Origin of the sequence: Azospirillum endophyticum (assembly GCF_016595245.1) — a bacterium.
GTDB classification, from domain to species: Bacteria; Pseudomonadota; Alphaproteobacteria; order Azospirillales; family Azospirillaceae; genus Azospirillum; species Azospirillum endophyticum.
This window is the reverse complement of record NZ_JAENHM010000072.1, coordinates 1-55,861: the sequence shown is the minus strand read 5'-3', so window position 1 is coordinate 55,861 and position 55,861 is coordinate 1. Positions and strand designations below refer to the sequence as shown.

Annotated in this window: 51 protein-coding genes, 3 tRNA genes and 1 riboswitch; of the genes, 34 read left to right on the top strand and 20 right to left on the bottom strand. The window is 68.5% G+C overall.

Annotated features, from left to right (window positions below):
• Positions 1–199: 199 nt before the first annotated feature.
• Complete coding sequence (locus JHL17_RS26555) at positions 200–733, top strand: hypothetical protein (RefSeq protein WP_345773884.1); 534 nt, start codon at positions 200–202, stop codon at positions 731–733.
• 22 nt (positions 734–755) lie between these two features.
• Here JHL17_RS26555 and JHL17_RS26550 read toward each other — a convergent pair whose 3' ends face one another.
• Positions 756–2,108: a pentapeptide repeat-containing protein gene (locus tag JHL17_RS26550; RefSeq protein ID WP_200197688.1), complete on the bottom strand. Its 1,353-nt coding sequence runs from the start codon at positions 2,106–2,108 to the stop codon at positions 756–758.
• 333 nt (positions 2,109–2,441) lie between these two features.
• On the opposite strand from JHL17_RS26550, the gene ffh reads away from it, so the two are divergent.
• The 15 genes from ffh to thiC all read left to right on the top strand — a co-directional run bounded on the left by ffh (position 2,442) and on the right by thiC (position 15,460).
• Positions 2,442–3,827 (top strand): signal recognition particle protein, encoded by a 1,386-nt coding sequence (gene ffh, locus JHL17_RS26545; protein ID WP_200197741.1) that lies wholly within the window; start codon positions 2,442–2,444, stop codon positions 3,825–3,827.
• A 61-nt stretch (positions 3,828–3,888) separates the two neighbouring features.
• Positions 3,889–4,245 carry a 30S ribosomal protein S16 gene (rpsP, locus tag JHL17_RS26540; RefSeq protein WP_042704821.1) on the top strand — a complete coding sequence of 119 codons (357 nt, stop codon included), beginning with the start codon at positions 3,889–3,891 and terminating at the stop codon, positions 4,243–4,245.
• An 88-nt stretch (positions 4,246–4,333) separates the two neighbouring features.
• Positions 4,334–4,915 (top strand): ribosome maturation factor RimM, encoded by a 582-nt coding sequence (rimM, locus tag JHL17_RS26535; RefSeq protein WP_200197687.1) that lies wholly within the window; start codon positions 4,334–4,336, stop codon positions 4,913–4,915.
• A gap of 59 nt (positions 4,916–4,974) precedes the next feature.
• Positions 4,975–5,721, top strand: coding sequence for a tRNA (guanosine(37)-N1)-methyltransferase TrmD (gene trmD, locus JHL17_RS26530; protein WP_247893845.1), 747 nt, complete (start codon positions 4,975–4,977; stop codon positions 5,719–5,721).
• 41 nt (positions 5,722–5,762) lie between these two features.
• The gene (gene rplS / locus JHL17_RS26525) at positions 5,763–6,158 is read left to right on the top strand and encodes a 50S ribosomal protein L19 (protein WP_200197685.1); all 396 of its coding nucleotides are present in this window, start codon (positions 5,763–5,765) and stop codon (positions 6,156–6,158) included.
• Between the two features lie 101 nt (positions 6,159–6,259).
• Positions 6,260–6,394 carry a 50S ribosomal protein L34 gene (gene rpmH, locus JHL17_RS26520; RefSeq protein WP_012973146.1) on the top strand — a complete coding sequence of 45 codons (135 nt, stop codon included), beginning with the start codon at positions 6,260–6,262 and terminating at the stop codon, positions 6,392–6,394.
• 8 nt (positions 6,395–6,402) lie between these two features.
• Positions 6,403–6,789 carry a ribonuclease P protein component gene (rnpA, locus tag JHL17_RS26515; RefSeq protein ID WP_200197684.1) on the top strand — a complete coding sequence of 129 codons (387 nt, stop codon included), beginning with the start codon at positions 6,403–6,405 and terminating at the stop codon, positions 6,787–6,789.
• Positions 6,790–6,804: 15 nt separating this feature from the next.
• Positions 6,805–7,134, top strand: coding sequence for a membrane protein insertion efficiency factor YidD (gene yidD / locus JHL17_RS26510; protein ID WP_200197683.1), 330 nt, complete (start codon positions 6,805–6,807; stop codon positions 7,132–7,134).
• 55 nt (positions 7,135–7,189) lie between these two features.
• Entirely contained in the window at positions 7,190–8,917 is a 1,728-nt protein-coding gene (gene yidC / locus JHL17_RS26505) for a membrane protein insertase YidC (protein ID WP_200197682.1), read from the top strand.
• 128 nt (positions 8,918–9,045) lie between these two features.
• Positions 9,046–9,729: a ribosome biogenesis GTP-binding protein YihA/YsxC gene (gene yihA / locus JHL17_RS26500; protein ID WP_200197681.1), complete on the top strand. Its 684-nt coding sequence runs from the start codon at positions 9,046–9,048 to the stop codon at positions 9,727–9,729.
• 14 nt (positions 9,730–9,743) lie between these two features.
• Complete coding sequence (locus JHL17_RS26495; RefSeq protein WP_200197680.1) at positions 9,744–11,033, top strand: cation:proton antiporter domain-containing protein; 1,290 nt, start codon at positions 9,744–9,746, stop codon at positions 11,031–11,033.
• Between the two features lie 112 nt (positions 11,034–11,145).
• On the top strand, positions 11,146–12,045 hold the full coding sequence (argB, locus tag JHL17_RS26490; RefSeq protein ID WP_200197679.1) for an acetylglutamate kinase: 900 nt from the start codon (positions 11,146–11,148) through the stop codon (positions 12,043–12,045).
• 19 nt (positions 12,046–12,064) lie between these two features.
• Positions 12,065–12,361, top strand: a complete 297-nt coding sequence (locus JHL17_RS26485; protein WP_200197678.1) for a hypothetical protein — start codon at positions 12,065–12,067, stop codon at positions 12,359–12,361.
• Positions 12,362–12,417: 56 nt separating this feature from the next.
• The gene (locus JHL17_RS26480) at positions 12,418–13,401 is read left to right on the top strand and encodes a CorA family divalent cation transporter (protein ID WP_200197677.1); all 984 of its coding nucleotides are present in this window, start codon (positions 12,418–12,420) and stop codon (positions 13,399–13,401) included.
• Positions 13,402–13,477: 76 nt separating this feature from the next.
• Positions 13,478–13,611, top strand: a riboswitch (TPP riboswitch).
• Positions 13,612–13,732: 121 nt separating this feature from the next.
• Entirely contained in the window at positions 13,733–15,460 is a 1,728-nt protein-coding gene (gene thiC / locus JHL17_RS26475; RefSeq protein ID WP_200197676.1) for a phosphomethylpyrimidine synthase ThiC, read from the top strand.
• Between the two features lie 133 nt (positions 15,461–15,593).
• Here thiC and greB read toward each other — a convergent pair whose 3' ends face one another.
• Positions 15,594–16,154: a transcription elongation factor GreB gene (greB, locus tag JHL17_RS26470; protein ID WP_200197675.1), complete on the bottom strand. Its 561-nt coding sequence runs from the start codon at positions 16,152–16,154 to the stop codon at positions 15,594–15,596.
• Between the two features lie 101 nt (positions 16,155–16,255).
• Positions 16,256–19,402 carry an Rne/Rng family ribonuclease gene (locus JHL17_RS26465; RefSeq protein ID WP_200197674.1) on the bottom strand — a complete coding sequence of 1,049 codons (3,147 nt, stop codon included), beginning with the start codon at positions 19,400–19,402 and terminating at the stop codon, positions 16,256–16,258.
• Positions 19,403–20,092: 690 nt separating this feature from the next.
• Between JHL17_RS26465 and JHL17_RS26460 the strand changes: the two genes are divergently transcribed.
• Positions 20,093–21,619, top strand: a complete 1,527-nt coding sequence (locus tag JHL17_RS26460) for an N-acetylmuramoyl-L-alanine amidase (RefSeq protein WP_200197673.1) — start codon at positions 20,093–20,095, stop codon at positions 21,617–21,619.
• A gap of 224 nt (positions 21,620–21,843) precedes the next feature.
• Positions 21,844–24,381: a penicillin-binding protein 1A gene (locus JHL17_RS26455; RefSeq protein WP_200197672.1), complete on the top strand. Its 2,538-nt coding sequence runs from the start codon at positions 21,844–21,846 to the stop codon at positions 24,379–24,381.
• Between the two features lie 87 nt (positions 24,382–24,468).
• Here the strand turns inward: JHL17_RS26455 and JHL17_RS26450 are convergent, their stop codons facing one another.
• On the bottom strand, positions 24,469–25,584 hold the full coding sequence (locus tag JHL17_RS26450; protein ID WP_200197671.1) for an SGNH/GDSL hydrolase family protein: 1,116 nt from the start codon (positions 25,582–25,584) through the stop codon (positions 24,469–24,471).
• A 20-nt stretch (positions 25,585–25,604) separates the two neighbouring features.
• Positions 25,605–27,041, bottom strand: coding sequence for an MBOAT family O-acyltransferase (locus JHL17_RS26445; protein WP_200197670.1), 1,437 nt, complete (start codon positions 27,039–27,041; stop codon positions 25,605–25,607).
• 325 nt (positions 27,042–27,366) lie between these two features.
• Here JHL17_RS26445 and prfB point away from each other — a divergent pair.
• Positions 27,367–28,498, top strand: a protein-coding gene (gene prfB / locus JHL17_RS26440) for a peptide chain release factor 2 (protein WP_200197669.1) whose coding sequence is annotated in 2 segments (ribosomal slippage) — positions 27,367–27,435 and positions 27,437–28,498 — 1,131 coding nt in all. Because the reading frame shifts where the segments join, the coding sequence is not laid out codon by codon here.
• A 164-nt stretch (positions 28,499–28,662) separates the two neighbouring features.
• The gene (locus JHL17_RS26435; RefSeq protein WP_200197668.1) at positions 28,663–28,974 is read left to right on the top strand and encodes a peptidoglycan-binding domain-containing protein; all 312 of its coding nucleotides are present in this window, start codon (positions 28,663–28,665) and stop codon (positions 28,972–28,974) included.
• Between the two features lie 16 nt (positions 28,975–28,990).
• Here JHL17_RS26435 and JHL17_RS26430 read toward each other — a convergent pair whose 3' ends face one another.
• The 4 genes from JHL17_RS26430 to JHL17_RS26415 all read right to left on the bottom strand — a co-directional run bounded on the left by JHL17_RS26430 (position 28,991) and on the right by JHL17_RS26415 (position 32,472).
• A complete protein-coding gene (locus tag JHL17_RS26430; protein WP_200197667.1) occupies positions 28,991–29,227 on the bottom strand; it encodes a hypothetical protein in 237 nt (78 codons plus the stop codon).
• 83 nt (positions 29,228–29,310) lie between these two features.
• Positions 29,311–30,135, bottom strand: a complete 825-nt coding sequence (otsB, locus tag JHL17_RS26425; protein WP_247893838.1) for a trehalose-phosphatase — start codon at positions 30,133–30,135, stop codon at positions 29,311–29,313.
• Positions 30,136–31,022: 887 nt separating this feature from the next.
• Positions 31,023–31,346, bottom strand: coding sequence for a hypothetical protein (locus tag JHL17_RS26420; protein ID WP_200197665.1), 324 nt, complete (start codon positions 31,344–31,346; stop codon positions 31,023–31,025).
• A 208-nt stretch (positions 31,347–31,554) separates the two neighbouring features.
• Positions 31,555–32,472, bottom strand: a complete 918-nt coding sequence (locus JHL17_RS26415) for an ROK family protein (RefSeq protein WP_200197664.1) — start codon at positions 32,470–32,472, stop codon at positions 31,555–31,557.
• A 216-nt stretch (positions 32,473–32,688) separates the two neighbouring features.
• On the opposite strand from JHL17_RS26415, the gene JHL17_RS26410 reads away from it, so the two are divergent.
• Positions 32,689–35,229, top strand: a complete 2,541-nt coding sequence (locus tag JHL17_RS26410) for an ankyrin repeat domain-containing protein (RefSeq protein WP_200197663.1) — start codon at positions 32,689–32,691, stop codon at positions 35,227–35,229.
• A gap of 28 nt (positions 35,230–35,257) precedes the next feature.
• Here JHL17_RS26410 and JHL17_RS26405 read toward each other — a convergent pair whose 3' ends face one another.
• The gene (locus JHL17_RS26405; RefSeq protein ID WP_200197740.1) at positions 35,258–36,961 is read right to left on the bottom strand and encodes a caspase family protein; all 1,704 of its coding nucleotides are present in this window, start codon (positions 36,959–36,961) and stop codon (positions 35,258–35,260) included.
• A gap of 282 nt (positions 36,962–37,243) precedes the next feature.
• Here JHL17_RS26405 and JHL17_RS26400 point away from each other — a divergent pair, with 282 nt between their 5' ends.
• Positions 37,244–37,507 carry a DUF3126 family protein gene (locus JHL17_RS26400; RefSeq protein ID WP_149234807.1) on the top strand — a complete coding sequence of 88 codons (264 nt, stop codon included), beginning with the start codon at positions 37,244–37,246 and terminating at the stop codon, positions 37,505–37,507.
• 39 nt (positions 37,508–37,546) lie between these two features.
• Here the strand turns inward: JHL17_RS26400 and JHL17_RS26395 are convergent, their stop codons facing one another.
• A complete protein-coding gene (locus JHL17_RS26395) occupies positions 37,547–38,107 on the bottom strand; it encodes a hypothetical protein (protein WP_345773883.1) in 561 nt (186 codons plus the stop codon).
• 741 nt (positions 38,108–38,848) lie between these two features.
• Between JHL17_RS26395 and JHL17_RS26390 the strand changes: the two genes are divergently transcribed.
• From JHL17_RS26390 to JHL17_RS26360, 7 genes are all read left to right on the top strand, one after another.
• Positions 38,849–39,625 (top strand): ATP-binding cassette domain-containing protein, encoded by a 777-nt coding sequence (locus tag JHL17_RS26390; protein ID WP_200197662.1) that lies wholly within the window; start codon positions 38,849–38,851, stop codon positions 39,623–39,625.
• Positions 39,618–40,481, top strand: coding sequence for an ABC transporter permease (locus JHL17_RS26385; RefSeq protein ID WP_200197661.1), 864 nt, complete (start codon positions 39,618–39,620; stop codon positions 40,479–40,481). Before JHL17_RS26390 ends, JHL17_RS26385 begins: the two co-directional genes overlap by 8 nt.
• A 5-nt stretch (positions 40,482–40,486) precedes the next feature.
• Positions 40,487–41,626 (top strand): ABC transporter permease, encoded by a 1,140-nt coding sequence (locus tag JHL17_RS26380; RefSeq protein WP_425599655.1) that lies wholly within the window; start codon positions 40,487–40,489, stop codon positions 41,624–41,626.
• 22 nt (positions 41,627–41,648) lie between these two features.
• Entirely contained in the window at positions 41,649–42,029 is a 381-nt protein-coding gene (locus tag JHL17_RS26375) for a hypothetical protein (protein WP_247893837.1), read from the top strand.
• A 176-nt stretch (positions 42,030–42,205) separates the two neighbouring features.
• Entirely contained in the window at positions 42,206–42,979 is a 774-nt protein-coding gene (locus JHL17_RS26370) for an ABC transporter ATP-binding protein (protein WP_200197660.1), read from the top strand.
• The gene (locus JHL17_RS26365) at positions 42,972–43,799 is read left to right on the top strand and encodes an ABC transporter permease subunit (RefSeq protein WP_200197659.1); all 828 of its coding nucleotides are present in this window, start codon (positions 42,972–42,974) and stop codon (positions 43,797–43,799) included. Before JHL17_RS26370 ends, JHL17_RS26365 begins: the two co-directional genes overlap by 8 nt.
• 46 nt (positions 43,800–43,845) lie before the next feature.
• A complete protein-coding gene (locus tag JHL17_RS26360) occupies positions 43,846–44,871 on the top strand; it encodes an ABC transporter substrate-binding protein (RefSeq protein WP_200197658.1) in 1,026 nt (341 codons plus the stop codon).
• Between the two features lie 32 nt (positions 44,872–44,903).
• Here the strand turns inward: JHL17_RS26360 and JHL17_RS26355 are convergent, their stop codons facing one another.
• From JHL17_RS26355 to JHL17_RS26330, 6 genes are all read right to left on the bottom strand, one after another.
• The gene (locus JHL17_RS26355; protein WP_200197657.1) at positions 44,904–45,617 is read right to left on the bottom strand and encodes an ATP-binding cassette domain-containing protein; all 714 of its coding nucleotides are present in this window, start codon (positions 45,615–45,617) and stop codon (positions 44,904–44,906) included.
• Positions 45,614–46,357 carry an ABC transporter ATP-binding protein gene (locus tag JHL17_RS26350; RefSeq protein WP_200197656.1) on the bottom strand — a complete coding sequence of 248 codons (744 nt, stop codon included), beginning with the start codon at positions 46,355–46,357 and terminating at the stop codon, positions 45,614–45,616. Before JHL17_RS26350 ends, JHL17_RS26355 begins: the two co-directional genes overlap by 4 nt.
• Positions 46,354–48,186 (bottom strand): ABC transporter permease, encoded by a 1,833-nt coding sequence (locus tag JHL17_RS26345; RefSeq protein WP_200197655.1) that lies wholly within the window; start codon positions 48,184–48,186, stop codon positions 46,354–46,356. Before JHL17_RS26345 ends, JHL17_RS26350 begins: the two co-directional genes overlap by 4 nt.
• A 151-nt stretch (positions 48,187–48,337) precedes the next feature.
• On the bottom strand, positions 48,338–49,621 hold the full coding sequence (locus JHL17_RS26340; RefSeq protein ID WP_200197654.1) for an ABC transporter substrate-binding protein: 1,284 nt from the start codon (positions 49,619–49,621) through the stop codon (positions 48,338–48,340).
• Positions 49,622–49,772: 151 nt separating this feature from the next.
• Positions 49,773–50,213, bottom strand: coding sequence for a MarR family winged helix-turn-helix transcriptional regulator (locus JHL17_RS26335; RefSeq protein ID WP_200197653.1), 441 nt, complete (start codon positions 50,211–50,213; stop codon positions 49,773–49,775).
• 368 nt (positions 50,214–50,581) lie between these two features.
• Positions 50,582–50,755 (bottom strand): hypothetical protein, encoded by a 174-nt coding sequence (locus JHL17_RS26330; RefSeq protein WP_200197652.1) that lies wholly within the window; start codon positions 50,753–50,755, stop codon positions 50,582–50,584.
• Positions 50,756–51,156: 401 nt separating this feature from the next.
• Between JHL17_RS26330 and JHL17_RS26325 the strand changes: the two genes are divergently transcribed.
• Entirely contained in the window at positions 51,157–52,425 is a 1,269-nt protein-coding gene (locus tag JHL17_RS26325; protein ID WP_200197651.1) for an outer membrane beta-barrel protein, read from the top strand.
• 352 nt (positions 52,426–52,777) lie between these two features.
• A complete protein-coding gene (locus JHL17_RS26320) occupies positions 52,778–53,359 on the top strand; it encodes a polysaccharide biosynthesis/export family protein (RefSeq protein WP_200197650.1) in 582 nt (193 codons plus the stop codon).
• A 123-nt stretch (positions 53,360–53,482) separates the two neighbouring features.
• Here the strand turns inward: JHL17_RS26320 and JHL17_RS26315 are convergent, their stop codons facing one another.
• The 3 genes from JHL17_RS26315 to rlmB all read right to left on the bottom strand — a co-directional run bounded on the left by JHL17_RS26315 (position 53,483) and on the right by rlmB (position 55,006).
• A complete protein-coding gene (locus tag JHL17_RS26315) occupies positions 53,483–53,746 on the bottom strand; it encodes a hypothetical protein (RefSeq protein WP_200197649.1) in 264 nt (87 codons plus the stop codon).
• Between the two features lie 197 nt (positions 53,747–53,943).
• Positions 53,944–54,019 (bottom strand) — tRNA-Thr (locus tag JHL17_RS26310).
• Positions 54,020–54,103: 84 nt separating this feature from the next.
• A complete protein-coding gene (gene rlmB / locus JHL17_RS26305) occupies positions 54,104–55,006 on the bottom strand; it encodes a 23S rRNA (guanosine(2251)-2'-O)-methyltransferase RlmB (protein WP_200197648.1) in 903 nt (300 codons plus the stop codon).
• Positions 55,007–55,147: 141 nt separating this feature from the next.
• On the opposite strand from rlmB, the gene JHL17_RS26300 reads away from it, so the two are divergent.
• From JHL17_RS26300 to JHL17_RS26290, 3 genes are all read left to right on the top strand, one after another.
• Positions 55,148–55,233, top strand: a tRNA-Tyr gene (locus JHL17_RS26300).
• Between the two features lie 65 nt (positions 55,234–55,298).
• Positions 55,299–55,372: transfer RNA gene (locus JHL17_RS26295), tRNA-Gly, on the top strand.
• 80 nt (positions 55,373–55,452) lie between these two features.
• A partial coding sequence (locus tag JHL17_RS26290) for a GTP-binding protein (protein WP_200196888.1) occupies positions 55,453–55,861 on the top strand: 409 nt, incomplete at its 3' end.

The following is a 55,861-nucleotide window of genomic DNA, read 5'->3' as shown; positions in this document are numbered from 1 at the left end:
CGTCCGGCCGCGTCCATCGGCACGATTGCGTCGTGTGGCGCTCGTGCATAGATTCGGCGCTGGCTTTCACCAAATGTCGGCGGCGACGATGACCGCAGCGGAAGAGTCCAGTCCCTCTTCATCCCCCGTGCGGACCGTGCCCTGCGGCGCCCGGTTTTGCGCCGCCGTGCTGGAGCTTGCCGCCGCGTGCGGAGTCGGGGTGCCGGCGCTCGCCGCCGCCGCCTTGCTGCTGGCGCCGGAGGGGGGCGCCGATCCCGGTCCGCGCGACGCCGGCGGCGAGGGGGTGCTGGAGGTGGGGGGAACCCATGCCGGCGACGGCGCGATCCGCCGGGCGCTGGCCGCCGCCCTGGCGCTGGCCGATCCCGGTGCGCGCATCCTGCCTGCCGAGGATGTCCGCCGGCTCGAGGCCGCGGTGGAGACGCTGGGCTACCGCAACAAGACGCTGGCCCATGCGCTGCAACGCCTGTCCTTCCGGCCGCTCGACGGGCGCATCACCGACGTGCGCGATGCGGCGCAGCTGTTCGGCTTCGTCAATGAATGGTGCTTCGACGAGGACCGGGTGCGCCGGCGCTTCCGCGAACTGGCCCCGGTCTATCACCCCGATACCGGCATCGTTGCTTGCCGCGAGCGGATGGGCCAGCTGATCGACGCGCGCAATTTGCTGGTTCGCCATGTCCGCAGCGTCTACGGCTCGGGCGACTGGATGGCGGGGCGGGGTGGGCCTTCCGCCTGAAAGCGGTCCGCCCGACTCGGCGTCAGGAGGCCAGCCCGATCGCCTCCTCGACGATCGCCTGATCCAGCGTGGTGCCGTCCAGCACCGCGCCGGTCAAATCGGCGCCGGTCAGGTCGGCCTCGCTGAGGTTGGCGCCGGTCAGGTCGGCACCGGCCAGATTGGCGCCGGCGAGGTTGGCCTTGCGCAGGTCGGCCTTGCACAGCAGCGCCCTGCCCAGCCGGGCGCGCTGGAGGTTGGCGCGCCAGATATGGCCGCTCATCGTCTGGATATGGACGGGGCCGAGCTGGGCGCCGGTCAAATTGGCGCCGGTCAGGGTGGCGCGCTCGAAATTCACGCCGCGCAGGTCGGCTTTCGACAGGTCGGCCTTGCGCAGATCGGCCAGCGACAGGTCGGCGATCGCCATCGACGCACCCGACAGGTTGGCGCCGCGCAGGGCGATGCATTGCAGGATCGCCGCCGACAGGTTGATGCCGTCCAGCTTCCGCCCCGACAGATCCAGCGCCGACAGGTCGGCGCGCTTGCCGGCCTTGCCGCCGCTCTCGATCCAGGTCAGATGCTCCATCAGCATCTCGCGCAGGTCGTCTTCCGGATTCTCCAGGGTCTTGGCCAGAACCGCGGCCTGGAGGTTGGGGGAGCGCATCTGTGCGGCATCGAGGATGGCACCGATCAGGGTGGCGCCGCTGAAATTGGTGCGGTTGATGGCGCAGCCGGTCATCACCGCCCCCGACAGCCGGGCGCCCGACAGGTTCGCCTCGGTCAGGTCGGCGTCGGTCAGGTCGCAGCCGGTCAGGTTGGATCCGGTCAGGTTGGCCCGCATGAACTTCGTGCCGCGGAGGATGGCGTCGGTCAGGTCGGTCTGCATGACGAAGGCATTGGCGACCTTCGCCCGCGACAGGTCGGCGCCGCGGATGGTCGCTGCCGTCAGCTCCGACGTCAGGACGCTGTCCTGGTAATCGTGGGCGTACATCCCGCCGCTGGCGTCGTAATGCAGCAGCGTGCCGTCGCGAAGGTCGACCTCGACCAGCGTCGCCTCGCTCAGCACCGCGCCGCGCAGGCAGGCGCCGCGCAGGTCCGCCCGCCGCAGGTCGGCCTTCTCGAGGTTGGCGAGCCGCAGGTCGGCGGCATAGAGGTTGGCGTTGGCGAGGTTGGCACCGACCAGCCGCGCGCTGAACAGCTTGGCGCCCGACAGGTCGGCATCGGACAGGTCGATGCCGGAGAGGTCGAGATGCGACAGGTCGCGCATCTTCAGGTTGGCGCGGACGCCACCGGGCTGGCTCTTGCGGAACGCCTGGTGCCGCAACAGGATCGCGTTGAGCTGGCTCTGGGTCAGCTTGGTTCGCGGGCTGTTGGAACCGAAGCCCTGGGCGGACGACATCGCCGGCATACCTTCTCTATTTGGTAATCTATAATCCGAAAGAGTCGCCAAAAATTGGTTAAGGCGCGATGGTTTGTGACAAGGATGGGACCGATAACCGCGGCTCGGCAAGCGCGACCTTCGATCCAATGCGAAAGAGCGCTTAGGATCGTTGACTCGGCCCGCCGGCTTCTCTATGGTCCGCCGACCTGTCTCCCGCAAAGTCGATAGACCGGGTACCCCGGCCCCATGCCGGGTATCTCCGCCAGTCCGCGAATGTCGCGCACTGGCGCTTTCGTGCTTGTGCGGGCGGCGGCACCGACGCTGGACCTGGAACTGGGGAACGAGTATCGCATGTTCGAAGGCCTGACCGGACGCCTGGGCGACATCTTCGACAAGCTGCGCCGCCGTGGCGCGCTGACCGAGGAGGACGTCTCCGCAGCGTTGCGCGAAGTTCGCGTGGCGATGCTGGAGGCCGACGTCGCGCTGCCCGTCGTCAAGCAGTTCGTCACCCAGGTGAAGGAACGCGCCGTCGGCCAGGAGGTGCTGAAATCCGTCACCCCCGGCCAGCAGGTCATCAAGATCGTCCACGACAACCTCGTGGAGATGCTGGGCGAAGGGGCGGAGATCAACCTGAATGCCGCCGCCCCGGTGCCGATCCTGATGGTCGGCCTGCAGGGTTCGGGCAAGACCACCAGCACCGCCAAGATCGCGCTGCGCCTGAAGACGAAGGACCGCAAGAAGGTCCTGATGGCCTCGCTGGACGTCCGCCGTCCGGCTGCCCAGGAGCAGTTGAAGGTTCTCGGCGAGCAGACCGGCGTCGCCACCCTGCCGATCGTGCCGGGCCAGGACCCGGTCGCCATCGCCAAGCGGGCCATCGAGACCGGACGTCTCGAAGGCTACGACGTCGTCATGCTCGACACCGCCGGCCGCCTCGCCATCGACGAGGAGCTGATGGCGGAGGTCGCGGCGGTCCGCGACGCGACCAAGCCGGTGGAGACGCTGCTGGTCGCCGACGCGATGACCGGCCAGGACGCCGTCACCGTCGCCACCAATTTCAACGACAAGGTCGGTATCACCGGCATCGTGCTGACCCGCATCGACGGCGACGCACGCGGCGGTGCCGCCCTGTCGATGCGCCAGATCACCGGCAAGCCGATCAAGCTGCTGGGCGTCGGCGAAAAGATCGACGCGCTGGAGCCCTTCCACCCCGACCGCATCGCCGGCCGAATCCTCGGCATGGGCGACGTGGTGTCGCTGGTGGAGAAGGCCGTCGAGACCATCGACAAGGACGAGGCCGAAAAGCTCGCCCGCAAGATGGAGAAGGGCCAGGGCTTCGACCTCGACGACATGGCGATGCAGCTGAAGCAGCTCCGCAAGATGGGCGGCATGTCCGGCCTGATGGGAATGCTGCCGGGCATCGGCAAGATCAAGGACCAGTTGAAGGACGCCAACGTCGACGACGGGATGATCAAGCGCCAGGAGGCGATCATCTCCTCGATGACCAAGGCGGAGCGCAAGAACCCCGACCTGATCAAGGCTTCGCGCCGCAAGCGCATCGCCGCCGGTTCCGGCACCTCGGTGCAGGAGGTCAACAAGCTGCTGAAGCAGTTCGAGACCATGCGCGGAATGATGAAGCAGGTGCAGAAGCTGGGCAAGAAGGGGATGCTGCGCGGCGGCCTCGGAAACCTGCTGCCGAAGGGACTCGGCGGCTTCGGCGGGAAGGGGCCTTTCGGCTGACCCGACCGCCTCTCGAAATCACCCGATACCTGTTTGACTTGAGAAGAGAAAGTTTCGACCAATGGCTTTGAAGATTCGTCTGGCTCGCGGTGGTGCGAAGAAGCGTCCGTTCTACTCGATCGTCATCGCGGACGCCCGCAGCCCGCGTGACGGCCGCTTCATCGAGAAGATCGGCACCTACAACCCGATGCTGCCGCGCGAGCATGAGCAGCGCATCATCCTGAACGCCGAGCGCGCCAAGCATTGGCTGTCGGTCGGCGCCCAGCCGACGGACCGCGTCGTGCACTTTCTGGCCACTGCCGGCCTGGTCGAGAAGCCCGCCGTCCGCGAGACCCCGAAGAAGTCGGCTCCGAAGGCCAAGGCGCAGGAGCGTCTGAAGGCCGAGGCCGCCGCTGCCGCGGCCGCCGCAGAAGGCTGACCTTGGGGCTGAGGTTGGGTCCAGGGGTAAGGTCGGGCCGCTTGGCCCGCAGGGTTGAGGTCGTGACGACGTGCCGGGTGTTCCTTCGATGACCGCCAAAATCTGTGTCGGCCAGTTCGCGGGATCGCACGGCGTGCGGGGGCTGGTGAAGCTGCGCAGCTTCACCGCCGAACCCGCCGACATCATGACCTACGGCCCGCTGTCGGACGAGAACGGTACCCGTCGGTTCACGGTGACGCTCCAGGGCATGGTCAAGGACAACTTCCTGGCCAAGGTCGACGGGGTGACCAGCCGCGAACAGGCGCAGGCCCTGGCGGGTATGCGGCTCTACGTGGACCGCGTCGCCCTGCCGGCGACGGAGGACGAGGACGAGTTCTACCATGCCGATCTGATCGGCCTGCGTGCGGAACTCGCCGACGGAACCGTCTACGGCACGGTGAAGGCGCTCTACGACTTCGGAGCCGGCGACGTGCTGGAGGTCAGGACCCCCGGCGGGCCGCTGGAGATGCTTCCCTTCTCCAAGGCCTGCGTGCCGGTGGTGGATGTCCGGGGTGGCCGCATCGTCGTCGATCTTCCGGCCGTGATCGAAGCCCGCGAGGGCTCCGATGACGGGGCGGAGGAGGAAGGCGGGGATCGGGACGGGGACCAGGGCGGGGAGACGGGGCCGTGAACCACGGCGCCGACGGTCCGCGGGTCTGGACGGCCAAGGTTCTGACGCTGTTCCCGGAAATGTTTCCGGGGCCGCTCGGCCACTCGCTGGCCGGCAAGGCGTTGGAAAATGGAGTCTGGGCGCTGGAATCGGTGGACATTCGCTCGTTCGCGCGCGATAAACACCGCTCCGTCGACGAGACCCCCTTCGGCGGAGGGGCAGGCATGGTCATGCGGCCCGACGTGCTGGACGCGGCTTTGACCGCGACGGCGGGACCTGTGGGGGCACCGGGACGCGGCCGGGCGATCTATCTGTCGCCTCGCGGACGGGTGCTGAACCAGGAACTGGTCAAGGAGCTGGCCGCCACCCCGGTGGTGACGCTGCTCTGCGGCCGGTACGAAGGGGTGGACCAGCGGGTCCTCGATGCGCACGGCCTCGAAGAGGTCAGCCTCGGGGATTTCGTGCTGTCCGGCGGGGAACTCGCCGCGCTCAGCCTGATGGATGCCGTGGTGCGCTTGCTCCCCGGCGTCATGGGCAATGATGAGACGGCGGGGGAAGAGAGTTTCGAACGGGGGTTGCTCGAATACCCCCACTACACCCGGCCGGCGGTCTGGACCGACGGACAGGGTGTGGAACGCGCGGTGCCGGAGGTTCTGCTGTCCGGTCACCACGGGAAGGTCAAGGCCTGGCGGCTGGCCGAGGCGGAGAGGATCACGGAGGCCCGACGGCCGGACCTGTGGTCGCTCTACCAGGCGGGGCGTCCGGCAGAAACTGTTACGAACAAGGGTCGGCGGCAGGCTCGCCGGCGCGACCCGAAACCGGAGTGACGGTCCGCCGCGAGGCGCGCCGATAGAAAAGGGGTAGTGCTATGAACCTGTTGCAGCAGCTCGAGCAGGAGCAGATCGAGAAGGCCCTCGGTGGCAAGACGATCCCGGTCTTCTCGTCGGGCGATACCGTCCGCGTGAACGTGAAGGTCGTCGAAGGCACGCGCGAGCGCGTGCAGGCCTATGAGGGCGTCGTGATCGCCCGCAAGAACGCCGGAGTGAACAGCTCCTTCACCGTCCGCAAGATCAGCTACGGCGAGGGCGTGGAGCGCGTGTTCCCGCTGTACTCCCCGCGCATCGACTCGATCGAGCTGGTCCGCAAGGGCGCCGTCCGTCGCGCCAAGCTGTACTACCTGCGCGATCTGCGCGGCAAGGCCGCCCGCATCGCCGAGCGCACCACCGGCCGCGGCATGGTCAACGGCCGCCGGGCTGCCGAGTAAGGCGCCTTCCGGTTCGTTCCAGGTTCATAGGTTCGGCGCCCGGCCATCCGGTCGGGCGTCTTCTTCCCGTCACCATCAGATAAGCTTGAGGAGTAGGCGCCATGAAGCGCACGTTCCAGCCGTCCAAAATCGTGCGTAAGCGTCGTCATGGCTTCCGCGCCCGCATGGCCACCGTCGGCGGCCGCAAGGTGATCGCCCGCCGCCGCGCCCGCGGCCGCAAGGTTCTGAGCGCCTGATCCCCGCGATGGCGGCGCCGGACCTCAAGGTCGGGCGCCTGATGCGGCGGCCGGAATTTCTGGCCGTGGCCGGGACACGGCGCAAGCATGTGGCTCCCGGCCTGATCCTCCAGGTGCGCCGGCACGACGACAGGCAGCGGCCCGCCGAAGGCGGTCCGCCCATCCGTCTGGGTTTGACGGCGAGCCGCAAGGTCGGCAACGCGGTGGTGCGCAATCGTGCCCGCCGCCGTTTGCGTGAGGCCGCGCGGCAGATACTGACCGTTCATGCGGCGCCCGGCCACGACTTCGTGCTGGTCGCCCGCGGCGGCACGGCCGAGCGGCCGTGGACCGACCTGCTCGGCGACCTGACCGCCGGGCTGAAGCGCCTCGGCCTCTGGCGCGAGGCGGAAGGGTAGGAGGCTCGCGACGTCATGTTTCGCATCGCCGGCCTCAGCCCGCTCGCGCATCTGCTCCGCGCGCTCGTCTATCTCTATCGCTGGACCTTGTCGCCCTTCGTGGGCTGGCACTGCCGTTTCCAGCCGACCTGCTCCTGCTATGCCATCGAATCGCTGGAAAAGCACGGCGCCATCCGGGGGGGATGGCTGACGCTGCGCCGGCTCGGGCGATGCCATCCCTGGGGCGGGTCGGGCTGGGATCCCGTGCCCGATCCCGTCCCGCTGCAGGCGGGCAGGCTGCCGCATCGCTGCGGTCTGCGGGAAAAGGGGCATGCGGCGGTTGCCCAGCCCGGCGAAAACCCGTAACAAGGCCGCGCACACGCCGCCCTTCTTTCAAAGGCCCCACGGCAACCGGGACGCCATGACCGACCAACGCAACCTCATCATCGCGATTGCCCTGTCGATCGCCATCCTTCTGGGCTTCCAGTATTTCTACGAGAAGCCTCGGGTGGAGCAGCAGAAGCAACTCGCCGCCCAGCAGGCCGCCCAGACGGAGCAGTCGGTGCCGGTGCCGGCCCCCGGCGTGCCCGCCCAGCAGCCGCCCGCCACGGCCGAGGTCGCGAAGGAGCGCCCCGAACTGCTCGCCGAGCAGATGGCGGCCGGCAGCCGCGTGAAGATCGACACGCCGGCCCTGCACGGCTCCGTCAACCTCGTCGGCGGCCGCATCGACGACCTGACGCTGGCCCAGTACCACGAGACCCCGGACCCCAAGAGCCCGGAGATCGTGCTGCTGGCCCCGGCCGGCACGCCCGCGGCTTATTACGCCGAGTTCGGCTGGGTGCCGCAGGGCGCCGGCATCACCACCCCGACGGCGACCACCCGCTGGACCGCCGACGGCACCGCGCTGACCCCGGACAAGCCGCTGACCCTGACCTGGGACAACGGCCAGGGGCTGGTGTTCGAGCGCAAGATCGCCGTCGACCCGGACTTCATGTTCACGGTCACGCAGGCGGTCCGCAACACCGGCGCCAACCCGGTCACCCTGCTGCCCTACAGCCTGGTCTCGCGCACCGGTACGCCGCACACCTCGGGCTATTACATCCTGCATGAAGGTCCGCTCGGCGTCTTCAACGGCTCGCTGACGGAAGAGAAGTACGACGACGTCCGCAAGGCGGGCTCGATCGCCAAGGACACCACCGGCGGCTGGATCGGCATCACCGACAAGTACTGGCTGGTGTCGCTGGTGCCCGACCCGAACGAGAAGGTCACCGCGCGCTTCCTCTACAACCAGGTCGCCAATTCCGACCGCTACCAGACCGACACGATGGGCGCCCCGGTCACGGTCGCGCCGGGTGCGTCGGTCGAGAACACCGGCCGCCTGTTCGCCGGCGCCAAGCAGGTGAAGCTGCTCGACGGCTACTCCGAGAAGCTGAACATCAAGAACTTCGACCTCGCGATCGATTTCGGCTGGTTCTACTTCCTGACCAAGCCCTTCTTCTACGCGTTGGATTTCCTGGGCCGCGTCATCGGCAATTTCGGCATCGCCATCCTGGTGCTGACCGTCTGCGTCAAGGCCGTCTTCTTCCCGCTCGCCAACAAGTCCTATCAGGCGATGAGCAAGATGAAGGCGCTGCAACCCAAGATGCAGGAGCTGCGCGAGAAGTTCAGCGACGACCAGCCGCGGATGAACCAGGAGCTGATGGCGCTGTACAAGCGCGAGAAGGTCTCCCCGGTGTCCGGCTGCCTGCCGATCCTGATCCAGATCCCGGTGTTCTTCTCGCTCTACAAGGTGCTGTTCGTGACCATCGAAATGCGGCATGCGCCGTTCTTCGGCTGGATCCACGACCTGTCGTCGCCCGATCCGACGAACCTGTTCACGGCGTTCGGCCTGATCCCGTGGAACCCGCCGACCATGCTGCATCTCGGCCTGTGGCCGCTGATCATGGGCGTGACCATGTGGTTCCAGCAGAAGATGAACCCGGCACCGCCGGACCCGGTCCAGCAGAAGGTGTTCCAGTTCCTGCCCATCGTCTTCACCTTCATGCTCGCCGGCTTCCCGGCCGGTCTGGTGATCTACTGGGCCTGGAACAACACCCTGTCGGTCCTGCAGCAGTGGACCATCATGAAGCGCATGGGCGTGAAGGTCTGATCCGTCAGGCTGCGATCCCCAGCTGTTGATCCCTCTGCCCGATGTCTGAGACCTGCCGCCGGCAAAGACCCTTGACGGGCCTCTGCCGGCGGTATGTTTTTTAGCCGATCAAAACGAGAGCGCCCGCCATGACCACTCCCGACACGCCGACCTCCAACACTCCCAGCATCGTTTCCGGCTTCGACGAGGCTGCGCTGGAGGCCGGGCGGCTGCTGTTCGCCAAGGAGTGCGACTTCGTCTGGGGCGCCAACGCGCTGAACCAGCTGCCGGAGGCCGACCTGCCGGAGGTCGCCTTCGCCGGGCGGTCGAATGTCGGCAAGTCGAGCCTGGTCAACGCGCTGACCGGGCGCAAGACGCTGGCCCGCACCTCCAACACGCCGGGGCGCACCCAGCAGCTCAACTTCTTCAACCTGGGCAACCGGTTGAAGCTGGTGGACATGCCCGGCTACGGCTACGCCAAGGAATCGAAGGACAAGGTCGAGGCGTGGAACGACATGGTCCGGCGCTTCCTGCGCGGCCGCGTCACGATGCGCCGGGCGCTGGTGCTGATCGATTCGCGCCATGGGCTGAAGCCCAACGACCATGAGATCATGGAGATGCTCGACCGCACGGCCGTGCCCTACGTCGTCGTGCTGACCAAGGCGGACAAGGTGAAGCCGGCGGAGCTGGACAAGATCCGCCGCGACACCGCGCTGGGCCTGAAGAAGCATCCCGCCGCCTTCCCGGACATCCACGTCACCAGTTCCGAAAAGGGCACCGGCATCGCGGAGCTGCGCGCCAGCCTCGCCGCCCTCGCCCTCGGGGCGGAATAAGGCGGGGGGCGGCGATGGGTGGCTTTTCTCCCGCGCTGCTGTTCCTGATGCAGGCCCTGCTGCTGATCGCCGGGCCGTTCCTGTTGTGGCGGCTCGGCGGCGGGCGGCACGTCGCGCCGATGGTGGTGATCCAGATCCTGTTCGGGGTGGCGCTCGGACCGTCACTGCTCGGCCGGTTGGTGCCGGAGCTGTGGGGCGTGTTGTTCGCCCCGGCCGCGCTCGCGCCGCTCTCCGGGCTGGCGCTGATGGCCGTCATCTTCTTCGCCTTCCTCACCGGCCTTCACCTCGACCCGGACGAGTTCCGCGGGCGAGGCGGGGCCTTCGCCGCCGTGGCGCTGTCCAGCATGCTGGTGCCGACTCTGCTCGGCGGCGCTTTGGGGTGGTGGCTGGCCGGCGCCTTTCCCGAAATGACCGGGCCGCACGCCACTCCCGGCCTGTTCGCCGCCGGATTCGGCATCTGCGTCGGCGTCACCGCGCTGCCGGTGCTGGGCGCCATCCTGCGCGAGATGGATCTGCTGGGCGAGCGGGTGGGGCGACTGGCGCTGGGGTATGCCGCGGTGAACGATGCGCTGCTGTGGCTGCTGATCACCGCCGTCCTTGCCTGGACGACCGCGGATGGCGGCGATGCCGGCGGCAACCCTTGGGCGGTCGCCCGGGTGGGGCTGCTGGGCTTCGCCTATGTCGGGGTGACGGCCCTGGTCGTGCGCCCATTGCTCGACCGCCTGCTGGAGCGGGTGGCGCCGGACGGACGGATGGGCGACACCGCGGTGGTGGTGACCTGCGCTGCGCTGCTGGCCTCGGCCGCGGTGACCGAGCTGATCGGGCTGCACTACATCCTGGGCGCCTTCGTCGCCGGCACCGCCATGCCGCGCCGCTACGCCGCGGCGATCCTGGACCGGCTGGAGCATTTCTCGACCCTGATCCTGTTGCCGTTCTTCTTCACGCTCACCGGGCTGAAGGTGAACCTGACGCTGGACGATCCGGCGCAGTGGACGGTCTTCGCGCTCGCCAGCCTCGCCACCTTGGGCGGCAAGATGGCCGGCACGACCCTGCCGGCCCGGCTGACCGGGGAGAGCTGGCCCGATGCGCTCAGGCTCGGCACGCTGATGCCCTGCAAGGGGCTGATGGAGGTCATCGTGCTGACCGTCCTGCTGGAGGCGGGCGTGCTGTCCGGCCCCTGTTTCTCGGCGATGGTGCTGATGGCGGTGGCGGTCACCGCGCTGACCCAGCCGATGACGTGGCTGGCCGGCTGGCGGCGTCCAGTTCCGGCGGTGGCCGCCGGCGGTCACCACGACAGCATGTGACCGCCGGGCGGTCACCGTGGAGGCACGTGACCGTTAAATTGCCCCCTAGGCAACCGGCCGGCCTTTCCGTTAAAGAAGCCCGACACTCCACCCCGACAAAGGGCATCCTCCCGTGCAGACTCCCACCCGTGACGAGTGGCTCGCCAAGGCCCGTACCCTGTCCGAAGCGCTGCCCTACATGCGCCGTTACGCCGGGAGCACCTTCGTCATCAAGTACGGCGGCCACGCCATGGGCGATGCCGGTCTGGCGGAGTTGTTCGCGCGCGACATCGTCCTGCTGAAGCAGGTCGGCATCAACCCGGTGGTCGTCCATGGCGGCGGGCCGCAGATCGGTCAGATGCTGGAGCGGCTGAAGATCAAGTCCAGCTTCATCGACGGCCTGCGCGTCACCGACAAGGAGACGGTCGAGGTGGTCGAGATGGTGCTGGCCGGCTCCATCAACAAGCAGATCGTCGCCGCCATCAACGGCGCAGGCGGCCGGGCCGTCGGCCTGTCGGGCAAGGACAGCAACCTGATCACCGCCCGCCGGCTGGAGCGGGTTCAGCGCGATCCCGACAGCAACATCGAGAGGGTGCTGGACCTCGGCTTCGTCGGCGAGCCCTACAAGGTGAACCCTGAGATCCTGCAGGCGCTCGCCAAGTCGGATGTCATCCCGGTGATCGCACCGGTCGGCTTCGACGTGAACGGCGACACCTACAACATCAACGCCGACACCGCGGCCGGCGCGGTGGCGGCGGCGGTGAAGGCGGCGCGCTTCTTCCTGTTAACCGATGTCGCCGGGGTTCTCGACAAGGAAAAGAAGCTGATCGAGAAGATGTCGCTGGCCGATGCCCACAAGGCCATCGCCGACGGCACCGCGTCGGGCGGCATGATCCCGAAGATCGAGACCTGCATCGGCGCGGTGGAGCAGGGCGTCGATGCCGCTGTTATCCTGGATGGCCGCGTGCCGCATGCGCTTCTGCTGGAGATCTTCACCGAAGGCGGCGCCGGCACCCTGATCGGCAAGGCCTGACGCCACTTACGGGGACCTGATGAGCGACCTGCGCAAGGAGCTGCTCCGCCAGATGAAGGCCATCCGGGACAGGATGGACCCGAAGCTGGTGGAGCGCGCCAAATTGGCGGCATTGGGCAGAGTTCCCTATGACAGCGAGGCGGCGAAGGAGGCCGTCGGCCATTTCCTCGACGCCAAGCGGGACGGCGGTGCCTTCCGCCGCAAGCTGGAACAGGCGCTGAAGGCCGAGGGCGCGACGCTGGACCTCGACGAGGGGGAGAAGGCGCCGGCCGAGAAGCCTCCCGGGAAGCCGAGGCGCGGCGGCCGGGTGACGTAAATTGCCCTCTCCCGGGGCGGGAGAGGGGGTAATCGCACATCGCAAGGAGCACGGCCTTGCTGCATGTCTTCGTCAATGACGGCGGTCCGCTTCGTTGGGTACGGGAGGCCGCGGACGAGACGGCGCCGCTGCCCGACACCGCCGTCTGGCTGGATCTGATCAACCCGACCGGCGGGGAACTGGCGCGGGTGGAGGCGCTGATCGGCACCCGCCTGCCCACCCGCGAGCAGATGGCGGAGATCGAGGAGTCGAGCCGTCTGCGGGTGGCCGGCGGGGTGTTGACCATGACGGTCACCGCGCTGGTCTGGGCCGACACCGACGAGCCGCGCATCGCCACCGTCAGCTTCGTGCTGGCCGGGCGGCGGCTGGTCACGATCCACGACATCGATCCGCAGGCCCTGCTGGCTTTCCGCCGCCGCGCCACCCACGGCGAAGTATCGGCCGCCCGCGGCGAACTGGTTCTGGCGGCGCTGGTCGACGGCATGATCGACCGTACCTCGGTCGTGCTGCGGCGGACGGGAGTGGAGCTGGATGCGCTGAACCGCCGCTATTTCCGCGGACGCAAGCTGCGGTCTCGTGGCGAAACGCTGGATGACGTCCAGACGCTGAAACGCATCGGCCATGCCGGTCACTTGATCGGCAAGGCGCGGGTCAGCCTTGCCAGCCTCACCCGCATGACCGACTTCCTGGCGCGCGGCGACGGCTGGAACGCCGGCAAGGCGACGCGACGCTGGGCCAAGACCACGCTGCAGGATCTGCGCGGACTGGACCAGTATGCCCGTTTCCTGGCCGGCAAGGTCGCGCTGGCTCTCGACACCGCGTTGGGGCAGATCAACGTCGAGCAGAACGAGATCGTCAAGATCGTCTCGGTGCTGACCGTTCTGCTCTATCCGCCGACCCTGGTCGCCAGCATCGGCGGCATGAACTTCACCGACATGCCTGGACACGCCTCGCCCTTCGGCTATGCCGGCGCCTTGGGGCTGATGCTGCTGTCGGCGTTGCTTCCAGTGATCTATGTGCGCCTGAAGCGCTGGATGTAGCGCGTTTCCACTATGTGGCAGGCGGATGGTCGGCGGTTCTTTCCTTTTGACAGGATCGTCCGGCGGCGGCAGGATGGGCGCATTCCAGGGGGGTCCCGACAGGGGGCTGAGATACCAACGGCCGGACGGTGCGATGCGCAGCCGGCAGCGTGGTGACCCTTCGAACCTGATCCGGGTCATACCGGCGAAGGGAGGGACCTCGTGACGGGCCGGCTTTGCGCCCCGTCTGGCCGTATCGACCCCGCCATGCCGGGGAAGCGGCCTGCACGAAGATACCGCACCTCCGTCAGCAGTCCCGGGTTTGTCCGCCCAACTCCGACGGAGAAACCCAATGCCCAAGGACTTCAACGAAAACGCCATCCGCATTTCGACCGGCCCGCTGCCGTCGTCGCGGAAAATCCATGTGCCGGGAACGCGCTTTCCCGACCTGCGCGTCGCCATGCGCGAGATTGCGCTGTCGGGCGGCGAGCCGCCGCTGACCGTCTATGATCCCTCCGGTCCCTACACCGATGAAGCGGTGACCATCGACGTGCGGGCCGGGCTGGCCAAGCACCGCCGCGACTGGATCCTGGCTCGCGGCGACGTCGAGACCACCGACGGCGGCGTGCTGCGCGCCAAGGGCGGTGGGGCGGTGACGCAGATGGCCTACGCCCGGGCCGGCATCGTCACGGCTGAGATGGAATACATCGCCGTCCGCGAGAATTCGGGCCGTGCCGCCGCCCTTGACGCGGCGCGTGACGGCGAGGATTTCGGTGCCGAGATCCCGGACTTCATCACCGCGGAATTCGTTCGCGACGAGGTGGCGCGCGGGCGGGCGATCATCCCCTCCAACGTCAACCATCCCGAGTCGGAGCCGATGATCATCGGCCGCAATTTCCTGACCAAGATCAACGCCAACATCGGAAACTCCGCGGTGACCTCTTCGATCGAGGAAGAGGTGGAGAAGATGGTTTGGTCGATCCGCTGGGGCGCCGACACCGTGATGGATCTGTCGACCGGCGCCGACATCCACCAGACCCGCGAATGGATCCTGCGCAACTCCCCGGTTCCCATCGGCACGGTGCCGATCTATCAGGCGTTGGAGAAGGTGAAGGGCAAGGCCGAGGATCTGACCTGGGAGCTGTTCCGCGACACGCTGATCGAGCAGGCGGAGCAGGGCGTCGATTACTTCACCATCCATGCCGGCCTGCGACTGGCCCATATCCCGCTGACGGCCAAGCGGGTGACCGGCATCGTCTCGCGCGGCGGCTCGATCATCGCCAAATGGTGCCTGGCGCACCACCGCGAGAATTTCCTCTATGACCACTTCGCCGACATCGTCGAGATCTGCCGGACCTACGACGTGGCTCTGTCGATGGGCGACGGCCTGCGGCCGGGCAGCCAAGCCGACGCCAACGACGCCGCCCAGTTCGCCGAGCTGGAGACCCTGGGCGAACTGACCAAGATCGCCTGGGCGCGCGACGTGCAGGTGATGATCGAGGGGCCGGGACATGTGCCGATGCACAAGATCAAGCACAACGTGGAGAAACAGCTGGCGCTGTGCGGCGAGGCGCCCTTCTACACGCTGGGTCCGTTGGTGACCGACATCGCACCGGGCTACGACCACATCACCAGCGCCATCGGCGCGGCGATGATCGGCTGGTTCGGCACCGCGATGCTCTGCTACGTCACGCCGAAGGAGCATCTCGGCCTGCCCGACCGCGACGACGTGAAGGCCGGCGTCATCGCCTACAAGATCGCCGCCCATGCCGCCGACCTCGCCAAGGGCCATCCGGCGGCACGGCTGCGCGACGACGCCATGTCGCGGGCCCGCTTCTCCTTCCGCTGGCGCGACCAGTTCGCCCTGTCGCTCGATCCCGACACGGCGATGGCCTACCACGACGAGACCCTGCCGGCGGAAGGCGCCAAGACCGCGCATTTCTGTTCGATGTGCGGGCCGAAATTCTGCTCGATGAAGATCACGCAGGAAATCCGCGACGCCGCGGCGTCCGGCATGGCCGAGATGTCGCAGAAGTTCCGCGAGTCGGGTGGGGAGATCTATCAGCCGGCGGCGGAGTGAGTTTGGGGCGTTGGCCCCCACCCTAACCCTCCCCCGCTGGGTGGGGGAGGGACTGCCGTCGTCTTTCCGAACAAGGACTTGTCCCCTCCTCCGCCCCGCGGGGGAGGGTTAGGGTGGGGGCCAACCTTTCCACTCACCCCGCGTACCGGATCTCCAGCACCTCGACCTGCTCCAGTCCCGCCGGCGTGCGGACGTCCACCAGATCGCCCTCCCGCGCCTTCAGCAGCGCGCGGGCGATGGGGGAGATCCAGCTGACATGGCCGCGGTCGGGATCGACTTCGTCGGCGCCGACGATGGTGACGGTGTTCTCGCTGGTATCCTCGCGGGCATAGGTGACGGTGGCGCCGAAGAAGACCTGTTCGCGGTTCTTCTGGTCCTGCGGATTGACCACCACCGCCGATTCCAGATGCTTGTTCAGGAAGCGGATGCGGCGGTCGATCTCCCGCAGGCGCTTCTTGCCATACAGATAGTCGCCATTCTCCGACCGATCGCCGTTGCCGGCGGCCCAGGACACCACCTCCACCACCTTCGGCCGCTCGACCCGCAGCAGGTGGCGCAGCTCTTCCTGCATGCGCTGGAAGCCGGGTGGGGTCATGTAGTTCTTGAAGCCCTGCGGCAGCGGTGCCGGATCGTCGAGTTCGTCAAGATCGCTGTCGGGCGGCGTATCGCTCTCGCGGGTGAAGGCCTTGCTCATGGTCCGACCTGTCCTGTGGCAGGGATGATAACGTCCGGGAAAAGGAAAAGGCGCCTTGCGGCGCCTTTTCCCGTTTCAGAGCTTCCGCTGGGCCGCTCGGTTTACCGCTTCCACCAGCCGCGGCGCGGCTTGGCATTCGCGTCGTCGTCGCCACCGGCGGGAGCCGGCTCGTCGGTGGGTGCGGCATCCGGCGCCGTCGCGGCGGCTGGCGCGGCTTCGGCCGGAGCCTCGGCAGCCGCCTTGCGCTTGCGCGATGCCTTCTTGGCCGGAGCGATCTCGGCAGCGGCTTCGGCCGGAGCCTCGACAGCGGCCTCCACCGGAGCTTCGACCGGAGCGGCAGCCTTGCGCTTGCGGCCCTTGGCCGGAGCTTCGACAACCGCCGGAGCTTCGACCGGAGCGGCCTCGGCCGGAGCCTCGGCGGCGGCCTTGCGCTTGCGCGACGCCTTCTTGGCCGGAGCGATCTCGGCAGCGGCTTCGGCCGGAGCCTCGGCGGCGGCCTTGCGCTTGCGCGACGCCTTCTTGGCCGGAGCGGCTTCGACAACGGCTTCCGCCGGAGCTTCGACCGGAGCGGCGGCCTTGCGCTTGCGGCCCTTGGCCGGGGCTTCGGCCACCACCGGAGCGACGACCGGAGCGGCCTCGGCCGGAGCCTCGGCGGCGGCCTTGCGCTTGCGCGACGCCTTCTTGGCCGGGGCCGGAGCGGTCGCCGGCGGCTCCGTCGCGGTCACCGGAACCGGGACGTCCTCGGCCTTGGCCTCGGGAGCCGTTTCGCCGGCCAGGATCCAGTCGAGGTCGGTCGCCTCGGCCGGAGCCTGAACCGGAGCGATCCCGGTCTGGGAGGCCTCTGCCGGAGTCGCGACGGGTTGCTCGTCAGCGGTATCCCCGCTGCCCTCCAGGCCTTCCGTCCCCTCCTCGCGGCGGGACCGGCGGCGACCCCCGCGCTTGCCGCGGCGGCGCTTCTTACGGCCTTCGCCGTTGCGCTCGCCGGCATCGGCACCGGTTTCGTCCTCGCCCTCATCCTCGTCCTCGTCATCGCCGTCTTCGGCCGAGTCGAAAGCGGCGGAGTCGGCAGCGGGTTCGGAGATGGCGGCACCGGGAATCGCTTCGGCGGCAACCGGCAGAGCGGTCTCGACGGACTCCTGGGCGGTCTCCTCGTCGGTTTCCTGACCGGCTTCGTCCGTCTCGCTCTCGCCTTCCGCGTTGTCGCCCTCGGCGCGGCCTTCCTCGCGGTCACGCCCGCGTCCGCGGCGGCGGCGGCGGCGGCGGCGGCGATCCTCGCCATTGCCGTCGCCATTGGTGCCGATGGCCTCGCCACGCTCGCCGGACTCTTCGGTCTGGGCGGCTTCGGCTTCGGTCTCCAGCTCCTCGACCGGCTCGACCGGCTCGGCGGCGAGCGCGCGGTCGGTCTCGGCCATCACGCGGTCGGCACTGACCAGCGGGCCGTCCTCGTCGGGCAGACGGGCCCTGTTGCGCTCCAGGCGATGGTCCGGGGCGATCAGGCTGTCGTCGGCCTGGACCATGACGCTGAAGGCATGACGCTCTTCGATCTTGGCCAGTTCACCGCGCTTCTGGTTGAGGATGTAGAGCGCGATGGAGGTCGGGACATAGGTGGTGATCTCGGCCGACCGCTTGCGGATGCCTTCCTCCTCGATGGCACGCAGGACGTGCAGCGAGGCGGATTCGACGGAACGGACGACGCCGGTGCCCGAGCAGTGCGGGCAGCGCTCGAAGTTGGTCTCCAGCAGCGACGGGCGCAGACGCTGGCGCGACAGCTCCAGCAGGCCGAAGGCGGAGATGCGGCCGAGCTGGATGCGTGCCCGGTCGTTCTTCATCGCCTCCTTCATGCGGCGCTCGACGGCGGCGTTGTTCCGCGGCTCCTCCATGTCGATGAAGTCGATGACGATCAGGCCGGCCAGATCGCGCAGACGCAGCTGGCGCGCCACCTCGTCGGCGGCCTCCAGATTGGTCTTGTAGGCGGTTTCCTCGATGTTGCGCTCGCGGGTCGACTTGCCGGAGTTGACGTCGATGGAGACCAGCGCCTCGGTCGGGTTGATGACGATGTAGCCGCCGGAGCGCAGCTGCACCACCGGGCTGTGGATGGCATCGATCTGCGTTTCCACCTGATAGCGGTGGAACAGCGGGATCTGGCTGTCGCGGTAGAGCTGGACGCGCTGGGAATGGCCCGGCATCAGCATGTCCATGAACTCGCGCGCCGTGCGGAAGCCGGCCTCGCCCTCGACCCAGATCTCGTCGATGTCGTTGGCGTAGAGATCGCGGATCGACCGCTTGATCAGGTTCGCCTCTTCATAGATCAGGCAGGGCGCCGACGACTTCAGCGTCTGTTCGCGGATGTCGTCCCACAGGCGCAGCAGATATTCCAGGTCGCGCTTGATCTCGGGCTTGGAGCGCTCCAGCCCGGCGGTGCGCAGGATGACCGCCATGCCGTCGGGAATGTCGAGATCCGACAGGATTTCCTTCAGGCGCTTGCGGTCGGCCGGGTTGGTGATCTTGCGGGAAATCCCGCCGCCACGGCCGGTGTTGGGCATCAGGACGCAGTAGCGGCCGGGCAGCGACAGGTAGGTGGTCAGCGCCGCGCCCTTGTTGCCGCGCTCCTCCTTCGTCACCTGAACCAGCAGGACCTGCCGGCGCTTCACCACTTCCTGGATCTTGTAGGACCGCAGCGGGCGCGAGCGGCGGCGCTGGGTCTCCGCCTCCTCGTCCTCGTCGCCGCCGACCATGTCCGGGGTGGCGGTCTCCTGGGCGGCGCCTTCGGACGGGACGGCCTGCTCCTCGCCGGAGTCGGCATCCTCACCGTCCTCGTCGCCTTCTTCCTCGTCGGAAGCCTCGGGCGCGATGGGGGAGGGCATCGGCGACCATTCCTCGACCACCTGCTCGGGACGGACCGGCTCGCCCATCACGGCACCGTCGGCAGCCGCCTCGGCCCGGGCTTCCGCCTGCTCCTCCAGCCGGCGTTCCTCGGCCAGCAGGGCCTCGCGGTCGGCCATCGGGATGCGGTAGTAGTCGGGGTGGATTTCGGAGAAGGCGAGGAAGCCGTGGCGGTTCCCGCCATACTCCACGAAGGCCGCCTGGAGCGAAGGCTCGACCCGCGTCACCTTCGCCAGGTAGATATTGCCCTTCAGCTGCTTGCGGCTGGCGATCTCGAAGTCGAGTTCTTCCAGCCGGTTCCCATTGACCACGGCAACCCGGGTTTCTTCCGGGTGCGTGGCGTCCACCAGCATGCGCTTGGCCATATACGGTCCTCAACGGCGCGACCCAGGGAACCCGCGCGACCGGTCGGGCCGCCTGGACGCAGCGTCTGTTGTGGGCGAAGCATACGGCACGACGGACCGGAACCGCCGAACGGCGCTGACGAGAGCAGCCAGGACGGCCCGGTCGACACGCGCCGGGCTGCCGCCTTGCGGCCACAGCCAGCTTCGAGGTTTCGTCCTCTCACCGCCAATCCGAACGCGCCACCCCACGACGTCCTTCCGGCGCGGATGGCCGGACAGGCAGTGTCGGAGGCGACGCCGCAGCCTCTTGGTCGGCCCCGTGACCGGCGATCGGCTGACCTTCGGATCGATGGAATCGATGTCCGGGGATCAGCGAATCGGCGCTCACCTTGGGAGTCCGACCCTGGTCTGGCGAATTGCGGTCTGTCGCAAAGATACCATAGACAAGCGTTCCCTCTTGCACAACGCGGAAATGCGCCGATTCGGCGAACAAGTTCGTCGCGGGGAAGCGGGGAGGAACCCTTCCACCCGGGGCAGCCCGGTCCCGTCGCCTCCACGGCCGCGTCCAAGTTCAGTGTTGCAGGAACGGCACCCCCGCCCGGAATTGACTCGCGGTCTGATGATCCGCGTTGAGAGCGTTGAATTGGCTGGGCTATAGCTGAGCGTCCGCCTCCGCGTTCTGCCGCTTCCATCTGCCGCCGAGGAGATTTGATGCCACGGCCGCCCAGCCTGCCCACTGCCGGACCCGACCGCCTGCCGCTTGCCGCTCGTTCGTCTCGCGGGTCGGTCCTGCGTCGCTTGGGTGCGGTTCTGCCGGTCCTGCTGGTGATAGCGCTGCTCGGCTTCGGCATCGCCGGGATGGCGGCCGGACCGGCGACGGCGCAGACCACGGCGGCGCTGCCGTCGGCGCCGCCCCGCACGGCGGTGGTCGACGCCCGGCTGGGCATCCACCCGGACAGGACCCGCTTCGTGCTGGAACTGAGCGACGCGGTATCCTTCACCGTGTCGATGGCCGCCGATCCCTACCGGGTCATCGTCGATCTTCCCGACCTGATCTGGCCCGGCGGATCGCTGCCGGTGGAGGGCAAGGGGGTGGTCGCGCGCTACCACCATGCGGCGGGCGGCCCGCGCGGCACGCGGCTGACCTTCGAGACGGTCGGCCCGGCCCGGCTGCGCGAGGGCTATATGATCCCGGCGCGGGACGGTCACCAGCCGCGTCTGGTGTTGGATCTGGAAAAGACCACGGCGGCGGAGTTCCGGCAGCTTGCCGCGGCCACCGGCGGCAAGGAGGGCACGAAACAGGTTGGAGCCAAGGGCTCGCTGACGATGAGTTCGATCGTCTCCTCGGCGATGGTGATTCCGGTTCCGCAGCCATCGCCCCAGCAGCCGGCGGCAGGCCCGACGGCTGTCGAGTCCAACGGCGTCGTCACCGCCCCGCCGCCCTTCGCGCCGCTGCCGCCGATCCCGCCGGCCCAGCTGATCCCCGCCGCGCTGCCCGTCGCTCCGCCGCTGCCGGACAACAAGCCGCCGATGGTGACGGAAAAGCCGCTGATCGTGCTAGACCCCGGCCATGGCGGCCAGGACCCCGGCGCCATCGGCGTCGGCGGCATCTATGAGAAGGACATCACGCTCGCCACCGCCAAGGAGGTGAAGCGCCAACTGGAGGCGACCGGACGCTATCGGGTGAAGCTGACCCGTGACAGCGACGTGTTCATCCGCCTGCGCGACCGCGTCGCCATCGGGCGCGAGGCCGGTGCCGACCTGTTCATCTCGCTGCATGCGGACAGCATCAGCAGCGGCGATGTGCGCGGCCTGTCCATCTACACCTTGTCGGACAAGGCATCGGACCGCGAGGCGGAGATGCTGGCCGCCAAGGAGAACCGGTCCGACGCCCTGGTCGGGCTCGACCTGTCGGGCGAGAACCAGCTGGTCGCCAACATCCTCATCGATCTCGCCCAGCGCGACGCCATGAACCATTCGAAGCGCTTCGCGACGCTGGCGCTGCAGAACATGGGGCGCGACGTGCCGCTGATCCCCAACCGGCCGCACCGGCAGGCCGGCTTCGCCGTGCTGACCGCGCCCGACGTGCCGTCGGCGCTGATCGAAATGGGGTATCTGTCGAACCGTCAGGACATCAAGCTGCTGACCTCGTCCGGCCATCGGGAGCGGCTGGGCAAGGGCCTGGCCCGCACCATCGATGCCTATTTCCGCTGGCTGCACGGCGCGCAGCGGAGCTGAGGCGCGGCTTGGCCGGCGAATGATCCATCAGGCCGCCCCCTTCTTGCAGGCGCATTCCTGCGTGCGCCCTCTGCGTGTCACATTTTCCTGACATGACGGGAACGGGGGCGGCACTTCGCACCGCGGCGGTGTAGGATGCGCCGCCCTGTCAGGCGCACCTGCGATCCGGATCCGTCGGAACCGGAACGTGGGCGCGTCGTTCGTCGTTTCTTGCGGGATCGGTCATGCGCCTTCTTCTGTCCTTGCTGATGGCCTTCGTGATGCTGGCGCTTGCCGGCGCCGGGGGGCTGGTCTTCCTGTTCGAGCATTACGACCACGACCTGCCCGACTATACCAAGCTGGCCAATTACGAGCCGCCGGTGACCACGCGCATCTATGCCGGCGACGGACGCCTGATGGCGGAATTCGCCTCGGAACGGCGCATCTTCGTGCCGATCGACGCCATGCCGCGCCAAGTCATGAATGCCTTCATGGCGGCCGAGGACAAGAATTTCTATGCCCACCAGGGCGTCGATCCCATCGGCATCCTGCGCGCGATCCTGACCAACATCGAGAATTTCGGCCGCGAGCGCCGGCCGGTCGGTGCCAGCACGATCACGCAGCAGGTCGCCAAGAACATGCTGCTGACCAACGAGGTGTCCTTCGCCCGCAAGATCAAGGAGGCGATCCTGGCGATCCGCATCGAGCGGGCCTTCACCAAGGATCGTATCCTCGAGCTGTACCTCAACGAGATCTTCCTGGGAAACCGCTCCTATGGCGTGGCGGCGGCGGCGCTGAACTATTTCAACAAGGCGCTGGATGAGCTGAGCATCGAGGAAGTCGCCTTCCTGGCGGCCTTGCCCAAGGCGCCCTCCAACTACAACCCCGACCGCCAGCACGATGCCGCCATCGCCCGCCGCAACTGGGTGATCGGCCGCATGGCGGAGGACGGCTACATCACGCCGGAGGAGGCGAAGGCCGCGCAAGGGCGCCCGCTGCTCACCCGCAAGCGCGACGAGCAGGAGGTGGTGACCGCCGAATACTTCTCCGAGGAGGTCCGGCGCGAGCTGGTGAAGCTCTATGGCGAACAGGCGCTCTACGAGGGCGGGCTGTCGGTCCGCGCCTCGATGGACCCGGTGCTGCAGGTCACCGCGACCAAGGCGCTGCGCGACGGGCTGATCGCCTACGACCGCCGCCATGGCTGGCGCGGCCCGGTCGCAAAGATGGAGAATTTCGACAACTGGCCGAAGAAGCTTGCCGCCATGCCGCCGCCCGCCGGGTCGGAGGGCTGGAAGCTTGCGGTGGTGCTGAAGGACGACCAGTCGGACGGGTTGGACATCGGCGTTGCCGACGGCACACGCGGCCGCATTCCGCTGTCCGAGCTGCGCTGGGCCCGCGCCTCCAAGGACGGCGACGTCGCCGGTCCGGCGATCCGCAAGCCGTCCGACGTCGCCAAGCTGGGCGACATCCTGCTGGTCGAGCAGATCAGCGGCCCGGCGGCCAAGGACGAGGATGAGAAACCGGCGAAGAAGTCCGACAAGTCGGCGGCCAAGGAACTGCCGGCGGGCAGCTATGCCCTGCGCCAGATCCCGCAGGTGCAGGGCGGCCTCGTGGCACTCGATCCGCACACCGGCCGCGTGCTGGCGATGGTCGGCGGCTTCTCCCCCGCCATGAGCGTGTTCAACCGGGCCACCCAGGCGCTGCGCCAGCCCGGTTCGTCCTTCAAGCCCTTCGTCTACCTGACGGCGCTGAACCAGGGCTTCACCCCGTCGTCCCTGGTGATGGATGCCCCCTTCTCCTTCGATCCGGGCGGCGGGCAGCCGGTCTGGCGGCCGGAGAACTACAGCCACGAATTCTACGGCCCGACCCCGCTGCGCGTCGGCATCGAGAAGTCGCGCAACGTCATGACCGTCCGCCTCGCCCAGCAGATCGGCATGGACAAGGTCAAGGCGCTGGTCGAGAAGTTCGGCATCGTCGACAACCTGCAGCCCTACCTGCCGATGTCGCTGGGTGCCGGCGAGACCACCGTGCTGCGGCTCGCCACCGCCTACGCCATGCTGGACAACGGCGGCAAGCGGGTGGTGCCGACCTTCATCGACCGCGTGCAGGACCGCAACGGCAAGACCGTCTTCCGTCACGACAACCGCCCGTGCGAGGGCTGCACCAGCGTCGCCTGGAAGGACGGGATGGGGGTCCCGGCGGTGCCCGACACCCGCGAGCAGGTGAACGACCCGCGCACCACCTACCAGATCGTCTCGATCCTGGAAGGCGTGGTCCAGCGCGGCACCGCGGCGGCGCTGAAGTCGCTGGGCAAGCCGCTGGCCGGCAAGACCGGCACCACCAACGACAGCCACGACGCCTGGTTCATGGGCTTCTCGCCCGATCTGGTGGTCGGCACCTATATCGGCTTCGATCAGCCGCGCTCGCTGGGCGGCCACGAGACCGGCGGTTCGGCCGCGGTGCCGGTGTTCAAGGAGGTCATGCAGGTGGCGCTGAAGGACAAGCCGGCGACGCCGTTCCGCGTGCCGCCCGGCCTGCGCCTCGTCCGCGTCAACCCGGCCAACGGCCAGCTGGCCCAGTTCGGCGATAGCCGCGCCATCTGGGAAGCCTTCCTGCCGGGTACCGAACCCAACCCCGACCAGCCGCAGGTGGTGCTCGACGGCTCCTCGCAGGGTATGGGCGCCATGATGGGCGATCCGAACGCCGCGGGCTTCGGCGCCCAGCAGCCGGGGATACCGGCTCCGCCGGCCGCTGCGACGCTTGGGACGGGCGGTCTGTACTGAGGATAAGAAAAAGGGGCGCCCAAACGGGGCGCCCCTTTTTCATGCATCCGGCTGCCAAGTGGTGGGGATGAGAGCTGGCGATAGCGATCAATGCGTCGAATTTCCCGGTGTCGCCGACAGCGACGCGAGGGCATCGACCGGGCAGCTGCCGAGCGGACGCAGGTCGGGTTCCAGCGCCGCGAACATCGCGCGCACGCCGTCCTCGTTGATGTGCAGGGCATCCATGAACAGCTCGTCCTTGTCCACGGCGCGGCGGGCGTCGATCACGGTGACGCCGGCGGGCAAACGGCCCTTCAACTCGGCGAAGAAGGCATCGAAATTCTTCAGCTTGCCGGCATAGGTCGGGAAATAGGGGGTGATCACCACCGCCACCCGGGTGCCGTGCGACTGGGCGCTGGTGATGATGTGGTCCAGCGCCTGCCAATTGGCGTTGTCGGCGGTCATCATCTCTTCGGGGGCGGCGGCGAGCTGCTTCTTCATCGGCTGGGGGATGGCACCGACCAGCGTGCGGTCGGCGGCGGGCTTCAGCAGGCCGGCGACCAGCCGCATGGTCTGGTTGTTGTTGAAGGTCATCAGGTTGAAGGCGTGGTTCGCCATCCACAGCTCCTTGTTCTCCTGCCGGACGAAGGCATCGATGCGCGGCGAGTAGTGGGCCAGCAGCGGCAGGTCGGCGAGATCGTGCGGATTGTCGACCACGCCGGTCGGCTCCAGAACCAGCAGGCGCGGCGCTCCATGCCGCTCGATATAGTCCTCCCACAGCAGGGCCGACAGGACGGTCGGCGCGCCACCCATCCCCAGGTTCAGCGCCCGGCCGCAGGTCATGTCCTGCAGGGCGGAGACCGGGAAGTGGTTGTCCGCCCGCGAATTGCCGAGAACCAGCACATCGGCGGGTCCCCGTGCCGGCGCATTGGCCGCTGTGCCGGCCGACGCAACGGCCGCCGGCTTGGCCGGGCGCGGTTCCGTGGTGAGGGCGGCCTTCACCAGCAGCGGGCTCGGCTGGCCTTCCGGCGTGGCGGGCGGCTTGGCGTCCGGCCTCGTGCCCGGCTTGCCGGCCGGCGCGGCCTCCGGCTCCGACGGGCGGTAGATCGCCATGAAGCGGTCGCTCGAGCGCAGCAGCAGATCGCCCAGCGCCGAGGCCAGAACCCGGTCCATCGCCGTGACGGTGGCGAGGATCAGCGCGATGCAAGCCAGAAGGCGGTACATGGGAAGGTCTCCGTCGGATCTCAGAACTGGAAGTAGATGAAGGCGTGGTTGGCGAAGCTGCCGAACAGCAGCATCACCAGGATCAGGGCGGAGCAGGCCATCGACCGCGCCACCACGTTCGTCCCGGCGTAGCGACGGCCGGCGCCGCGCTCCACCAGTGCATCGACCATCAGCACGATCAGCCCGGTGACGGCGACGCGCAGCAGCGAACTGGCCTGCTGGTTGCCCTGCTGAAGGCCGAAATCGCCCTGGCCGATGATGCCCAGGATGGTCCAGACCGTTTGCAAGTTGTCGGCGCGGAAGGGCAGCCAGGTCAGCGTCACCACGATGAAGACAAGGCCGATCATCACCAGCCGCCCGGCGGCCAGCATCGGGCCGCTGAAGCGCACCGGGCTGACGGCGGCCAACCGGCGGGCACCGTCCTCCACCAGCATCAGCCCGCCATGCAGCGCGCCCCACAGTACGAAGGTCCAGTTGGCGCCGTGCCACAGGCCGGAGATCAGCATTGTGATGACGACGTTGCGGATGCGCAGCCAGCGCGTGCGGCTGCCGCCCATCGGCACATAGACGTAGTCGCGGAACCAGGTCGACAGCGAGATGTGCCAGCGCCGCCAGAAGTCGCGCATGCCGCTGGCGAAATAGGGCCGGGCGAAGTTCTCGCACATGGTGTAGCCGAAGATCTGCGCCAGCCCGATCGCGATCAGCGAATAGCCGGCGAAGTCGCCGTAGATCTGCAGGGAGAAGCAGAACAGCCCGATCACATGCTGTAGCGCGTTGAAGAACTCCGGCTGGTGGAAGCGGGCGTCGACCACCACCGCGGCGTTGTCGGCCAGGCCGATCTTCAGGAAATAGCCCCAGATCACCTTCTCCAGCCCGGCGAAGCGTTCCGCGAAGGGGATATCGCGCGGCCGCTGCTGGATTTGCGGCAGCAGGTCGCGCGCCCGCACGATCGGGCCGGCCACCAGCTGCGGGAAGAAGGCGACGAAGGTGGCGTAACGCATCAGCGACCGTTCCGGCTGCTTCACCTCGCCGGTGTAGAGGTCGATGCCGTAGCTGAGATTCTGGAAGGTGTAGAAGGAGATGCCGACCGGCAGCAGGATGTCGAGCGTCCGCCGGCCGATCTCCACCCCCAGCGAGGCCAGCGCGATCTCGGCGCTGTCGGCGAAGAAATTATAGTATTTGAAGAAGAACAGCATGCCCAGGTTGGCGCCCAGGCTGATGAACAGGTACAGCTTCTTGGTCTGGCGGTCGGGCGAGTCGGCGATCTTCAGTCCGCAGTAGAAGTCGATGAAGGTGCTGAGCGCCAGCAAGCCGCAGAACCGGTAGTCCCAGTAGCCGTAGAAGATGTAGCTCGCCGCCAGCAGAAAGGGCGTGAAGGCGCGCGTACGGGCCAGCGCCATGAAGCCGGCGCTGAACACGGTGATGAACAACAGGAAGTTCAGGCTGGTGAAGCTCATCGTGCCCCCGGCAGAGATGGTCGCGCGTCCACGCATTCGCGCAAGAAAGGCGAATGACGAGGCAGAACATAACCTCGATTTCGGAGATTCCCGGCCACCGCGGTAGGGTTGTGGGGCCGGATTTGGGACGTACTCTGAAATGAACCGGGCTTATGATTCCAAAAGGATAGGACCCCCAAGCAGGGGCTGGGCCATACTCGAAAGTGGCAAGCCTTCCCATTGCCGGCGTGCCGGGCCGGTCATTAAGGGGGTGCAAGCCGGGGAGCGAGCCGCTACATATGCGGACGACGAACCTTTCAACACTGGCTAACGAGGAGGCACCGCCATGCGGGCCGAGATCGAAGCGGCCGCCGGCGAGATCAGAGAATCGCTGGCGCTGCTGAGGAGGCATCTTTGACTGGGACAACGCACTGCGACGTCTCGACGAACTGAACAACCTCGCCGAGGATCCCAAGCTTTGGGATGACCCGACGCGGGCCCAGACCATCATGCGCGAGCGCACCCAGCTCGACACCTCGGTCTCCGGCTACCGCGCTCTGGAGCGCGACCTGTCCGACAGCCTGGAACTGATCGAGATGGGCGAGGCGGAAGGGGACGCCACCGTCGTCGCCGATGCCGAGGCCCAGCTCTACGGCCTGCGCGAGCGTGCCAACAAGCTTCAGATCGAAAGCCTGCTGTCGGGCGAGGCCGATGCCAACGACTGCTTCGTCGAGGTGAACGCCGGCGCCGGCGGCACGGAGGCCCAGGACTGGGCGCTGATGCTGATGCGCATGTACACCCGCTGGGCGGAACAGCACGGCTACAAGGCCGACTGGCTGGACGAGACGCCGGGTGAAGAGGCCGGCATCAAGTCGGCCACCGTGCAGATCAAGGGCCACAACGCCTATGGCTGGCTGAAGACCGAGGCCGGGGTGCACCGTCTGGTGCGCATCAGCCCGTTCGACAGCCAGGCGCGGCGCCAGACCAGCTTCGCCGCCGTCTCGATATCTCCGGTGATCGACGACAAGATCGACATCGAGATCAACGAGAAGGACTGCCGCATCGACACCTACCGGGCGTCGGGCGCCGGCGGACAGCACATCAACAAGACCGACTCGGCGGTGCGCATCACGCACATCCCGACGAACATCGCGGTGAGCTGCCAGCAGGAGCGCTCGCAGCACAAGAACCGCGCCAAGGCGTGGGACATGCTGCGCGCCCGCCTGTACGAGCGGGAGCTGAAGATCCGCGAGGATGCCGCCGCCGCGCTGGAAGCCACCAAGACCGACATCGGCTGGGGCCACCAGATCCGCTCCTATGTCCTGCACCCCTACCAGATGGTGAAGGATCTGCGGACGGACGTGGAGACCTCGCAGAGCCAGGCGGTGCTGGACGGCGCGCTCGATCCCTTCCTGGAGGCGGCGCTCGCCTCCCGGATCAAGGGGCAGAGCGACGACGCGCACGCCGCCGGGGGCTGACCGGTCGAGAGGAGAGGGGCGGTCGCTTGCGGCCGCCCTTCTCGATTCGGCGCTTTCCCGAATGGCTTTCCCGAATGGCCGGTTTGAACAGGCCGTTTGGAATGGAAGGCTGGGCTCGGCTGTTTCAACAGGCTGCCACGTCAACGATCCGGAGCGACCGATCCATGAACAGACTTCTTCTTCCGGCCCTTTGCGGTGCCATGCTGCTGGCGACGCCGGCCTTCGCCGCCTGCGAAACGGACAATCTGCCGGACGAGATGCGCCTGGCCTTCATCTCGGGTGCCCAGGAGGCGCTGAACGATCACGGCTTCAATGCCGGGTCCGTCGACGGCAAGATGGGCTCGCGCACCCGCACGGCGATCCGCTCCTACCAGCGCGCGGCGAAGCTGCCGGTCGACGGCTGTGCCACCCAGGGGCTTCTCGACCACCTGAACTTCAGCCAGCCCAAGATCTACGGTCCCAACAAGCCGCGCTGATTCCGCCACCCCGGTTTCAGGCCAGCATATCGAGCAGGCGGCGGCTGTTCTCCTGCGTCGCCTGCAGGACCTTGGCGTTGGCGGCGAAATCCACCTGGGCGGAGGTCAGGTCCAGCACCACGGCCGGGTCCAGGTTGCCCGCCGCGATCTGTTCCGATGCCGCCTCCGTCCGCGCCTGCGCGTCCTGCAAGCCGTCGAGCGCGCTGGCCTGCGGCCGGTAAGGCGTGGCGGTGCTGGCCGATCCGATATCCATGGTGCGCTGTCCTGCTGGTGGCAGGGCCAGGATAGGGAAGCGAGGGTTTAGGGTTGGTGAATGGGGACGATGCTCCCCGAACCTCATCCCTGCGCCAGCCAATCCGCCAGCCGCCCCAGGAACGCCGCGGCCTCCGCCGGATCCCGCAGGCTCCAGGTCGCCGCGGTCGCCGCCGGCTCCTCCATCACCCGGATGCCGATGCCGCCGCCCTCTCCGCGGGCCGTCAGCGCGCGGAAGGCATCCTCGTCGGTCTCATCATCGCCGAGATAGATCGGCATGGTGCCGCTCCCCTCCAGCCCCAGCGCCTCCATCAGGGCGAGCACGGCCCGGCCCTTGTCCCAGGGCAGGTTGGGGCGAAGCTCGAACAGCTCCTTGCCGCCGGTCATCCGCAGGCGCGGCTGGGCATCGGCCACCGCACGGACGGCTTCGGCGACCGAAGGCTTCTCGGGTTGAGCGACCTGGCGGGTATGGATGGCGATGGCGAAGCGCTTGCGCTCCACCAGCGCGCCGGCAACGCCGTCCAGCCGGTCCCGCAGACGCCGGTCCGCGGCATCGAGATCGGGGACATAGTCCACGCCGACCTGCCGGCGCAGGTCCGGTCCGCGCAGGTCGAAACCGTGACTGCCGGCATAGACCAGCCCATCCACGGCCACCATGGCGGTCAGATCGTCGAGGTCGCGGCCGCTGACGAAGGCGACCGGACAGAGAGCGGACAGGCGCCGGACCACCGCGCGCGCCTCGTCCGGCATCGCCGCGAGTTCCGGACGGGGCGCGATGTCCGCCAGCGTTCCGTCGTAGTCGAGGAAAAGAGCGGGGGTACGCCCGCGCAGGGACGCGGCGAAAGCATCGAACTCGGCGAGGGCCGAGGGAGGGGCCGATAGGGAGCCCGATTGGGGGAGGGAGGTCAAAGCTGGATCCTCAGCGCCGCTGCCTGTCGGGACGCGGTGGCTGGCGGGAGCCGGCGCACCGCGGGAGTGTAACGGCCGGGATGAGGGAACGGCTTGCATTCCGAAGAATGGAACGGCATGGCTGTGACCGATCCGCAACAGGCCCCTCCAAAAGCTGCGGCCCCACAGGGGGGCCGGCTTTGGGGGTTGCGGTGCCCCCGGGTTCTGGTACTGTTGCAGTGCAGCAAGCGATTGCTGCTTCGCCCTTCTTGGGCGTTTCCTCCCTAAACTCAAGGCCGCTGTGTTCAGCGGCCTTTTTCTTGCCAGAAACCCCCCTGGGAAGGCAACCCCTGACAAAAGTCATAGCGCTGTGATTTCCCCGCCTTGAATTCACTGTTCGGTCAGGCGGTGGGGCGGGCGACGGCGGCCGGAAATCATGTCCGGGACCGCGGCGCCGGTCTGGGGATTTCAAAAGAGCATTTGTTTACAAAGAGTTGGTCCGGGCTGCGGCAAGCGTCCGCCCAAGCGCTTAGGCTCCGATGGCCGGCGTGCCGCTCCTGGGCGGGAGCGGCGACGGAATTGCGGGCAGCGTCCGCCCGTTGGAATTTTTTGCGCGGATCGGCCGCTGTCGCCGGCGAGGAGTGAAAAACCGCCGCAGGGGAACGGAAGCACTGCCCCCGGCGTGCGAACTCGCGTATAGATCCTGTCGCATAAATCGGGGCGAGATGCCCATCCGCCCACATCCACAGGAGCCGTTCCCATGGACATCGCCATCATCGTCCTCGCCGTCGCCTTCTTCTTCTGGCAGACCATCACCGACTGAGCAGGCTTGCGGCACTCAGGCGTGAAAAAAAAGGCGGTCCCGGCGGACTGCCTTTTTTCTTGTCGTCGGTCGTCGGAACGGCGCGTCAATCGGCAGCGAGCGTCGGTTCCAGCCGGGCATGGGTCGATGCGATCAGCCGCAACGTCTCCATGATCGAACCGATGGCCTCATGCAGGTCCGCCTGCTCGTCGCCCGGCAGCGTCGCCAGCACCGTTTCCAGCTCGACGGCCGCATTCTGCAGACTGGCGCAGGCATGTTCCAGATGGAGGCCGGTCCCCTGTCCTGCATTGGAATCATTTGCAGAATGCAAACGCGCCGCAGGTTTTCCGGCCCGCGTCGCGTTCCGGTTTGCAAAATGCAAATGGACGCTGTTGCCTGTGGCTCGCGTCCCCAATTTCTTCCGCATCATGGGCGTACCCCCGTTCGGTCCATCCTGAGAATGCGCAAGTCCCGTGCCACTCCGTGACCGTTGGTTGCGGCAACCGTCGCGGAAGTGGTGGCGCTCAGCAGGTTTCTCCAGATCGGGCCACAGGCCCGGCCTGGAGAAACCTGCGGACTCTATGGTTTTGCAGGTTTTCCGAGCCCGCCCATCTGTGGGAGGAGTTCGGAAAACCTGCTCAGCCCGGCCACAGGCGGGCGGCACCGCGCATCCCGCTTTCCGATCCGTGGCGGGCGACCATCATCCGGGTGCGGGGAGCCGCCGTCAGCGTCCAGTGGCCCCATCGCCGGGTCACCGCCTCGCACAGGCCGGGCAGGGCGGACAGGCCGCCGCCGACCACCATTATGTCGGGATCCAGCAGGTTCACGATCGGCGCCAGGGCGCGGGCCAGCGTATCGGCATGGCGGGCCAGGGTACCGGCCGAGGCGGTATCGCCGGCCAGGGCGCGGGCGGCGATCTCCGGCGGATCCAGCGTCTCGCCGTTCAGGTGGAGGTGGAGGCGCGACAGACCGGCCCCGCACAGCATGGTTTCCAGGCAGCCGGTTTTGCCGCAGCCGCAGGCGACCGGCGGGCCGTCGGCATCGTCGCGCCAAGGCAGCGGGGCATGCCCCCATTCGCCGGCCAACCCGCTGGCGCCGGGCAGGATGCGGCCATCGACCACGATGCCGCCGCCGACGCCCGTTCCCAGGATGATGCCGAACACCACCGCCGCTCCGACTGCCGCCCCGTCGGTCGTCTCCGACAGGGTGAAGCAGTTGGCGTCGTTGGCGATCCGCACCGGCCGGCCGATCCGCCGTGCCGCATCCGCGGCGAAGGGCCGGCCGTCCAGCCAGGGCAGGTTCACCGCGCGCACCCGCCCGGCCGCGGCATCGACCACGCCGGGCAGGCTGATGCCGACGCCGGGAGCGTCCGCCGGAACCCCGCTTGCCGGGGATTTGCCCGCAGGGTCGAGGACCGCGACCGTCTCCGCCAGGGCGTCCAGCGTGGCGTCATAGCCGCGGGGGGTCGGGCGGCGGTGGCGGGCCAATTCCGTCCCGTTCCGATCGAGCGCCACGGCAGCGATCTTGGTGCCGCCCAAATCGATTCCGACTCGCATGACCGCCGCCGTCCGGATGGTGGGAAACAAGGATTTTGGGGGCAACCCTATACCGCTCCTCCGTCCGGCGGGCCAGGGTTGCTTTCGCGCCGGAAGGGTCAGTCCACCCACCCCGGAAGAGAGGGGGCGACCGCCCTTTGCTCCGTCGGGGCTTGGGGGGCGCATCACTAGAGTCTATCGAGCGCATCCTTCACTGATCGGCGTCTCGAGATGTCCATGGACCGTTCTGCCCCGAAACATTCCTCGCGCGCCCGGCGCGCCGCTCCGGGCCACCACGATCCCTCCTGCGAGTCCGTCGGCACCACCGCTGCCGAGGTCCGCGATGGACTGGTCCTGGCTTTCCTGGCCCGCAAGAGGCTTCTGGTGCTGGTGGGCGACGCCGGCTCCGGACGTCCCGCCCTGTTCCGCCAGTTGGTCGAGCATGTCGAGGCCGACGGCGCCATGGCGCTGCCGGTCATGGCGTCGGTCGGGGCCGAGGTGGAGGATCTGGTCGCCGCTGCCGGCACCGGTGCGCTGCCCGATCTGGCCGCCGGGGGAGAGGACGGCGAAGCCGATTTCGACGCCTTGATCGCCGCGCTGGAGGAACGTCTGGAGCTTGCCGGTTCCGGGCTGCTGGCGGTGGACAATGCCGCCGTCCTGGCCCCACCGGTACTGGCCGATCTGGTCGACCTGACCCGTGCGGAAACGCCGGCCGGCCGTTTCATGCAGGTGCTGCTCTGCGGCACGCCCGAACTGGAGGGAACGCTGGCGCGTGCCGGGCTGGCGGACGAATTGCGCGACATGGGCGTGGTCTATCGCTTGCCGGCGGGCGGCGGCATGGCCGACGACGCGCGTGCCGCCGCCCCCGTCTCGCGGGCGCCGTCGCCCCGTCCCGCGCCGATCCTGGCCGTTCCTCCGCCCCCGGTGGTGGAGGAGGAGCCGGCACGGATGGAACGCCGCGGTCCGCAGCAGGCGCCGCCTCCGCCGGCGGCGATCCCGCCCGCGAACGACTGGTCGGCCGGCCAGCGGCAGGACGATCTGGGATGGAGCGACCGCGCGCCCGCTCCGGTGGCCGGTCCCATGACTGGTGCGGAAAGGCTCGACGCGGCATACCGCAACGGCGGGTATCAGGATGGCCATCAGGGCGGCTACCAGGAATTCGGCCAGGCTCAAGCCATGCGGGCTCCGCGCCGGACGGGGCTTTATGCCGGTGCGGCGCTGACCACGCTGGTCCTGCTGGGGGCTGCCGGCGCGGCGATCTTTACCGCGGTGCCCGGCGCCTCGCCCGACCGTGCGCTGGCAATGATCGAAGATGGCTGGGCCCGCGCGCGCGATTCGGTCGAGCGGACCGTGCAGGAACTGATCGGCGGCAACGCCCCAGCCGCCAAACAGCAGGCAGCCGCCCCGGCGGCCGGCGCTCCGGTTTCCGGATCGGCCGCATCCCCTGCGGTGCCGGCCGTCACCCAGCCTGCCGCGACCGTCCCTGCCAGCCGGCCCGCCGTGACCACGGAAGCCCAGGCCGCACCCGGTCAAGGCTCCCAGTCCGTTGCGTCGCCGCCTGCGACCGGCACCCAGACGGTGGCGAAGTCGGGGGCGTCCCTCGCTTCGGCCTCCACCACTCCGACGGCGTCCGCTCCGGTCGAGACCGCAGCGCTGCCACCGGTTCAATCGCAGCCCCCGGCCTCCGTGCCGGCCGCCGCCAAGCCCCCGGCGTCGGCAGGCAGCACCGAAGCGGCACCGGGCGTCGCTTCGCTGCCGCCGCTGGAGGATCCGTCGGCGACCGCCGCCGTTCCTACCGTACCGCAGGCCGCGGCTGCGGATGCCGAAACCGCCCAGCGCGTGCGCGCGATGGTCGACCAGGCCCGCCGCCAGATCGCCGGCAAACGTCTGACCACGCCGCCTGGCGACAATGCCTACGAGACGGTGCAGCGCATCCGGCAGATCGCGCCGGCCACGCCCGAGGCGGCTGAACTGCTGACCACCATGGCCGATACCTATCGCCGCTGGGCTCTGCTGGCCGAGCGTGACGGCGACTGGTCGGAGACCAAGCGCTTCTACGAGCGGGCGCAGATGATCGCGCCCGACAGCCCCGATCTGGCCGAGCGCATCCGCGCGGCGAGCGAGCAGCGGGTCTATACCGGCCCGGCCATCGGCTCTTCCACGGGAACGGCGCCGGGAAGCTCGACGGTGCCGGCGAAGGCGACCCCGGGACTCGGCGACCGCGAATCGGTGCTGGCCCTGCTGCGCAACCCGGCGGAGCTGTCGCGCACGCTGCAGGGCGGCGCCACTGCCGACTCGCGGCTGGACAACGGCAAGACTCTGCTGATGATCGCCGCCGAACAGGGGCTGACCGATGCGGTCCGCGTTCTGCTGGAACGCCACGCCCGCACCGACCTGCGCACCTCCGACGGCGCCACCGCGGTGATGTATGCCGCCTGGGGTGGGCATGACGCCGTGGTCCGGGCGCTGGCCGACGGCGGTGCCGACCTCGACACCACCAACAGCGACGGCAAGACCGCGCTGATGGCCGCTGCCGCGCGCGGCCACGAGGATGTGGCGCGTACGCTGATCCAGCGCGGGGTGATGGTCGACCGCACAACCGCCTATGGCTGGTCGGCGCTGATGTATGCCGCCAACAACGGGCACGAGACGGTCGCCAAGCTGCTGCTCGACAACGGCGCCAATCCTTACCGGATGGATGCCAACGGCAATTCCGCCCTGACGCTGGGCGCTCTGCAGGGGCATGTGCAGGTGGTGGAGGCACTGAAGCCCCGCTGACGAGCTTCATGCGGCCGGATTGCCGGGATCATTGGTCCAGGCGGACGGAGCCTCGCCACTCCCCGGCGCTCTGTCCGCCGTTGGCATAGTGGAAGATGCCCGGCCCATCCGGCTGGCCGTTGCGGAAGCGCCCGGCGAACCGGCTGCCGTCGGTGAAGGTCATCACGCCGAAGCCCGACATCAGGTCGCCCGCCCATTCCCCTTCATAGGTCTGGCCGTTGACGAAATGGTAGACGCCCGCCCCCTGGCGGATCGGCCGACCGAGCCCGGAACCGGAGGACGGCTGCGTCCATGTTCCCTCATACCGGTCGCCGCCGGAAAAGCCGTAGACCCAGTAACGGCTGTCGGGACGGCTACGTGCCCGCTCCGCCGCCGTGCGGGCGTCGCCGAGGGCGCGCATCGCCTGCTGCTCCGCCTCCACTGGGGGACTCTCCGGCGTGACGGTGCCGGAGCCTGCCGGAGCGGCAGGGAAACTGCGTGGCTGCTCGGTTCGGATCGGGTCGGAGCTGCCTGCGGCCGGCGGCTGGATCGTCTGCTCCGTGCCGGGATCTCCGAAGGAGGGGCCGGCCTCCACCGGGCCACGGGCGCGGGCGGCGAGCGGCGAAGGATCGGCCCAGCGGGCGACCAGCGCCCCCGCGGTGAGATAGCCGGTCCGTCCGCCTGAATCGCGCACCCGCAGCCAACTCCCCTCCGGCACCGCCTCCAGCACGGTCACCACGCTGCCGGCCGACAATTGCGCCACGCCATGCGCGCCGACGGCCGGCCGGTCGAACAGGACGCCCGGCTTCGCCATCTCGTATTCGCCGGGGGGAAGGCTGGCGGTGGTCACCGCCGGCGGTTCCTTCGCCGGGGGCTCCTTCGTCGCGGTCGGCGCGGCGGGCTGGGCGGGCGGGCTCACGGGTGGCTTGGCGGGAGCCGCGGCGACGGCCGGCACCAGCACCAGATCGCTGCCCAGCCGGTCCTGGAGCCAAGGCAATTGCCGGCCGCCGCTGCGTTGGGCGACCGCACGCGCCACCTCGGCCAGGGAATCGCGGAAGGTGACGCCCGGCTTGACCATCTCGCGCGCCAGCGCAGCGGTGAAGGGATCGGGGCCCTTGCCCGATCGGGACGGCACCGGCGGCACGCCCGGACGGTGGGCATAGGCGACGAACAGCCCGTCGGCCTCCATCGGCGTGCCCAACGCTCCGCCGCCGACCCGCTGGGCGAGCGCTTCGGCGATGCCGGGATCGATCACCACCACCGCCTTGCGCCCGCTGTCTCGCAGGTCGCTCAGCAGGCCGTCGAGTTCCAGGGCGTTGCGCGGCAGATCCTCCGCACCGGTGGGTGCCGCGTCGGTCGGCAGCAGAAACTCCCGCTCGCCCAGCCCGACGGCGAGGCCGGTGTAATAGACGAAGCCGAGGTCTGCCCCGGACAACGCCTCGCGGAAGCGTTCCAGCGCGGATTCCATGGCGACACGTCCGACATTATCGGCCCGCGTCACCGAAAAACCGGCGCCGCGCAGCGCCGACGCCATGGCCGAGGCATTGGCGGCAGCCTGTTCCGACCGGCTGTCGAGCGCGCTGTAGCGGCCATTGTCGATGACCAGCGCCACCCTCCGTCCACTGTCCGCCAGCGCGCTGCCGAAGGGGAGGACGGCCAGCAGCGCCGCCGTCAGGGCGGTCGCCTCCAGGCGGCGGCGCCATCCTCCTGCGGTGCGGCTGGATGCATGGCTTGCGGTCGGGGTCGTGGTCATCGTCACGGCATTCCATCCTTCGTCTTCGCGGCAGCCTCCGGCAAAAGCATGATCCAATGCGCCGCCCGTCGCCGGGATGCGTACCGCCGGCGGGAGCATAGCCTTTTCCACCGATCGCGAACCCCGCTCTTTGGGGGCGCCGCACTGTGGTGGCGCTACCCCCTTGGACGACAGGCGAGCTTGGCACCTGCGCCGCATCTGCAGGAGGTCGGGCGAGGTATCGCTTTCCCTTCGCGGCGAAGCCGCCTATATGACGCTCCTTCGCAGACAACGAGGTTCGCCATGCCACCCGCCAAGCCGTCCGCCGTCCGGATGTCCGACACCGAAATCGCCCGCGTGCAGATGTACCTGCGCAAGACGCTGGGCAATCCCAAGATCGTGATCGAGCCGCCGGCCAAGGCCGGCCAGTCGGCCGAAGTGACGGTGGATGGCGAGTTCTTCGGCACGCTGAACCGCGACGAGGACGAGGGCGAGGTGTCCTATGCCCTGAACGTCGTCATCCTGGAAGAGGACCTGCCGGAACCGCCGGCCATTCCGCGCCGCTGATTTTCGGTTCTTTGTTCCGGCGTTCCATTTCCCGGTGCCCTAGCGGCTGCGAGCGCGAAGCTCCGCCGCCAGGGCGGCCAGCAGGGTCTGCCCGCCCGACAGGGTCAGGCCGCGCACCAGGACGATCGCCGTGTGCCCGCCGCGCCGGTGCATGACCAGCCGCACGTTGCGGCTGCCCGCGGCCTTCAATTCCGCCTTCACCGCATCGTTGGGCGCCACGTTGCCGACGACGAGGGTCATCTCGGCCTTATGGCGATAGTCGCGCGCCGGATCGATCCAGGCGACGAACAGCGGCTTGCCACCGACCATCGGATAGAGCGCCAGATCCCGGATCGTTTCGTGGGGATGGATGCGGGCGCCGTCCACCGTCAGCCCGCGCGTCGTGACGCCGAGCCGGACGGCGCGGCGCTGGACCGTCTCCGTCAGCATCACCACCCACAGCAGCAGCACCGGAACCGCGCAGAACACGGCCAGCCATTGCAGCATGCCGGCCAGTTCATCGGGCGCCAGACCGGCTCCGGCGATGAAGCCGGTCGCCAGCAATCCCGCGACCAGCAGGTAGCGCGTGCGGATCATCGGCGTCAGAACCGGCGTCGCCACGAATACGGGGCCGGCCGCGCCATCTTCGCGCGTGATCTCGAGGCTTGGCGGCGGCTTGGCGGCGGACATGTCGCAGGGGGAAGGCTGGGAAGGGGCGTGATCCTGTTCCGGCAAGGCGCCGCCCGTCCAGTCCTTTTGACCAGCCCCTTCGATCGACCGCTTGCACCCGCGCTGCGTGTTCGGGCGGGGCCGGCGCTCGTCCATGCCTTGAAAATGGCGGGGAGCATGGTAATCTCCGGGGTCAGGAGGTGACGCGAGGCGCTTTCCTGAATGGCGGGACCGGTTTCCCGGCCCCACCATCACTGGCTTACCTGTCCTGGTCCGCGTTGAAGCCCGCTTCGAACTCGAACTTCAGCTTGAACCAGAAGCGGCCAAGCCACTTCAGGAATTTTCTCACTCGCGTCACCTCCTTTCGGTTGCCGCTGATGCATAATGCATGTCCGGCGGCGCGAGAATACAAGGCATGCGGCCGCATGCCAATTGCCGATCCTTGGATTGTGCGTTCTGGTTGCATCGAGTTGTCCCTGGTCCGGATGGCCGGTCTTCTGCAACCCTGGTCCCGCAATCGGTGCGGTGATAGCTTGCGGACAGGTCGATTTCTGACCGATCCGACAAGACCGATCCCCAAATCCGCGCTGTGAAGGACCGCCGCCCGTGACCTCCCCCCATCCGCTCGGTGTCCGGGAGGCGACCGCTTCCCGGCAAGGCTCGGACCCGGACGCATCCCCGGCTAGATCGTCCGTGGTCGTCGAGGCGCGCAAGCTGTCGCTGGTCTATCCCACCGCGGACAAGCCGGTCACGGCGTTGAGCGAGGTCGACCTGACCATCGCCCGCGGCGATTTCGTCTCGCTGATCGGTCCCAGCGGCTGCGGCAAGACCACGCTGCTGCGCGTCATCGCCGATCTGGAGCGTCCCACATCCGGCCGGATCGCCATCGAAGGCATGACGCCGGAGCAGGCGCGGCTGAAGCGGCTCTACGGCTATGTCTTCCAGGCCCCGGCGCTCTATCCCTGGCGCACGGTGGAGCGCAACGTCATGCTGCCGCTGGAGATCATGGGGATCGGCCGCGCCGAACGGCAGGCCCGGGCTCGCGAGCAGCTGGAGCGCGTCGGCCTGTCGGGCTTCGAGCGCAAGTTCCCCTGGCAGCTGTCCGGCGGCATGCAGCAGCGGGTGTCCATCGCCCGCGCCCTGGCCCTGCAACCCGACCTGCTTTTGATGGACGAGCCCTTCGGCGCGCTCGACGAGATCACCCGCGACCATCTGAACCTGCACCTGACCCAGCTGTGGCGGGCGACCGGCAAGACCTGCGTCTTCGTCACCCATTCGATCGCCGAGGCGGTGTTCCTGTCGACCCGCATCGTGGTGATGAGCCCGCGGCCCGGCCGCATCCTCGACGTCATCGACTGCGATACCCTGCCGCGCGAGCGCAAGCTGGACATCCGCGAGTCGCCGGAATTCGCCGCCATCGCCCATCGTGTGCGTGAAGGGCTGAAGGAAGGGCACAGCTACGATGATTAAGCGTGCGCTTCCCGTCACCGTGATGACGCTGCTCCTGCTGGCGGCCTGGTACGCCGGGGCGGCGTGGCTGAACTGGCCGCAGGCGGCGGAGACGCTGGTGCGCGCCAACAAGCCCGCCGGTTTCGGCGACGTCCTGGCCCAGGCCTATGCGATGAAGCGGCCGATCCTGCCCACCCCCGACCAGGTGGTGGTGGAGCTGTGGACGTCCCTGTCCGGCTATGCGCCGACCAGTCCGCGCAACCTGCTGTTCCATGCCTGGGTGACGGCGGAGGCGGCCCTGACCGGGCTGGCGATGGGGTTGGTTCTGGGCATCCTGCTGGCCGCCGGGATCGTCTATACCCGCACGCTGGAAGCCAGCCTGCTGCCTTGGGTCATCGCGTCCCAGACCATCCCGATCCTGGCGATCGCGCCGATGATCGTCGTCATCCTCGGCAACATCGGGCTGACCGGGCTGCTGCCGAAGGCGGTGATCTGCATGTATCTCTGCTTCTTCCCGATCACCGTCGGCATGGTGAAGGGGCTGCGCTCCGCCGATCCCTTGTGGCTCGACCTGATGCGGACCTACTCGGCGAGCGGGATGCGCGCCTTCTGGTCGCTGCGGCTTCCGGCCTCCATGCCCTTCCTGTTCGCCAGCCTCAAGGTTTCGGTCGCCATCAGCGTGGTCGGCGCCATCGTCGGCGAGCTGCCGACCGGCGGGCAGGCCGGGTTGGGGGCGCGGCTGCTGTCGGGATCCTATTACGGCCAGACCGTGCAGATCTGGGCGGCGCTGATCATGGCCTCGCTGTTGTCGGTGGCGTTGATCGCCGTGGTGCGCGGGCTGGAACTGGTCCTGCTGGGCCGGGCGGGTGCGCGATGAGCGACATGACGACGAATTCCCATCGCACCAGCCTGCGCAACGCCGCCGATTGGATGCTGGTCGCCATCGCGCTGCCGGCATTGGCCGCATTCATGCTGCCGCTCGGAGCAAGGGATGGCGCGCCCGTCGGCTGGCTCGGCGGGACGATGGCGCCGCTGTTCCTGAGCGGGGTGCTGCTGACGGTCGTCGCCGGCCGCGCCGCGCCGAAGCGGGTCTGGGGGGCCTGGGTGGAACTGGCCGGCGTGGCGCTGGCGTGGCTCTTGCCGCTGTACCTGATGAAGGAAGGGCTGGACCTGTCGGCCGGCTGGGGGCTGTGGCTGTTTCTGGTGGCGGCGACGCTGCTGTTGTGGCGCGTGATGGGGGTGCTGTCCGGGGTGCCGGGCTGGACCCGCGCCGTCATCGTTCCCGGCCTGTTCGGGCTCGGCCTGCTGGTCGGGTGGGAGGTGCTGGTCCGCGGTTTCCAGGTGCCGGCGATCCTGTTGCCGCCGCCCAGCCGCATCGCTTCGGCGCTGGCCGCCAACGCGCCGGTCCTGTGGGACGATTTCCGCCAGACCGTGCTGACCTCCGTCCTGCGCGGCTACGTCATGGGCTGCGGCGCCGGCTTTCTGGTGGCAATCCTTGCCGACCGCGTGCCCTTTCTTGCCCGCGGATTGCTGCCGCTCGGCAATCTCGCCAGCGCCATTCCGGTGGTGGGCATCGCCCCGATCATGGTGATGTGGTTCGGCTTCGACTGGCAATCCAAGGCCGCGGTCATCGTCGTCATGACCTTTTTCCCGATGCTGATCAACACGCTGGCGGGTCTCGGCAATTCGGAGCGCATCCAGCTCGACCTGATGCGCAGCTATGCCGCCGGCTATGGCCGCACGCTGGTCAAGCTGCGGCTGCCCAACGCGCTGCCCTTCCTGTTCAACGGGTTGAAGATCAACTCCACCCTGGCGCTGATCGGCGCCATTGTCGCCGAGTTCTTCGGGACACCGGTGGTCGGCATGGGCTTCCGCATCTCCACCGAGGTGGCGCGGATGAACCTGGACATCGTCTGGGCGACCATCGCGGTGGCGGCGCTGACCGGCTCCGGCCTCTATGGCGGCCTGGCATTGCTGGAGCGGGTGACGACCGCCTGGCATCCGTCGATGCGCCGGCGCTAAACGTCGGGGGAGCGGCGCTGGCATGCCCGTTGCTTCGATCCCGCCGTTGCAGCCGGCAGGGGAGGTGGGCATGGCCGACGTCGTCGTTCTGAAGCACATCCGCCTGACGCGGGCGCTCCAGGCCATCGAGATGGCCGCGATCTCGCTGGATGGCGAATTGACTGCCCTGCGCACCGCCGGGCGTGCCGGCTTTTTGGGCAATCATGCCGAGGAAGCCACGCTTCTGCGCACCTATGTCCGCACCCTCCGCGTCCTGTTGCAGGCGATGACCCCCGACGAGGTGGAAGAGGCCGGGCTCGGCGAGCGCCACGCCTTGGCGGAGGCCGCGGTCGGCCGCTGTGCCGCCGCGTTGCGGGCGCTGGACCTGCCGGCCGGCGGCGGTCCGGTCACCGGAATCGCCTGACGATCCCTGTCGCGAAGCCGACGGCGTCTGGACGTCTTTCGGCCACTACCATACTGCCGTATGGCTGGAATGCGGGGTGGATTTCTCCTCTCCGTTGCCGGAACGCCGCGCTATAGTGGCCGGCCCAACGAACAGTCGGACCCTCCCGGCAGAAGGTACAGGCAAAAAAGGGCGCGATGAGGCTCCTCGTTTCCGATCTCACCCACCGCTATGACGATCTGACCGTCCTGGACGGCATCGACCTGACGCTGGCGGAGGGAGAAATCCTGGCGGTGATCGGTCCCAGCGGCTGCGGGAAATCGACGCTGCTCGGCATCGCCGGCGGCATCGTCGCTCCGAGCTCCGGCAGCATCCGGGTGGAGGGGGAGGTGCCCGACGGCTGCCTCAATCCGATCACCTTCATCTTCCAGGACTTCGCCCTGCTGCCCTGGCGCAGCGTGGAGGACAATGTCGGCCTGGTGCTGGAGCATCACCCGCTCTCCGCCGCCGAACGGCGCGAGCGCATCGACAGCGGTCTCCGCCGCATGGGGCTGTGGGAGTTCCGCCAGGCATTGCCCAAGCAGCTGTCCGGCGGCATGCGCCAGCGGGTCGGCATCGCCCGCGCGCTGGCGGTGCGCCCGGCCATGCTGCTGCTGGACGAGCCGCTGTCGGCGCTGGATGCCCAGACGCGCGAATTGCTGATGGATGATTTCCTGGAGCTGTGGCGGCGGGAGAAGACCACCGCCCTCTACGTCACCCACAATCTGGACGAGGCGCTGCGGCTGGCCGACCGCGTCTGCGTGCTGAGCCGCCGTCCCGGCCGCATCCGCGAACTGGTCACCATCGAGGAGCCGCGGGAGCGCCGGCAGGAGCCGTCGGCCCAGGCCCATCTCGCTGAAGTGCGCGACCGCCTCTGGCACCTGATGAAGGCCGAAGCCCAGATGGCCGACCGGGAGATCGCCCGTGCCTGACAGCCTGAACCCGACCGCGGTTTCGACCGCGTCATCCCTGGGCCAGCCGGTCCGATTCCGTGGCGGCGGCTTCACCGTGAAGCGCCATCCCTGGGCGGCGCTGGCCGCCTTCGCCGTGCTGATCGCGCTGTGGGAGGGGGCGAGCCGCCTCGGTCTCGCCAGCCCGCTGTTCCTGCCGCCGCCGAGCGCCGTCGGGCATGCGCTGGTCGGCATGGTGACCGACGGATCGCTGTGGCTGAACCTGAAGGCGTCGCTGGGGCGAATCGCCGTCGGCTGGGTGCTGGGCACCGCGGGCGGCATGCTGGTCGGCTTCGCCATGGGCATCTTCTCCACCGCCCGCGCGGTGGGGGTGCCGCTGGTGTCGGCCTTCTTCCCGATTCCGAAGATCGCGCTCCTGCCGCTGTTCATCCTGTGGTTCGGCATCGGCGAGCCGTCGAAATTCGCCACCATCGGCTTCGGCGTCTTCTTCCCCACCGTCATCGCCACCTACAGCGCCATCGACCAGGTGCCGCGCAACCTGATCCGCATGGCGCAGAGCTTCGGCCTGCCCTGGCGGTCGATCCTGCGCTCCATCGTCCTGCCGGGCGCCCTGCCGGGCATCCTGGCGGGATTCCGCATCACCGCGTCCATCGCGCTGATCCTGGTGGTGGCGGCCGAGATGATCGGGGCGGAGTACGGCATCGGCGCCTTCGTGCTGATGGCCGGCAACCTGATGCAGACCGACACGCTTCTGGCCGGCGTGCTGGTGCTGTCGCTGCTGGGGCTGGCCATCGGCACCGTGCTGTCGCAGCTCGAACGGCGCCTGCTGAACTGGCGCTGATCCACTCCTAAGAAACCTGAACCATCCATCGGGAGGATTTCCGTCCATGACCCTCGCCCGCCTCACCCGGCGCGCCGTGATCGCCACTGCCGGTGCGGCCTTCGCCGCCGGCATCCCGATGTCCGCCGCGCTGGCGCAGCCGCTGGAGAAGGCGACGGTCGGCGTGCTGGCGCTGTCCTCCTCCGGGCCGATCTTCATCGCCAAGGCGAAGGGCTATTTCGAGAAGGAGGGGCTGGATGTCGAGCTGAAGATGTTCACCTCGGCCCAGCAGGTGCCGGTCGCGGTGACCTCGGGCGATGCCGATTTCGGCGTCACCGGCCTGACCGCCGGCTTCTACAACCTCGCCTCCAAGGGCGCCGTCACCATCATCGCGGCGCAGAGCCGCGACGAGCCGAGCTTCCCTCTGAGCGCCTACCTCGCGACCAACGCCGCCTTCGATGCCGGGTTGAAGACGCCGGCCGACCTGAAGGGCAAGCGGATCGCCATCACCACCGTCGGCTCGACCTTCCACTACATGATCGGGCTTCTGGCGCAGAAGCACGGCTTCACGGTCAAGGACGTGACCATGGTGCCGTTGCAGGACGTGCCGAAGATGGTCGCAGCCTTCAAGGGCGGTCAGGTCGATGCCATCATCGCGCCGTCCACCGTGTCGCGGCAGCTGGTCGCCGACGGCGCCGGCAAGATGCTGGGCTGGGTCGGCGACGAGACGCCCTGGCAACTCGGCGCGCTGTTCACCGCGCCGAAGACGATGAAGGACCGCCGGCCGCTGGTGGAGAAGTTCGTCCGCGCCTACAAGACCGCGCTGGCCGAATACCACGCCGCCTTCAACGGCAAGGACGCGGCGGGCAATCTGGTCAAGGGTCCCGGCTATGACGAGCTGCTGGGCATCATCGCCGACGCCACCAAGCAGAAGCCCGACATCGTCGCCGCCGGCCTGCCCTATGTCGACCCGCAGGCCCGCCTGCTGGTGGATGACATCGTCAACCAAGTGAAGTTCTGGCAGTCGGAAGGGCAGGTCGACAAGGCGCTGGATCCCAAGTCGGTGATGGACCTCAGCATCGCCGGGCAGTGATATCCCTCTCCTGGGGGCGGGGGAGGGGGCGGTCACACCGCCAGATAGGCCGCCCTCACCCCGTCATCCGCCATCAACTCCGCCATCGTGCCGGTCCAGCGCGGCCGGCCGGTCTCAATGACGCAGGCGCGGTCGGCGACGGCCGACGCGAAGGACAGGCTCTGCTCGGACAGCAGCACCGACAGCCCCTCCGCCTTCAGCCGCCGCACCGCCTCGGCCATCTGCCGGACGATCAGCGGCGCCAGTCCTTCCGACGGTTCGTCGAGCAGCAGCAGCGACGGGTTGCCCATCAGCGTGCGGGCCAGCGTCAGCATCTGCTGTTCGCCGCCGCTCATCCGGGTGCCGCGGCGGCCGCGCATCTCCGCGAGGTTGGGGAACAGGGCGAACAGCTTCTCCGGTGTCCAGGCCGGGGCGCCGGGGCGGGGCGGCTGGCGACCGACCTCCAGATTCTCCTCCACCGTCAGGTCGGCGAAGATGCGGCGGTCCTCCGGGACATAGCCGACGCCGAGCCGGGCGACCCGATGGGCGGGCAGGGCCGACAGGTCGCGGCCGTCGAAGCGCAGGGTCGCGGCACGCCGCTCCACCAGCCCCATGATCGCCTTCAGCGTGGTGGTCTTGCCGGCGCCGTTGCGGCCCATCAGCGCCACCACCTCGCCACGGCCGACGGTCAGGGCGATCCCGTCGAGGATATGGGCGCGGCCGTACCAGGCCTGGAGACCGTCCACCGTCAGCAGCGGTTCGCTCACGCTTCGCCTCCCAGATAGACGGACTGCACGCGGGGATCGGCGCGCACCTGATCCGGCGAGCCTTCCGCGATCAGCCGGCCGCGGTCGAGCACCAGCACGCGGGTGGCGTGGCCGAAGACGACGTCCATGTCATGCTCGGTGAACAGCACGGCGAGGCCGCGCTCGCGCACCAGCTCCGCCGTCAGCGCCATCAGGGCGAGGCGTTCGGCAGGCGCCATGCCGGCGGTCGGCTCGTCCATCAGCAGCACCGTCGGCGCGCTCGCCAGTGCCATCGCCAGTTCGACCCGCTTGACGTCACCATAGGCCAGCACGCCGCAGGGGCGGTCGGCCTGGGTGGCCATGCCGACCCGCTCCAGCAGGGCCAGCGCCGGCTCGCGGAACTGGGCGGCGGCCGGACGCCACAGGCCGAACAGCCGGCGGGCGCGCGACAGCAGCACCATCTGGACATTCTCCGCCACCGTCATCGAGGCGAAGGTCGCGGTGATCTGGAAGGTGCGTCCGACCCCCAGCGCCCAGATGCGCCGCGGCGGCAGCCCGACGAGCTCCGTGCCGTCCAGCCTGACCGATCCGGAATCGGGCTTGAGCTGGCCGTTCAGCAGGTTGAAGCAGGTGCTCTTGCCGGCACCGTTCGGGCCGATCAGCGCCAGCAGGTCGCCGGAGCGCAGGGTGAAGGACACGCCGCCGACCGCCTGCACTCCGCCGAAGGAGCGTTGCAGGTCGCGCACCACCAGTTCGCTCATGCCCTCCTCCCGATGCCGGAGAGGAAGCCGACGATCCCCCTGGGGAAGACCAGCACCAGTGCGACGATGATCAGGCCCAGCACCAGCCGCCACCAGTCGGTCAGGCTCATCACCTCCGACTCCAGCAGATGGAAGACCACGGCCCCGGCGAGCGGCCCGGCCACGGTCTGGATACCGCCCATCAATACCATCACCAGCGCGTCGACCGATTGCGGCACCGCCAGCAGGGTGGGGAAGACGCTGCCCTTGGCGAAGGCGTAGAGCCCACCGGCCAGACCGGCCGCGGTGCCGGCCAGGACGAAGGCCATCCACTGGAAACGGCGTGTGTCGATACCCACCGATTCGGCACGGAGCCCTGAGTCGCGCCCGGCCCGCAGCGCATAACCGAAGGGGGCGAAGGCCGCCCGGCGCAGCAGCCACAGCGTCCCGCCGCACAGAGCCAGCGTCAGCCAGTAGTACGTCGCCTTGCCCGCCGCCCAGGCCGGCGGCCAGACGCCGAGGATCCCGTTGTCGCCGCCGGTCACCGCATACCATTGGAAGGTGATCGACCAGGCGATCTGCGCGAAGGCCAGCGTCAGCATGGCGAAATAGAGGCCCGAGCGCCGCACGCAGAACCAGCCCGCCACCAGCGCTCCCAACCCGGCCAGCACCGGCGCGCCCGCCAGGGCCAGCGGCATCGGCGCCCCCAGATGCTTGACCAGCAGGGCCGAGCCATAGGCGCCCAGCCCGAACCACGCCGCATGGCCGAAGGAGACCAGCCCGCCCAGCCCGATCAGCAGATGCAGGCTGGCGGCGAACAAGGCGAGGATCACCACCTCGGTCAGCAGGATCAGCGCGTAATCGCCGGCGACCAGCGGTGCCGCGGCCAGGATTGCCAGCAGGGCCAGCGCCCAGGTCCCGGCATGGCGTCCGGCCGACAGCGGCACGGTCACCGTGGCGGGTGCCGTCGGCGGCACCTCGTCGGCCCGGCCGAGCAGGCCGTGCGGGCGCAGCACCAGCACCACCGCCATGAACAGGAAGACCAGAACCAGCGTGATCTGCGGGAAGACCAAGATGCCGAAGGCCTGCAACTGCCCGATCAGCAGGGAGGCGAGGAAGGCGCCGGTCAGGCTGCCCATGCCGCCGACCACCACCACGACGAAGGCCTCCACCACGATCGCCATGTCCATCTGCAGGGTCACCGCCTCGCGCGGGACCTGCAGGGCGCCGCCCAGCCCGGCCAGCGCGCAGCCCAGGAACAGCACCCCGGTGAACAGCCGCGCCGGATCGACGCCCAGCGCGCTGGTCATCTCGCGGTCCTGCGTCGCCGCCCGCACCAGCGTGCCCCAGCGGGTGCGGTTGAACAGCAGCCACAGCAACCCGAGCACCAGCGGCCCCAGCCCGATCAGCACGAGGTCGTAGAGCGGGAAGGGCTGGTCGAGGATATCGATGGACCCTTTCAGCCCCGGCGCGCGGCGGCCCAGCAGATCCTCCGGCCCCCAGGTCCAGGCGGTCAGGTCCTGCACCACCAGCACGACGCCGAAGGTGCCCAGCAGCTGGAACAGCTCCGGCGAGCGGTAGAGCCGGCGCAGCAGCCCGATCTCCATCGCGGCGCCGAGAGCGCCCATCGCCAGCGCCGCGGCGGCGACCGAGCCCCAGAAGCCGGCCGGCGAGCCACCGAACCGCTCGATCAGCGACCAGCCGGCATAGGCGCCGACCATGTAGAAGGAGCCGTGCGCGAAGTTCACGATCCGCGTCACGCCGAACACGATGGTCAGCCCCGACGACACCAGGAACAGCGTCGCCGCGGTCGCGAGGCCGCTGAGGGCCTGGACGAGGAGGAAGGACATGGGGCGGGTCGTCTCGGTGCTGACTTTTGCCCCCACCCTAACCCTCCCCTGCTGGGCGGGGGAGGGAATTGGTACTGAACTGGGAGGGAAGCGGTAGTCCCTCCCCCGCCCAGCGGGGGAGGTTAGGTGGGGGCAATCGAAGCCTGCAACGTCACTCCGCCGGCCGCATCTTGCGCGCCGCGTCGTCCGACGGCAGGTAGTTGGCGCCGTCGGCGTAGCGCCAGTCCTTCATGGTGCCGCGCCCGTCCTTGACCGTGGTGGTGCCGACATAGGCGCCCATGGTCGCCTGATGGTCGGACGCCCGGAAGGTCACCGGGCCGACCGGGCTGTCGATGGTCAGGCCGGCCAGCGCATCGACGATCGGTTCGGAATTGGCCGATTTGGCCTTGGTGATGGCGGCGGCGACCGCCTTCATGGTGATGTAGCCGACGATGGAACCCGCCTTGGGCGACTCCTTGAAGCGCGCGGTATAGGCGGCGACGAAGGCCTTGTGGGCGGGGGTGTCGATCTGGTCCCAGGGATAGCCGGTGACGATCCAGCCTTCCGGCGCCTCGTCCTTCATCGGCTCCAGATATTCCGGCTCGCCGGTCAGCAGGCTGACGACCTTGCGGTTGCGGAACAGGCCGCGCCCCTCGCCCTCGCGCACGAATTTCGCGAGGTCCGCGCCGAAAGTGACGTTGAAGATGGCGTCGGGCTTGGCGGCGGCCAGGGCCTGCACCGTCGGTCCGGCCTCCAGCTTGCCCTGCACCGGCCATTGCTCGGCGACGAACTCGACGTCCGGGCGCTTTTCCTTCAGCAGCTGCTTGAACCACGCCACCGCCGACTGGCCGTATTCGTAGTTGGGGGCGACGGTGGCCCAGCGCTTGGCCGGCAGCTTCGCCGCCTCCTCGACCAGCATGGCCGCCTGCATGTAGGTGCTGGGGCGCAGGCGGAAGGTGTAGCGGTTGCCCTTGGACCAGGTGATGGCGTCGGTCAGCGGCTCGGCGGCGACGAAGGGCACCTTGTTGCGTGCGGCGAAATCGGCGACGGCCAGCCCGATGTGGGAGAAATAGGTGCCGGCCAGCACGTCCACCGCCTCGTTCGTCACCAGCTCCTGCGCGACGCGGACGGCGTCGTCGGGCTTGCCGGCGTCGTCGCGCGAGACGACCTGCAGCTCGCAGCAGCCGATCACGCCGCCCTGGGCGTTGATCTCCTCCAGCGCCAGCTGCCAGCCCTGGCGGTAGGGAATGGTGAAGGCGGGCAGGCCGGTGTAGCTGTTGATCTCGCCCACCCGGACCGGCGCGCCGGAGAAGGTCGCCAGCGGCTTGGCCGATTGGGCCGCAGCCGGGACGGCGGAGAGTGCTGCGACGGAAACTGCGACAGACACGGCGGCGAACAGAGTGGCCGGGCGGAGAGCCTTCGCCAGTGGCGAGGCGGTCGGGTGGCGGTGCTTCATCCTGCGGGGACCCCGGGTTCGTGAGAGACCAGCGGCGTGTCCGGGTCGCTGTGCGACGCAACACATCGCGTTCATAGCAAACCCGGCGCAAAAGTCACCGCCTGATCGGGGGCGTTCCCGTTCGGCGGCCCGCTTGTCCCGCGATCGCGGCCTACATCAGGCGGGCCAGCAGGGCCATGAACTGCACCCGCTCTTCCTCGGTCAGGGGGGCCAGCGTTCGTTCGTTCGCGGCGGCGGCATTCGCCATCAGGTCGACGACGAGGGCCTGACCGATCCGCGTCAGCCGGACGCTGGTGCGCCGGCGGTCCTGCGGGTCGGGCTGGCGTTCGACCAGATTGCGCTCCACCAGCCGCAGGATCACGCCCTGGGTGGTGGCCGGATCCATGTAGGTCAGCCGGCCGAGCTGGTTCTGCGACAGCGGGCCCTCCGCATGCAGGGTGGCCAGCGCCGCCCATTGGGTGGGCGTCAGCAGCGAGTCGCCGATCTGGTCGATGAAGATCGCCGACGAGCGCTGATGGGCGCGGCGGAGGCGGTGGTGAACCTGGCCGGCCAACTGGTAGTCGTCGGGAGGCAGTCGTCCGAAGTCGTCCATGGCAACAGGCCCGTGGTTCGTGCCCGCCTTCGGTCCGGGGCGAAGGCTGGGGCGGGCACGGACCGCCGCTCCCGGTTGCGTGGGCAGGGATGACTGGGCGTTTGCCGCCCATTGCCACCCGATGCGTCCATCATGCGTTCCTCATGGAAAGCGTAGAAAAGACAAGCGCCACAGTGCAACCTTCGCAGATGCGTCATAGAGCCACAGGAATGGGAACGCCATCGCCAGCGCAACAAAAGAAGCGCCGCAAGCCCGAAAACAAGCCATGCGTCGCTTCTGTCGGAATTCGGGCGGTCCCACCCACCGCATCATGACGGCGGGACCGTGCTGAGCTTCGGCGACCGCCGCTTCTCGTCCCTTGTTCTTCGTCAGGGTTTGCGCTTGGGCGGGTAGCTGTCGGGAGGAGCGGTCTTTTCGTTCGGACTGGCGGCGCCCTCGCCGTCGGGGGGAGTCACGCCGCCCGGCGTGTAGGGCGGGGTGGTTGCGTCGGGTGGGCGTTTGGTCGACGGCGGCGGGGGCGGCGTGTCGAGTCGGCGTGTCATACGGCACCTTTCCTGGTCGGGACTCGTCATGAACAACCCGGTGCCGGGCAGCCGGTTCCAAACAGGGAGCATTGGACATCGCCAGTTCTGCCGAGCCGGACTATTACCATCATCTTAGGACGGTCAAAAAGGACGCGGAATTCAAGCCTGTCGCGGCCACGGCCGCCCTTGCCGAGCCGCCTGCTTTTGTTGCGTCCACACCACAGGACCCGGCAAAAGCGGCGGCGCCCGGGCTTCACTGTTGCGCGCGGAGCACGGTTTGTTGTGTCTTTGCCGAGGATGCGTCCGCGTCGGCCCATGCTGGAAGTCCAGCAGGAACACCGGTGGCCGGACGTGTCCCACCAAGGAGCCGGACCCCCGGCCCAGTGAGCCGACCGAACCCAGCCAAGCGCGGTGACTCCATGAAGACCAGCACCTTTTCCCTTCTCGCCCTCGCTCTCGCCTCGACCGGGCTGACGTCGCTTCCCGCCGCCGCCCAGGACGACCTGCAGCGTGGCGAAACCGTGCTGGAGCGTCGCCGGCCGGAGCTGGAGCAGCTCGGGCTGCGCGCCGGATCCTTCCTGTTCCTGCCGCGGGTGGAAGCCGGGGCCACCTACGAGACCAACGTCTATGCCACCCGGGACGACCACGAGGACGACGTCATCTGGACGGTCCGGCCGCGGCTCGACATCAAGTCGGACTTCGCGGCCCACGCGCTGAACTTCTCGGCCTCGGCCGACGCCGGCCGCTACAGCGACCACAATCGCGAGAACTACACGGACTATGCCGTGCAGGCCGACGGGCGCTTCGACGTGAACAAGGGCGGCGCGCTGGACGGCCGGCTGTTCCACCGCCGCAACCACGAAGGCCGCGGCGACATCAACAGCCTGCAGGGCTATGCCGAGCCGGTGACCTACCTCACCAGCGGCGGCGAGGCCGGCTATACCCAGCGTTTCAACCGCCTGCGCGCGCGCCTGTCCGGCTCGGCGCAGGACATCTCCTATGACGACGTCGACGTGATCGGCGGCGGCATCGCCCCCCAGGGCGACCGCGACCGCTGGGAATACGCGACGGTCGGCCGCGTCGGCTATGAGTTCATCGAGGGCTACGAGGCCTTCGTCCAGGGCACCTATTCCTGGAGCCGCCACAAGAACGACCGCGACGCCTCCGGCATCGACCGCGACTCGGACGGCTACGAGGTGGTCGGCGGCCTTGCCACCGAACTGACCGGCCTGATCACCGGCGAGGTCTTCGCCGGCTATCTCGTCCGCAACTACAAGGATTCGCGGCTGGAGGACTTCGGCGGCCTGTCCTTCGGCGGACGGGTGAACTGGGCGGTCACGCAGCTGACCGGCATCAGCGCCACCGCCAGCCGGCAGGTGCGCGAAACCTCCGCCAGCCCCGGCTTCGGTACCGCCTCCAGCTATACCCGCACCCTGTTCGCCCTGGGCGTCGACCACGAACTGCTGCGCTCGCTGGTGCTGAACGGCCGGCTGCAATACCGCCAGGACGATTTCAACGGCAATGACCGCAACGACAAGGTCTATACCGGCAGCGTCGGCGGCACCTATCAGATGAACCGCTACCTGTACCTGACCGGCGGCTACACCTACGAAAAGCGCAATTCCAACCTCAGCGCCGCTGAATACAGCGACAACCTGATCTATCTGCGGGTCGGCGCGCAGATGTAATATGGCGGATTCGGATCGGTCGTCCGGGAAAGTCCCGGCCGAACGGCCTAAAGGTTCCGCTGAACAGGCCAGGGCGTCCGTCCTATGACGGGCGCCCTTTTCTTATGCCTACCTTTGTCATCTGTCGCGATGTACTGAACAGATCCGAAGGCGGTAATTCCTCTCCACTTTTTCCCAAGCGCTTGCGAGTTGCTAGTCTCCACCCGAATTCAGGTGCGTGACCAAAGGACGTCGCTGCAGGACGGCCGGCGGATGGGGCGGTTCCATGAGGCCATCCCATCATCCGGGCCGAACCCCGGAGACGGAGCCGGCGCTGCGGCAGGCGTCCACCAGCCAGGGAAAGGTTTTTGGGATGAATCGACGTCATGTGATCCGTGCGCTGGGCCAGGGGATCGGGTTGGCCGCGCTCGCCGTTGCCATGGTCGGCTGTGCCGGCAACGACGCGCCGATGGAGACCGCCAGCGCCGGTCAGATCGGCGAATACCATCTCGGCCCGGGAGACGCCTTGCGCGTCATCGTGTTCGGCGAGGAGCAGCTGTCCGGCGAGTTCCGCGTGGACGGCACCGGCAAGGTCGCCATGCCGCTGATCGGCGAGGTTTCGGCCAAGGACCGCAACACCCGGGACCTGGAAAAGGAAATCGCCACCCGGCTGTCGGCCGGCTACGTGAAGGACCCGAAGGTCAGCGTCGAGGTGCTGAACCACCGGCCCTTCTTCATCCTGGGCGAGGTGCGCAATCCCGGCCAGTACCAGTATGTCAACGGCATGACCGCCCTGTCGGCGGTGGCGATGGCCGGCGGCTACACCTACCGCGCCAAGGAGGACTACATCCTCATCACCCGCGGCAGCGATCCCAAGAAGGAGATCCGCAAGGCCCCGATCACCACCTCGGTGATGCCGGACGACGTGGTCCGCGTTCCGGAGCGTTATTTCTGAGCCGCGGCCTCCGAGCCGCAGGCGGCGGAATGCCGAAAAGCGAAAGCCCGGCCGGGGACTCCCCGGCCGGGCTTTCGCTTTTCTGGCGCTCTGACGGCGTGCACCGACCGAACCGCGAGGCGGTCAGGTGTCCAGCGTATCGCCGCCCTTCTTCTGACCCGGCGGGATGCGCTGATTGCCGGGAACGACCGGATCGCGCGAGACGCCGTGCGGCGGGGTGGTTCCAGCCGCTTCATCGTCGGTCCCGAGCGGGGCGGCGGCCGGATCGGTCGCCGGAACCTTGTCGCCGGTCAGCCCGCGGTCGATGTCCGCGCGCATCCGGTTGGCCTCCGCGCTGGGCGTGGTGGGCGTATCGCCGCCCGACTCGGGACGCTGGGGCTTGGTCATGGTCGGCCTTTCGCAGGAACTGCTGGGAGGGGCATTCCGAAGCCTCCTCCAACCGCCGGTGTCCGTCGGAAGTTCCCCGACGCCACGGTGACCCATATCCATGCCGCGGATGTTCCTGGTGGGGGCGTGGAGGCGCCGATCCAATGCCCGAACAGCAAAACGGCCTAGCGCCGGTAACGCTAAGCCGTTGAAAAAGCTGGTGCCGGATACAGGAATCGAACCCGTGACCTTCTGATTACAAATCAGCTGCTCTACCAGCTGAGCTAATCCGGCGTGCCCGCCGCTCGGCGGACGCACACCTTAGCGTCCCTTCTCCGCGCAAACAAGCACTTGGCTAACGGCGAGCCGCGACCGGCGTCACTCACGCAGACGGGCGACTTCGTACAGCGCCACCGCGGCGGCGTTGGAAACGTTGAGGCTGCCGACCGGACCGCCCGTCGGCAGTCGGGCGATGGCGTCGCAGCGCTCCATCGTCAGCCGCCGCAGCCCGCTGCCTTCCGCTCCCATCACCAGCACCGTCTTGCCGGTCAGGTCGAGCTTGGCCAGCGTCGACGCTCCCGATTCGGCCAGTCCGACCGACCAGAAGCCGTTCTGCTGCAACTCGGTCAGCGCCCGCGCCAGATTGGTGACGCGGATCAGCGGCACCGCCTCCAGCCCGCCCGATGCGCTTTTGGCGAGCACGCCGGTCGTTTCCGGCGCGTGGCGTTCGGTCACCACCACGGCGCGGGCGCCGAAGGCGGCGGCGGAGCGCAGGATGGCGCCGACATTGTGCGGGTCCGTCACCTGGTCGAGCGCCACGATCACCGCCGACGGCTCCGCCGCCAGCTCGTTGCACAGATCCTCGATGCCCAGCTCGGGCAGGGGGGACGTATCGATCACCAGGCCCTGATGCACGGCGCCCGCCGGCAGCATCCTGTCGAGCTCCGTCCGGTCGACCGGCGTCGCCTCCGGCCGTTGCAGTCCTTGCGTCCGCGCCGCTGCAATCGCCGGCTCCAATGCCGCCCGCCCCGAGTCGGTCGCCAGCAGCCGGTGAATGCGCCGTTCCGGGTTGGTCCAGGCGGCTGCCACCGGATGCAGTCCATAGAGCAGCACGCCGCGCGCGGCCGAGGGGCGGCCGCCCTTCGCGGACCCGCGGCGGCCGCGCCCGGCCTCTTCCGCCTGGTCCTGCCGCGGCGGGTTTGCTTGCTGTGGCTTGGCGCCCGCCCGCTCCGTCTGGCGGTTGGCAGCGGAGGAGGAGGCCGGATGTCTGGAGCGCGTCATGATACCCACGAAGAAGGGGAGGGGGCTGCCGCGGACTGCGGCCGAATTTTTTCTGGTGTGAACCGCTTAACCCGTGTTGACAAGGTCTGAAAAATTCGCATATTGCCGAACTCCGCGGCGGGCACAGCCAAGCCGCGGACTGGAAGGGTGGCCGAGTGGTTAAAGGCAGCAGACTGTAAATCTGCCCGCGTTAGCGTACGCTGGTTCGAATCCAGCCCCTTCCACCACTACTTTCCACGGCTTGTCCGTGATCGCGTTTGCCCCGGACGGTCGCGCCGGCGGGATGGCTCGGGCGGGTGTAGCTCAATGGTAGAGCAGAAGCCTTCCAAGCTTACGACGGGGGTTCGATTCCCCTCACCCGCTCCAATCCCCTGCGCGCCACGGAAAACCGATCTCGGCCGGGCCATTGTGTGCGTCCGGAACGTCGGGAACGAAAGACCAAAGCGATGGCGAAGGCAAAGTTTGAGCGGAACAAGCCGCACTGCAACGTTGGCACGATCGGCCACGTCGACCACGGCAAGACGTCGCTGACGGCGGCGATCACGAAGGTGCTGGCGGAGTCCGGCGGCGCCACCTTCACCGCTTACGACCAGATCGACAAGGCGCCGGAAGAGAAGGCGCGCGGCATCACGATCTCGACGGCGCACGTCGAGTACGAGACGTCGAACCGCCACTACGCGCACGTCGACTGCCCCGGCCACGCCGACTACGTGAAGAACATGATCACGGGCGCCGCCCAGATGGACGGCGCGATCCTGGTCGTGTCGGCCGCCGACGGCCCGATGCCGCAGACGCGCGAGCACATCCTGCTGGCGCGCCAGGTCGGCGTTCCGGCGCTGGTGGTGTTCATGAACA

What these genes read in the sequence shown, in the direction of transcription:
- JHL17_RS26360 (WP_200197658.1), top strand. Translation starts at nt 43,846, where the DNA reads ATGACCCTCGCCCGCCTCACCCGGCGCGCCGTGATCGCCACTGCCGGT.
- JHL17_RS26410 (WP_200197663.1), top strand. Translation starts at nt 32,689, where the DNA reads ATGGACCGTTCTGCCCCGAAACATTCCTCGCGCGCCCGGCGCGCCGCT.
- JHL17_RS26340 (WP_200197654.1), bottom strand. Translation starts at nt 49,621, where the DNA reads ATGAAGCACCGCCACCCGACCGCCTCGCCACTGGCGAAGGCTCTCCGC.
- JHL17_RS26325 (WP_200197651.1), top strand. Translation starts at nt 51,157, where the DNA reads ATGAAGACCAGCACCTTTTCCCTTCTCGCCCTCGCTCTCGCCTCGACC.
- JHL17_RS26375 (WP_247893837.1), top strand. Translation starts at nt 41,649, where the DNA reads ATGCCCGTTGCTTCGATCCCGCCGTTGCAGCCGGCAGGGGAGGTGGGC.
- thiC (WP_200197676.1), top strand. Translation starts at nt 13,733, where the DNA reads ATGCCCAAGGACTTCAACGAAAACGCCATCCGCATTTCGACCGGCCCG.
- JHL17_RS26460 (WP_200197673.1), top strand. Translation starts at nt 20,093, where the DNA reads ATGCCACGGCCGCCCAGCCTGCCCACTGCCGGACCCGACCGCCTGCCG.
- JHL17_RS26380 (WP_425599655.1), top strand. Translation starts at nt 40,487, where the DNA reads ATGACGACGAATTCCCATCGCACCAGCCTGCGCAACGCCGCCGATTGG.
- JHL17_RS26495 (WP_200197680.1), top strand. Translation starts at nt 9,744, where the DNA reads ATGGGTGGCTTTTCTCCCGCGCTGCTGTTCCTGATGCAGGCCCTGCTG.
- JHL17_RS26485 (WP_200197678.1), top strand. Translation starts at nt 12,065, where the DNA reads ATGAGCGACCTGCGCAAGGAGCTGCTCCGCCAGATGAAGGCCATCCGG.
- ffh (WP_200197741.1), top strand. Translation starts at nt 2,442, where the DNA reads ATGTTCGAAGGCCTGACCGGACGCCTGGGCGACATCTTCGACAAGCTG.
- JHL17_RS26400 (WP_149234807.1), top strand. Translation starts at nt 37,244, where the DNA reads ATGCCACCCGCCAAGCCGTCCGCCGTCCGGATGTCCGACACCGAAATC.
- JHL17_RS26430 (WP_200197667.1), bottom strand. Translation starts at nt 29,227, where the DNA reads ATGGATATCGGATCGGCCAGCACCGCCACGCCTTACCGGCCGCAGGCC.
- rpsP (WP_042704821.1), top strand. Translation starts at nt 3,889, where the DNA reads ATGGCTTTGAAGATTCGTCTGGCTCGCGGTGGTGCGAAGAAGCGTCCG.
- JHL17_RS26415 (WP_200197664.1), bottom strand. Translation starts at nt 32,472, where the DNA reads ATGCGAGTCGGAATCGATTTGGGCGGCACCAAGATCGCTGCCGTGGCG.
- JHL17_RS26450 (WP_200197671.1), bottom strand. Translation starts at nt 25,584, where the DNA reads ATGTACCGCCTTCTGGCTTGCATCGCGCTGATCCTCGCCACCGTCACG.
- JHL17_RS26370 (WP_200197660.1), top strand. Translation starts at nt 42,206, where the DNA reads ATGAGGCTCCTCGTTTCCGATCTCACCCACCGCTATGACGATCTGACC.
- JHL17_RS26335 (WP_200197653.1), bottom strand. Translation starts at nt 50,213, where the DNA reads ATGGACGACTTCGGACGACTGCCTCCCGACGACTACCAGTTGGCCGGC.
- JHL17_RS26435 (WP_200197668.1), top strand. Translation starts at nt 28,663, where the DNA reads ATGAACAGACTTCTTCTTCCGGCCCTTTGCGGTGCCATGCTGCTGGCG.
- rimM (WP_200197687.1), top strand. Translation starts at nt 4,334, where the DNA reads ATGACCGCCAAAATCTGTGTCGGCCAGTTCGCGGGATCGCACGGCGTG.
- yidC (WP_200197682.1), top strand. Translation starts at nt 7,190, where the DNA reads ATGACCGACCAACGCAACCTCATCATCGCGATTGCCCTGTCGATCGCC.
- JHL17_RS26345 (WP_200197655.1), bottom strand. Translation starts at nt 48,186, where the DNA reads ATGTCCTTCCTCCTCGTCCAGGCCCTCAGCGGCCTCGCGACCGCGGCG.
- rplS (WP_200197685.1), top strand. Translation starts at nt 5,763, where the DNA reads ATGAACCTGTTGCAGCAGCTCGAGCAGGAGCAGATCGAGAAGGCCCTC.
- rlmB (WP_200197648.1), bottom strand. Translation starts at nt 55,006, where the DNA reads ATGACGCGCTCCAGACATCCGGCCTCCTCCTCCGCTGCCAACCGCCAG.
- JHL17_RS26405 (WP_200197740.1), bottom strand. Translation starts at nt 36,961, where the DNA reads ATGACCACGACCCCGACCGCAAGCCATGCATCCAGCCGCACCGCAGGA.
- JHL17_RS26455 (WP_200197672.1), top strand. Translation starts at nt 21,844, where the DNA reads ATGCGCCTTCTTCTGTCCTTGCTGATGGCCTTCGTGATGCTGGCGCTT.
- JHL17_RS26315 (WP_200197649.1), bottom strand. Translation starts at nt 53,746, where the DNA reads ATGACCAAGCCCCAGCGTCCCGAGTCGGGCGGCGATACGCCCACCACG.
- trmD (WP_247893845.1), top strand. Translation starts at nt 4,975, where the DNA reads ATGTTTCCGGGGCCGCTCGGCCACTCGCTGGCCGGCAAGGCGTTGGAA.
- JHL17_RS26330 (WP_200197652.1), bottom strand. Translation starts at nt 50,755, where the DNA reads ATGACACGCCGACTCGACACGCCGCCCCCGCCGCCGTCGACCAAACGC.
- yihA (WP_200197681.1), top strand. Translation starts at nt 9,046, where the DNA reads ATGACCACTCCCGACACGCCGACCTCCAACACTCCCAGCATCGTTTCC.
- JHL17_RS26445 (WP_200197670.1), bottom strand. Translation starts at nt 27,041, where the DNA reads ATGAGCTTCACCAGCCTGAACTTCCTGTTGTTCATCACCGTGTTCAGC.
- rnpA (WP_200197684.1), top strand. Translation starts at nt 6,403, where the DNA reads ATGGCGGCGCCGGACCTCAAGGTCGGGCGCCTGATGCGGCGGCCGGAA.
- JHL17_RS26385 (WP_200197661.1), top strand. Translation starts at nt 39,618, where the DNA reads ATGATTAAGCGTGCGCTTCCCGTCACCGTGATGACGCTGCTCCTGCTG.
- yidD (WP_200197683.1), top strand. Translation starts at nt 6,805, where the DNA reads ATGTTTCGCATCGCCGGCCTCAGCCCGCTCGCGCATCTGCTCCGCGCG.
- JHL17_RS26320 (WP_200197650.1), top strand. Translation starts at nt 52,778, where the DNA reads ATGAATCGACGTCATGTGATCCGTGCGCTGGGCCAGGGGATCGGGTTG.
- rpmH (WP_012973146.1), top strand. Translation starts at nt 6,260, where the DNA reads ATGAAGCGCACGTTCCAGCCGTCCAAAATCGTGCGTAAGCGTCGTCAT.
- JHL17_RS26350 (WP_200197656.1), bottom strand. Translation starts at nt 46,357, where the DNA reads ATGAGCGAACTGGTGGTGCGCGACCTGCAACGCTCCTTCGGCGGAGTG.
- greB (WP_200197675.1), bottom strand. Translation starts at nt 16,154, where the DNA reads ATGAGCAAGGCCTTCACCCGCGAGAGCGATACGCCGCCCGACAGCGAT.
- JHL17_RS26420 (WP_200197665.1), bottom strand. Translation starts at nt 31,346, where the DNA reads ATGATGCGGAAGAAATTGGGGACGCGAGCCACAGGCAACAGCGTCCAT.
- JHL17_RS26550 (WP_200197688.1), bottom strand. Translation starts at nt 2,108, where the DNA reads ATGTCGTCCGCCCAGGGCTTCGGTTCCAACAGCCCGCGAACCAAGCTG.
- JHL17_RS26465 (WP_200197674.1), bottom strand. Translation starts at nt 19,402, where the DNA reads ATGGCCAAGCGCATGCTGGTGGACGCCACGCACCCGGAAGAAACCCGG.